A 56,527-nucleotide genomic window follows, 5' to 3' on the forward strand; every position below is an offset into this window, starting at 1 on the left:
GCGTGGAATCGGGCGGGGGGGATGTCAGTAAGTATGGGTACTGAGACCCAGAAGGTGGCTCAAGCTGGACACCTTGAATGGTTAAGGAAAGCTAAAGCCGCTACCGCTGGTAGCACCCAGGCGGCGGTGGCGAGTGAATTTGCGGCGGCCTCGAAAGGTTTGATTTTACGGACGGTGACGTGGGCGACATTGGGCGCTGTTGCGGCGGCGCTTGAGGCTTGGCAGATTTCCAAAGAGGTTGATGCCGCCACCAGCGAAGAAGAGAAAACGTTGCTTACATGGAAGGCTCGTAGTGTGCTCGGAATGTCGTTCGTTGCTGGCGTACAAACTATCGGCGCAGGCCTCGGCTATTGGTTCGGCTTCTCCTGGATCATGTCCAGTCCGGTGATCGTTATCTTGGCCCTGCTCGGCATCGCCTATCTGATGATCACCATGGCCGCCAACCGCCTCAAGCGCGAAGGGTTGCGGCTGTGGCTGTACCGTTGCCGCTGGGGGCGTGGCGCAGACCCGAAATGGCAGGGTGATGCAGGTCACGCCCGGCAGATGCGGGTGCTGCTGGAAACCCTGCAACGACCGACCGTGCTGGGCAGGGCCTTGTATTACGGCGGCGGCAGTACCCCACGACAAAACCTCGGCTTCTGGGTGCAAATCCAGTTACCTGTAATGTTGGCGGGCAAAGAAGTGACCGTTCAATCCGCCATGGTCGATCGAAACTATTTTTCCAGGGATGAACTGCAACCGACCCGCAACGGCTTTTACGAACAGTTCCTTAACGGCAACTGGATCGATCCGAAACAGCTTGGCGAGCTGCCCGATGCGCCGGGAAATAAAATCAACCCCGCAGACTTCGCTTACACCGGCACAGAACAGCACCGCCTTTGGCAAGTGTGGATCAACACCTCGATAGCCAATCCGATCCTGGAAATGGAGGTTGAGTATCCGAACGGCGTGCTGTGTCGCGAAGACTTGCGCGGTTATATCTTTCGCCTGGCGCTTGAGTGGGCCACCGGCGAGGCCGACCGGGCCAATAACGCGTTTAACGGTGAGTTAAAGGAAGAAGACGGCATCGTGCTGGCCCACCAAAGCACCCAGCTCTTGACATTGGCCGTTCCGGAATAAATGACTCAATGAACGCTAAGCTATTTAACTTTAATAAATCCCTTGAGCTGCCACCGCAGCTGCAATGGAAGTTTGCCCATGAACCGGAGTTGTTGGGCTGGACGATACGGGCGCGCAATTACAATACGTTTGTGGCCAATTGTATGTTTGTATGTGTGTCGCTAATGATAGCGGGGGGGGCGTATCTCGTATATTCATTTCCTGCGCCAGGTGAAGGCTATTTGGCAAGGGTTTTGGTCAGTCTGTGTTTTTATCTGATCATATCATTAGCGCTTATAAGTATGACTCACCAGAAAATGAATTTCGCCTACCGCTTCACTCAATCTGGCGTGGAGTATTGTAAGTGGAAGGACTTTCCCAAATGGGTGCTGACATTTTTGAAGTGGCTTACCGGCATCACTGCCATTGTCTTTATCTTTCTGGCAACCATCGACCCGGCTTTTTTGATTGGTGCGTTGATAGGGCCAGGGGGGGGGGATTAATATATCTTTCCATGGCTCACTCGAAGAGTTATCAGGAAATGCACACCCAGTATCATCACTACGCATATAAATGGGCAGAACTCACGCAACTAGCCATCGCTACCAACAGAGAGGTTGTTGATTTAAAGTACAGTGTTACGATGGAGGGTGATGACTACAAAACCAACTGGAATCTTAATGTTTTCTGCAAGCGCAAACAAAAAGAGCGCGTAGCTGAATTCATTAAACCGTACCTGTCTCCCGACGTACCCTTCATCAGGGCCAAGGTTAACGTTCCGATGAGTACCGACTGACGTGTTCTGTATGGGGAGCTTGCAGCGCTATTTTATTGTCCGTCACCGCATGGCGCTGCTCGGCATCGCCTATTTGATGATCACCATGGCCGCCAACCGCCTCAAGCGCGAAGGGCTGCGGCTGTGGCTGTACCGTTGCCGCTGGGGGCGTGGCGCCGATCCGAAATGGCAAGGTGATAAAGGCCATGCCCGGCAGATGCGGGTGCTGCTGGAAACCCTGCAACGACCGACCGTGCTGGGCAGGGCCTTGTATTACGGCGGCGGCAGTACCCCACGACAAAACCTCGGCTTCTGGGTACAAATCCAGTTGCCTGTAATGTTGGCGGGCAAAGAAGTGACCGTTCAATCCGCCATGATCGATCGAAATTATTTTTCCAGGGATGAACTGCAACCGACCCGCAGCGGCTTTTACGAACAGTTCCTTAACGGCAACTGGATTGATCCGAAACAGCTCGGCGAGCTGCCCGATGCGCCGGCAAATAAAATCAACCCCGCAGACTTCGCTTACACCGGCACAGAACAGCACCGCCTTTGGCAAGTGTGGATCAACACCTCGATAGCCAATCCGATCCTGGAAATGGAGGTTGAGTACCCGAACGGCGTGCTGTGTCGCGAAGATTTGCGCGGTTATATCTTTCGCCTGGCGCTTGAGTGGGCCACCGGCGAGGCCGACCGGGCCAATAACGCGTTTAACGGTCAGTTAAAGGAAGAAGACGGCATCGTGCTGGCCCACCAAAGCACCCAGCTCTTGACATTGGCCGTTCCGGAATAAATGACTCAATGAACGCTAAGCTATTTAACTTTAATAAGCCCCTTAATCTGCCGCCGCAGCTGAAGTGGAAATTTGCTCATGAGCCGGAGTTGTTAGGCTGGACGATACGGGCTCGCAATTACAACACGTTTGTGGCCAACTGCATGTTTGCATTTATGTCGGTGGTAATAATGGGGGCGTCGTATGTTGTCTATAGCCCTCCTGCGCCGGACGAAAGTTTTTTGTCTGAAATCTCCGTCAGTCTGGGGTTTTACATATTGTTTTCACTCGTAACGGCCAGCATGACCCACCAACGAATGAATTTCGCCTATCGTTTTACTCAATCCGGGGTGGAGTATTGTGAGTGGAAGGACTTTCCCAAATGGGTGCTGACATTTTTGAAATGGCTTACCGGCATCACTGCCATTGTCTTTATCTTTCTGGCAACCATCGACCCGACCTTTTTGATTGGTGCATTGGTAGGGCCGGGAGGCATGGGCTTGATGTATCTCTCGATGGCGCATTCGAAGAGCTATCAGGAAATGCATACCCAATATCATCACCATGAATTTAAGTGGGAGGAATTTACTCAGCTCGCTATCGCGACCAATAGGGAGGTTGTCGATTTAAAGTTTAGTGTTTTAATGGAAGGTGAGCAGTATAAAACCCTTGGCAGCCTTAATGTTTTTTGCAGGCGCAAGCAAAAAGAACACGTAGCTGAATTCATTAAACCGTATCTGTCTCCCGACGTACCCTTCATCAGGGCCAAGGTCAACGTTCCGATGAGTACCGACTGACGTGTTCTGTATGGGGAGCTTGCAGCGCTATTTTATTGTCCGTCACCGCATGGCGCTCCTCGGCATCGCCTATCTGATGATCACCATGGCCGCCAACCGCCTCAAGCGCGAAGGGCTGCGGCTGTGGCTGTACCGTTGCCGCTGGGGGCGTGGCGCAGACCCGAAATGGCAGGGTGATGCAGGTCACGCCCGGCAGATGCGGGTGCTGCTGGAAACCCTGCAACGACCGACCGTGCTGGGCAGAGCCCTGTATTACGGCGGCGGCAGTACCCCACGACAAAACCTCGGCTTCTGGGTACAAATCCAGTTACCTGTAATGTTGGCGGGCAAGGAAGTGACCGTTCAATCCGCCATGATCGATCGAAACTATTTTTCCAAGGATGAACTGCAACCGACCCGCAGCGGCTTTTACGAACAGTTCCTTAACGGCAACTGGATCGATCCGAAACAGCTCGGCGAGCTGCCCGATGCGCCGGCAAATAAAATCAACCCCGCAGACTTCGCTTACACCGGCACAGAACAGCACCGCCTTTGGCAAGTGTGGATCAACACCTCGATAGCCAATCCGATCCTGGAAATGGAGGTTGAGTATCCGAACGGCGTGCTGTGTCGCGAAGATTTGCGCGGCTATATCTTTCGCCTGGCGCTTGAATGGGCCGCGGGCGAGGCCGACCGGGCCAATAACGCGTTTAACGGTGAGTTAAAGGAAGAAGACGGCATCGTGCTGGCCCACCAAAGCACCCAGCTCTTGACATTGGCCGTTCCGGAATAAATGACTCAATGAACGCTAAGCTATTTAACTTTAATAAACCCCTTGACCTGCCACCGCAGCTGCAATGGAAGTTTGCCCATGAACCGGAGTTGTTGGGCTGGACGATACGGGCGCGCAATTACAATACGTTTGTGGCCAATTGCATGTTTGCGTTTATGGCCGCGCTAACGTTAGGGGGTTCGTTTTTTCTGTACTCAGTATACGAGGGAATGAGTCAGCCCTTACGAACATTGTCTTGCGTTTTTTTTTCGCACTCATGCTATTCACGCTTCTCAGCGTAACCCACCAACGAATGAACTTCGCCTACCGCTTTACTCAATCCGGGGTGGAGTGTTGCGAATGGAAAGATTTCCCCGATTGGATGCTGACGTTTTTAAAATGGTTTACCGGTGTCGCCGCGATTATCTTTATCTCTCTGGCAACTGTTGACCCGACTTTTTTGATTGGTGCGTTGGTAGGGCCTGGGGGGATGGGTTTGATGTATCTCTCCATGGCCAACTCCAAGAGCTATCGGGAAATGCACACCCAATACCATCATCTAGACTACGAATGGAAAGACTTTACACAGCTGGCCATTGCAACCAACAGAGAAGTGGTTGACATGCAATTTACTCTTTTTGATAAGCGCCTCGGACGAATAGTCAGCTGGAATCAGAATATTTTTTGCCAGCGAAGACAAAAAGAGCGCGTAGCTGAATTCATTAAACCGTATCTGTCTCCCGACGTACCCTTCATCAGGGCCAAGGTTAACGTACCAATGAGTACAGACTAATCCCGGCCCTACCAAAAATCCTGCAGCGCCCCAGTGTGATGGGCAGGGCCGTGCAGTACTCAGGTCACCGCAACCCGAGAGCCTCGACAGGTTTCTGGGTACAGATCCAGTTACACGCCGGCCTGGCGGGCATGGCCGTGGGCCTGCAAGCGGCGATATTCGAAAACATGCATTTATCCGGGCAGGATCGTCAGGTCACGAACAAACATGTTTACCACCAGTTCCTACAAGGCAATTGGGTCGACCCTGCGCAACTCGGCATATCGTTCGAGCGAGGCTCGCCCGCGAAGGCCTCGATGCGGTTTGGTTGACGCAATGCGTCGTTTCTTTCGCGGGCAAGCCTCGCTCCCACAGGTTGGGCTTTTGGCGGTTTGACACAAATAACCCCGCTCGCCCCATATCCGTGCAACCCTTGCACCGTACCCTTTCGGCTGGCGCGATTTTGGTGCTGTGCTTAGCTGAGCGGGCAGTACTAACGCCGCTGGCGCCGGACTTTGCCGAGTGGCATAAGTCTTGCGCGGTTCGATTACCGTCCAGGCCGCAGGAGGCACGCCGTGTCGATTCATATTGCCTTGCACCATGTCACGCATTACCGCTACGAACGTGCGGTTGAACTGGGTCCGCAGATCGTGCGCCTGCGTCCGGCTGCCCATAGTCGTACCCGGGTGTTGTCGTATTCGCTGAAGGTGCTGCCGGAAAACCATTTCATCAACTGGCAGCAGGATCCCCAGGGCAATTACCTGGCGCGTCTGGTATTCCCGGAAAAAACCAAAGAGCTGCGCGTCGAGGTCGATCTGGTCGCCGAGATGGCGGTGTTCAACCCGTTCGACTTTTTCCTCGAGCCCTATGCCGAGAAAATCCCCTTTACCTACGCCAGCGAAGAACAACGTGAGCTGGCGCCGTACCTGGAAAAACTGCCGCTGACGCCGAAGTTTGCGGCTTATCTGGACAGCATTGACCGCGAGCCGCTGCCGGCCATTGATTTCCTGGTGGCGCTGAACCAGCGCCTCAGCCAGGACATCGAGTACCTGATTCGCATGGAGCCGGGTGTACAGACCCCGGAGTTCACCCTTGATAACGCTTCCGGTTCCTGCCGCGATTCGGCGTGGCTGCTGGTGCAGTTGCTGCGCCATATGGGCATGGCTGCGCGTTTCGTTTCCGGCTACTTGATCCAGCTGAAGGCTGACGTCGAAGCCCTGGACGGACCGTCCGGCACCGATGTCGACTTCACGGACCTGCACGCCTGGTGCGAGGTGTACTTGCCCGGCGCAGGTTGGGTGGGCCTGGATGCGACATCCGGGCTATTCGCCGGTGAGGGGCATATTCCCCTGGCCTGTAGTCCGGAGCCGTCTTCGGCGGCGCCGATCAGTGGGTTGGTCGAGCCGTGCGAGACCGAATTCAGCCACGAAATGTCGGTGGAGCGAATCTGGGAGGCGCCCCGCGTCACCAAACCTTACACCGACGCGCAGTGGGCCGAGATCCAGGCCCTGGGCCATCAGATTGATGCCGATCTGAAAGCGGACGACGTGCGCCTGACCATGGGCGGCGAGCCAACGTTCGTGTCCATTGATGACCGCGACGGCGCCGAATGGAACACCGCTGCCCTCGGCCCGCGCAAACGCGCCCTGTCGGCCGATCTGTATCTGCGTATGCGCAAGCATTACGCGCCCCACAGCATCGTGCACTTCGGCCAGGGCAAGTGGTATCCCGGCGAGCAGTTGCCGCGCTGGTCGCTGAACTGTTTCTGGCGCAAGGACGGCGAGCCGGTCTGGCGCAATGACGCGCTGATTGCCGACGAAACCCAGGACTACGGTGCTACCGGTGAACTGGCGGGGCGTTTCCTGCGCAGCGTGGCCGAGCGCCTGAAGCTCCCGGCACGCTTTGTGTTTCCGGCCTACGAAGACAATTTCTATTACCTGTGGCGTGAAGGCGCCTTGCCGTCAAACGTCACGGCCGAAGATCCGCGCCTGAGCGACGAGATGGAGCGCGAGCGCCTGCGCAAGGTGTTCAATCAGGGGCTGGACAAGGTGGTCGGCCAGGTCCTGCCGTTGGCGCGCACTGCGGCCGGGGATCGCTGGCAGAGCGGTCGCTGGTACCTGCGTGATACCCATTGCCGTCTGGTGCCGGGTGACTCGGCGCTGGGCTATCGCCTGCCATTGGCGTCGCAGCCGTGGGTCAAGGCAGCGGAATATCCGTATATCCATCCGAACGACCTTAATCAGGATTTTCCTGAGCTGCCCGGCAGCGATCTGGTGCGCACGCATCTGGACGGTTTGCCGGAGTACGTCGAAGGTGTGGCCGAGGCTGTCCCGTTGGTCGACGAATCCGCCGACTGGCTGACCCGCACGGCGTTGTGCTGCGAAGCACGTAACGGCCGCCTGTACCTGTTTATGCCGCCTCTGCAAAAGCTCGAGGAATACCTGGAACTGGTGGCCGCCATCGAGGCCACCGCCGAAGAGCTGAAGTGCCCGATCCTGCTGGAAGGCTACGAGCCGCCCCACGATCCGCGCCTGTCCAACTTCCGGGTGACTCCGGATCCTGGCGTCATTGAAGTCAACGTGCAGCCGTCTGCCAACTGGGACGAACTGGTTGAACGCACCGAATTCCTCTATGAACAGGCCCGTCTGACGCGCCTGACCACCGAGAAATTCATGATCGACGGGCGCCATACCGGCACCGGCGGCGGCAACCACTTCGTCCTTGGCGGGGCAACGCCTGGGGATTCACCGTTCCTGCGTCGTCCGGACCTGCTACGCAGCCTGCTCAGCTACTGGCATAACCACCCGTCGCTTTCGTACCTGTTCTCCGGGCTGTTTATCGGCCCGACGTCCCAGGCACCGCGTATCGACGAAGCGCGCAACGATTCGTTGTACGAACTGGAAATCGCCTTCGCCCAGATGCCCAAGGCCGGCGACACCGTCGCGCCATGGCTGGTTGACCGGCTGCTGCGCAACCTGCTGATCGACGTGACGGGTAACACGCACCGCGCCGAGTTCTGCATCGACAAGCTGTATTCGCCTGACGGCGCCACCGGGCGCCTGGGCCTGCTTGAGTTGCGTGCGTTCGAAATGCCGCCCCATGCCCGCATGAGCCTGGCCCAGCAACTGTTGCTGCGCGCCTTGGTCGCGCGGTTCTGGCGTGAACCCTATGCGCCGCCGAAGCTGGCCCGCTGGGGCACCGAGTTGCATGACCGCTTTATGCTGCCGCATTTCATCCAGCAGGATTTCAACGACGTGATCGTCGAGCTCAACGCCGCAGGTTATCCGCTGCGTGCCGACTGGTTCGCCGCGCACCTGGAGTTCCGTTTTCCGAAAGTCGGCGACTATGCCGTCAGTGGTATCGAACTGGAGCTGCGTCAGGCCCTTGAACCCTGGCACGTACTGGGCGAGGAGGGTTCGGCCGGTGGTGCGGTGCGTTACGTGGACTCGTCTCTGGAGCGTTTGCAGGTCAAGCTCAATGGCCTGCCGCCGCAGCGTTATGTGCTGACCTGCAATGGTATCCCGGTGCCGCTGCAACCGACCGGCCGCACCGGCGAGTTCGTCGCCGGAGTGCGTTATCGCGCCTGGCAGCCGGCCAATTGCCTGCAACCGACCATTCCTGTTCACGCACCGCTGGTTTTCGACCTGGTGGACACATGGATGCAGCGCTCACTGGGCGGCTGCGAGTATCATGTCGCCCATCCTGGCGGCCGTAACTACGAAACCCTGCCGGTCAACGCCAACGAAGCAGAAAGTCGGCGTCTGGCGCGGTTTTTCCGTATCGGCCACAGCCCCGGCAAACTGGATGTGCCACCGCTGACCATCAATGATGAGTTGCCTATGACGCTGGACATGCGTCTGCATTAAATAAGTGCAACAGCCGGACGATATTATGGGGAGGGGTGTGATGCTATATCGACATCCCCGTAATAGCGTCCGCGCCTATTTGAAGTCCTTACAGTCTCTGCCGAGCCCTCCATGCCTGACCTGCTTGACCGCTATCCGCTTTCTGCGGGTACTTACCACGAGATGCTCGATGCCAGTGGCGCTGTGCGCCCGCATTGGTTGCGTCTCTATGAGCATTTGCAGCGCAGTACGCCTGCCCAGCTGATTCAGCGTCAGGCCTTGCTGACCCGGCAAATCCAGGAAAACGGTGTTACCTACAACGTCTATGCCGACCCCAAGGGCGCCGACCGTCCGTGGGAACTGGATCTGCTGCCCCATCTGATTGCGGCGGACGAGTGGAAACAGGTGTCCGCCGGGATCGCCCAGCGCGCGCGCCTGCTCAATGCGGTACTGGCGGATTTGTATGGCCCGCAGACGCTTATTGCCAACGGCTTGCTGCCCGCCGAGCTGGTCTTTGGCCATAACAATTTCCTTTGGCCGTGCCAGGGTGTGAAGCCGCCGGAAGATATCTTTCTGCACCTGTACGCCGTGGATCTGGCCCGTACTCCGGATGGGCGTTGGTGGGTCACCGCCGACCGTACGCAAGCGCCGTCCGGTGCAGGTTATGCCCTGGAAAACCGGCAGATCGTGTCCCGGGCCTTCCCGGACACCTACCGCGACCTGCAGGTGCAGCATCTGTCGGGCTTCTTCCGCAGCCTGCAGGAAACCCTGGCCCGCCAGGCACCGTCGAGCAATGAAGCGCCGCTGATCGTGCTGTTGACACCGGGTCGCTTTAACGAAAGCTATTTCGAACACCTGTACCTGGCGCGTCAGCTCGGTTATCCGCTTGTTGAAGGCGGGGATCTGACCGTTCGCGATGCCACGGTCTACCTCAAGACCCTCAGCGGCCTGCGCCGGGTCCACGCAATCATGCGTCGCCTGGACGATGACTTCTGCGACCCGCTGGAGCTGCGCACCGACTCTGCTCTGGGCGTGCCGGGCTTGCTGGAAGCGGTGCGTCAGGGCCGGGTACTGGTGGCCAATGCCCTGGGCAGCGGCGTGCTGGAATCGCCAGGCCTGTTGGGCTTCTTGCCGAAAATCAATGAATACCTGTTTGGCGAAGAGCTGATCCTGCCGTCGGTTGCGACCTGGTGGTGTGGTGAGCCGCCAGTGCTGGCCCAGGCGTTGGAGAAGATGCCCGAGCTGCTGATCAAGCCGGCCTTTCCATCCCAGAGCTTCGCTCCGGTGTTCGGTCGCGACCTCAACGAGAAACAGCGCCAGGCCTTGGCCGAGCGCATGCAGGCCCGTCCCTACGCCTATGTCGCGCAGGAGCTGGCGCAGCTGTCCCACGCACCGATCTGGCAGCCCGACGGCGAGCAACTGCAACCCCGGGCCATCGGCATGCGCGTGTATGCGGTCGCCGGTAGTGACGGCAGTTACCGCGTGTTGCCGGGCGGCCTGACCCGTGTCGCCGCCGAGGCCGACGCCGATGTGGTGTCGATGCAGCGTGGCGGTGCCAGCAAGGACACCTGGGTGCTGGGCGAGCAACGCACTTACGGCGGCGAGCCATGGAAAAGCCAGCGCACCCTGGGCGTCCATGATCTGATTCGCCGCGACCCGTACCTGCCGTCCCGGGTGGTGGAAAACCTGTTCTGGTTCGGTCGTTACTGCGAGCGGTGCGACGACAGTGCGCGAATGCTGCGTATCATGATCGCCCGCTATGTCGACGATGATGATCCGCAAGCCTTGCAGGCCGCAGTGGCCCTGGGCGAAAGCCTGGGCCTGTTGCCGGGGATCGACGAAGACGACGAGGAGGGCAGCACCCTGCATAACCGCCTGCTCGCCGGTTTGCTCGGTGAGGACTGGGCTTTCAGCCTGCGCGCCAACCTGCAACGCCTGCAATGGTCGGCGTCTCAGGTGCGCGGCAAGTTGTCCCGGGAAAACTGGCAGGCCTTGGTGGAATTGCAGCGCGAAGCCACCAGCCTCGACACCAAGGAGCCGGATTTCGGCGAGCTGCTGGATTTCCTCAACCGTCTGGTGATGTCCCTGGCGGCGTTGTCCGGCTTTGCCCTGGACGACATGACTCGTGACGAAGGTTGGCGTTTCCTGATGATCGGGCGGCGTATCGAGCGCCTCAAGTTCCTCAGCAGCAGCCTGGCGGCGTTCATTCGTGGCACGCAGGCGTCCGATCAGGCCGGTCTGGAATGGCTGCTTGAGCTGGGCAACAGCAGCATCACCTACCGTTCGCGCTATCTGGCGCTGCCGCAGTTGATCCCGGTGCTGGACCTGTTGCTCCTCGACGAGCAGAACCCCCATGCCGTGCTGTTCCAGCTCAAGCTGGTATCGCGCTCGCTCAATCGTCTCAACGAAGACTTCGGCGCCCCCAAGGACAACAGTTTGAATGTGCAGATCAAGCGCCTGGCGGCGTTCGATCTCGGTTGCCTGGAAAACGCCCTGTTCGGCGACAGCGGTGTGCAGGCGGCTCTGGATGGTCTGGCCGAGCTGCTGCAAGGCATCGCCGAAACCAGTGGTCAGGTGTCCGACCGCCTGGCCCTGCGCCATTTTGCCCATGTCGATGATGTCAGCCAGCGCACGGTGTCCGTCTGATGAGCGCCCATTACCAGATTCTTCACGATACCCATTACAAGTACGACAGCCCGGTGTCCCTGGCCCAGCAGTTGGCGCATCTATGGCCTCGGCGCAATCCCTGGCAGCGCTGCACCGAACAGCAACTGGTGATCAGCCCTGCACCGACCACGCGCCGCGATGAGCTGGACGTATTCGGCAATCCCCTGACCCGCCTGGCCTTCGAACGGCCTCATGACGAGTTGCAGGTCAATGCGCGGCTGCGGGTCGAGGTGCTGCACCGGCCCTTGCTGGATTTCTATCAGTCGCCTGCCTGGGATTTGACCCGTAACGCCATGACTTACAGCGCCCGGCCGATGTCGGCGGATATCCTGGAGGCCTGTCGCTATCGCTTCGAGTCGCCCTATGTGCACCTCAAGCAGTCCTTTGTCGATTTCTCTGAAGTCTGCTTCCCGCCAGGGCGACCGTTGTTGCTTTGCGTGCAGGCGTTGATGGAGAAAATCTTCAAAGAGTTCACCTTCGACGACGAGGCGACTCAGGTGGCGACACCGCTGGTTGAAGTACTCGAACGCCGTCGTGGGGTGTGCCAGGACTTCGCCCACTTGATGCTGGCCTGCCTGCGTTCACGGGGTCTGTCGGCGCGCTACGTCAGCGGCTACCTGCTTACCCAACCACCGCCCGGCCAGCCCCGCCTGATCGGCGCCGACGCCTCCCATGCCTGGGTTTCGGTGTTCTGTCCGGTATTGGGCTGGGTGGATTTCGATCCGACCAACAATGTGCAGCCAGCTTTGGAACACATTTGTCTGGCCTGGGGGCGGGACTTTTCCGACGTTTCGCCGCTGCGCGGGGTCATCCTCGGCGGCGGCAACCATGATCCGGAAGTGCGGGTGACGGTGATGCCGGTCGGCGGCTGATTATTGAGCTGCTGCACACTATGTGGGACCGGCTGGATCAATCCCGCAACCGCGCCCCTTCGATCTCATGGGTATAACTGCCACTGGCGCCACAGGCATAGGCGGCGAGCAGGCTGCGGAACAGGCTATTGAAGGTCATGATGGCGGCTCTCTAAGTGGGCATGGCGTGATGGTACGGCGCGGCTACGCTTGAGGCTGTTTGATTGTCTTGATGATTCCAATAGCGCGTCTCTTTGAGACCCGTTGACGCAGGTCATTGGCAGCCACGCGCAGATCAGGCAGTCTCACGGTTAATAGATTGAACACCCTGCCTTGGAGATTCACATGATTCGCAAGCTTGTCGCTGTATCGCTGCTGACCCTGGCCAGTGGCCAATTACTGGCTGCCGAATGCTCCATCACGGTCGATTCCACCGACCAGATGACCTACAGCACCAAGGCCATCGAGATCGACAAGAGCTGCAAGGAGTTCACCATCAATCTGGAACACTCCGGCAGCCTGGCAAAAACGGTCATGGGCCATAACCTGGTGGTCAGCAAAGAAGCCGATGCCCAGTCGATCGCCACTGACGGCCTGAGCGTCGGCATCGACAAGAACTACATCAAGGACGGCGACACTCGCGTCATCGCCCACACCAAAGTCATTGGTGCCGGTGAAAAGGACTCAATCAAGCTGGATGTGTCCAAGCTCGATGCTGCTGAAAAGTACCTGTTCTTCTGCTCCTTCCCGGGTCATATCAGCTTGATGAAAGGCCCTGTCACTCTGAAGTAAGCCGTTACCCGCGCGCGACTTGCTCCCCGCTGGATCAGGTCGCCGGTTCTGCCATGCGCAGGGTCATGCGGATGGTCTTGCCCGCCAGTTGCTGGCGGCTGACCGCGCCGCCGGGTCGGCGCTGATGTCTGCCATCGCTGGCCACCTTCCAGTCCTTGTCCGCCGCCTCGCATTCCAGGCGCCTCGTCTCGCCTTGCCCTTGGGCCGTCCAGATCGTCCGCCAACTGCACAGCCCGCGATACTCCTTCTCGCCTGACGCCGGAAACCCCGGTACGCCGTTCTTTTGCCGTGGGCTCATATCCGGCCGTATGGCAATGACACCACCGCTGGTGCTGCTGTGCAGTACGCGCTGCTCGCCGGAGAAACCATCGACGACCAGGCTTACTTCACTGAGCAGCATTTCGCAGCCGGGCAGGCTGTAGCTCAAGGCAATTTCGAAGTTGAAAGCCTGTACATCATCGCCGGGCACGCTGTCGTGCTGCAGCAGGGCGGGTGGGTAATTGCAGCTGTGGGCAGTGCCGGATGGCGAGTACTGGGCTGTAGCGCGCAACGCAGTATGAGCGGGGATTTCGCCGCTCAGGGTGAAGGATTCTGCGTTGCTGTCCGGGGGCCGGGAGATCGATTGGCTGGCGGCGGTGGCAATCCAGCAGATCACCGCAAATACGGCGCACGCGGGAATGAACCACGGACGCTGGACGATGGAGCGTTTGTGAGAAAACACGGTGAAACCCTGAACAGCATGCCTGGAAACAGATTGCCGAGAGTGTCAGACCGCTTCAAGAGTCCGAGGGGAAATCAGAAATGTCCTACAGGTCAAGGACCATTGAAGCGAGGCTCGCCCGCGAAGAGACCGTACATTCGATAAAACTCTATCGCCTGCAACACCGTATTCGCGGGCAAGCCTGGCTCCAACGAGATTTCGACGTTACCGTGCGGTCATCTTGAAGATGCCCTGGGCATTGCTACTGTCGAAATTGAGGTCCAGACGATCGGTGTCGGGGTCGATCTTGCGCTGAATGAATTCGACGAATGAGCCCGGCACTTGCTGCTCCTGTACGCGCCCGCAGGCATCGGCAAAGCCGCGCGTGACGGTGCAGGCGCGGTAGGCGGTCTGCATGACCCGGCCTGAAGTGGACACTTCGATGCTGTCCTTCATTGGCCGCTCCAGGCGGTTCTGCTCGGCCACCACAGCTTCCAGGTCGATTACCCGGTCGGTCAGGTGGTTGAAGCTGTTGCCTTCGGTGGAGATCCAGGCCATTTCCGCGCTTTCAGCGAGCAGGGTCTGGTAGTCGGCTTGTTGCACCACGCCGTGCTGGCGGTCGAAAGCCTGATACAGCGCCGGCAGCAGGGCGCGGGCTTCGGCCAGGCTGCAATGGCGGGTCAGACGCAGGCGCTTGAGGATACTCAGGTGCTCGGTCGTCAGCGGGTCAAGGCTGCTGCTGACCACGCGGGTCACGGCGCTCTGGAAGGTTTCGCTGAAACGGCCCGGATGCAGCTCTGAGACGAAGAACTGGGCGATATCTTCCGGCAGGTCCATCTGGCGATAGGCCCAGCCGGTCATGTTCAGTTTGGTCAGCGGGTAGGTGCGCACATCGGTGAAGCCCAAGGGCTCCAGCAGACGCGAGAAGGCCAGGCGGCCGCGAGGCAGCTCGCCGTTTTCCGGCCAGTCGACGGTGCGGATGGCGCCGTGGTCGAACACCACCTTGCGGCCCTGCTGAGCCTGTTCGTCGACATAGCAACGGCCCGCCGGCACGGCTTCGGTCAGCTTGTACAGCAGGCACAGGTTCAGCGCTTCGGCCAGCCAGGCACGGTGCAGGTTGTCTTCGCCCCAGGAGAGCTCATGCAGACCCTGAGGGACTTCGACGTGATTTTCCAGCCAGTGGGCGGCCGGTTGACCGACGACGGTGGCGACGAGAGAGAAGAGGCCTTGGAACGAGGACATGGGCAGCGGCTCTGACGATGGCAAATGAGGCCATCATCAAAGCCCCTATTGATGCTACGGACAAGCGAAAAAAAACGGCGGGTTCATTCCGTTTTCTATTGCTGACCACTACATGCCGTAGGAGCGAGGCTTGCCCGCGAAGACCTCGGCGCGGTATTTCTGACACACCATACTGTCTTTTTCGCGGGCAAGCCCGCTCCTGCGGACCGCTATAAGGCCCGAATCACGGGGCGTACGGCAGATCCCGCTTGTGCTGGGTCTTGCGATAGGTATCGGCAATGATCTTGAACGCTTCTTCGCGCACCGGCTCGCCGTGCAGGAAGGCGTCGATCTCGGCGTAGGTCACGCCGTGGCTGGCTTCGTCCGGTTTGCCGGGGACCAGGTCTTCCAGGTCGGCTGTGGGGATTTTCTCGACCAGGTTCTGTGGTGCGCCGAAGCTGCGGGCGATGGCGCGGACCTGGTTTTTCACCAGGCCACTGAGAGGCGCCAGATCGCAGGCGCCGTCGCCGAACTTGGTGAAGAAGCCCATCACCGCCTCTGCCGCGTGATCGGTACCGATCACCAGACCGCCCAGGGCGCCGGCGATGGTGTACTGGGCGACCATGCGCGTGCGCGCCTTGATATTGCCCTTGACGAAGTCTACGGCGCTTTCGGGCAGACCGTCGAAGGCCTTGACCTGTTCGGCCAGGGCTTTCACCGACGGGGCGATGTCCACGGTATGGCGCTCGTCGGGGTTGATGAAGTCTACCGAGGCCGTGGCTTCATGCTCGTCATGCTGGATGTGATACGGCAGGCGCACGGCGACGAAGCGGTAGGCCTGGTCACCGGTGCTTTCGCGCAGTTCCTTGATCGCACGCTGGGCCAGCAGCCCGGCGGTGAGGGAGTCGACACCGCCGCTGATGCCCAGCACCAGGGTCTTGAGCCGCGAGTTTTGCAGACAGTCCTTGATGAACTGAATGCGTCGGGCGACCTCGGCCTCGAGGGCGGCCTGGTCGGCGAAAGGTGGCTGGACCTTGAGCTGTTCAGCGATTTCGAGCTGTACGGCTTGCATGATTCACTCCTTGGTTTAAAGGCATTGGCGGTGGTTGAGTCAGCCGGGCACCTTGAATACATGGCGCAGGTAGGCGACGAAATTCGGGTCCTTGCACTGGGTCTTGCCGGGTTCGTCGGAAATCTTCGCCACCGGCTGGCCGGCACAGGCGGTCATTTTCAGGACGATACTCATTGGCTCGACCCCCGGTATGTCGGCAGTCAGGTTGGTGCCGATGCCGAAGCTGACGTTGATCCGACCACGCAAGGCGCGAAATATTTCCAGGGCCTTGGGCAGGCTCAGGCCATCGGAAAAGACCAGGGTCTTGCTCATGGGGTCGATGCCCAGGCGCTGGTAATGGGTGATGCATTTTTCGGCCCAGATCACCGGGTCGCCCGAATCATGGCGCAGGCCGTCGAACAGCTTGGCAAAGTACAGATCGAAATCGGTGAGGAAGGCGTCGGTATTGATGCAGTCGGTCAGGGCGATGCCCAGCAGACCGCGGTATTCACGAACCCAGCAGTCCAGGGCGGCGATCTGGCTGTCGATCAGGCGCGGGCCGAGCTGCTGGTGAGCCATGATCCATTCATGGGCCATGGTACCCAGGGGCTTGAGGTCATTCTGGCGCGCCAGCTGCACATTACTGGTGCCGACGAACTGGCCGGGGAAGTCCTGCTTGAGCACGCGAACGACTTCTTCCTGAACACGGTAGGAAAAGCGCCGACGGGTGCCGAAGTCGGCAACTTTCAGCTCGGCCAGCTCATCGGGGCGCGCGTTGGCGGTCAGCCAGTCGAACTTGCGGTACAGCTGGTCCCGCGCCTCACTGAGCAGAACCCCTGAATGGCGCGTGCGGTTGCGCACTTCGCTGACGATGGCCAGCAGCGGTACTTCAAAGAGAATCACATGCAGCCACGGGCCATGCAGGCGGATGCACAGCTCACCGTCCTCGATGCTGGCCTTGACGTAGCGCATGTTGAAACGGAACAGGCCCAGAAAGCGCAGGAAGTCCGGCTTCATGAACGTGATGCGTTCGAGGAAAGCCAGTTGTTCGTTGCTCATGGACAGTTCGCACAACAGTTCGATCTGCTGGCGAATCTCGTTCAGATAGGGGCGAAGGTCTTCGCCATTGCGGCAGCGGAACTCCCACTCGACATCGACGTTGGGGTAGTTGTGCAGCACGGCCTGCATCATGGTCAGCTTGTAGAAGTCGGTATCCAGCAAGTTCTGCACGATGCGGTCGGAGAAGGCGCTCTCGCTCATGTTTTATTGGTCTCCAGAGTCGCCGGGAAAGTAGGGGCAGGCTGTCAGACAGGTGATTGCAGGGCAGTGCCGACAGGTGCAGAGGCCGCATTGTCGCCCTTAAACCGTCGGGTTATCCAATTGTTCCAGCATCCATTGCACAAAATCGCGGATCTTCGGCACTTCGGCCGCGTGCTCGGGGTAGGCCAGGTAATAGGCATCGTGGCTGGGCAGGGCGTGAGCCCAGGGGATGATCAGCTTGCCATCAGCCAGCTCTTCTTCGACCAGAAAGCGCGGCAACAATGCCACGCCGCAACCTACCTGGGCGGCGCGGATGCACATGTAGAAGGTCTCGAAGCGCGGCCCGTGATAGCTGTGCTCGGTGTGATAGCCCTGACTGTCAAACCACTCGTGCCAGGCCTGTGGCCGATAGGCGTTTTGCAGCAGGACCATGTCGGTCAATTGCGTGGGGTCAGTCAGAGGCGCGCAAGGCAGGCTGTCGGGTGAGCAGACCGGCACCAATTCTTCGTCGAACAGGCGCACGCTCTCGGCGCCGGGCAATGCGCCCTGGCCAAAGTAGAAGGCCAGGTCGCAACGGCCCTGGATCAGGTCGTCGGCGCCCTGTTCGTTGATCAGATCCAGGTGGATGTGCGGATGGCGTAGACGCCAGCCCTTGAGCCGTGGGACCAGCCAGCGTGCACCAAAGGTCGATGGCGTGGACACTCGCAGGACTTCGGTTTCACCGCCGTAGGAACGCAGAAAGTGCGTGGACATCTCGACCTGGGTCAAGATCTTGCGCACTTCGCCCAGATACAGTGCCCCGGCGGGCGTCAGTTGCAGGCGGCGGCGTACCCGGCGGAACAGCAGGTGCTGCACCAGTTCTTCGAGCTGCGCGACCTGCTTGCTGACCGCGCTCTGGGTCAGGTTCAGCTCTTCGGCCGCGCGGGTGAAGCTCAAGTGGCGGGTTACCGCCTCGAAGCATTGCAGGGCGGTGATCGACGGCAGGTAGCGCTTGTTCAGCATGGGTGGGGTCGCCTTGACGCTGGATCGCAGGTTGCATGAATAAACGGAATGATATCTCGCCGAATGGTCGTTTGTTGCAATGTATGAACAAGGCTATTACTAGAGCCTGAAGATTTTCCCGAATTCTGCAATCAAAGGAGCCACCATGCTTACCGACCTGCTAACCCGTCTCGGTGTCGACCCAGCCCTGTATCAGAAGGGCGACAAGCCTGTACACACACCGATCAACGGCGAGCGTATCGGCGCTGTGACCTGGCAAGGTGCCGCTGAAGTCGAGCAACAGGTGACCCGTGCCGATGCGGCTTTCGATGCCTGGCGCAAGGTTCCGGCCCCGCGTCGTGGCGAGCTGATCCGCCTGTTTGGCGAAGCGCTGCGCAAATACAAGACCGACCTGGGCGAGTTGGTGTCCTGGGAAGCGGGCAAGATCACTCAGGAAGGCCTGGGTGAAGTGCAGGAAATGATCGACATCTGCGACTTTGCCGTCGGTCTGTCCCGCCAGCTGTACGGCTTGACCATCGCTTCCGAGCGCCCGGGCCACCACATGCGTGAAACCTGGCACCCGCTGGGTGTGGTCGGCGTAATCAGTGCGTTCAACTTCCCGGTGGCCGTCTGGTCCTGGAACACCGCCCTGGCTCTGGTTTGCGGCAACTCGGTGATCTGGAAACCGTCGGAAAAGACCCCGCTGACCGGTCTGGCCTGTCAGGCGCTGTTCGATCGCGTCGCCAAGGACTTCCCGGATGCCCCGCCTTACCTGGCTCAAGTGATCATTGGCGGCCGCGATGCCGGTGAAGCTCTGGTCGATGACCCGCGCGTCGCTCTGATCAGTGCTACCGGCAGCACCCGCATGGGCCGTGAAGTGGCGCCGAAGATCGCCGCGCGTTTTGCCCGCAGCATTCTCGAACTGGGCGGCAACAACGCCATGATCCTAACGCCAAGTGCCGACCTTGACCTGGCCGTGCGCGCAGTGTTGTTCAGCGCCGTTGGTACCGCCGGTCAGCGTTGCACCACTTTGCGTCGCCTGATTGCACACGAATCGGTCAAGGCTGACTTCGTTTCGCGTCTGAAAACCGCTTACTCGAAAGTCCGCATCGGTCACCCGCTGGAAGGTAACCTGATCGGCCCGCTGATCGACCAGCAAAGCTTCCAGGGCATGCAGGACGCGCTGGACCAGGCGCGCAGCGAAGGTGGCACCGTGTTCGGTGGCGAGCGTCAGTTGCAGGACACTTTCCCTAACGCTTACTACGTGTCGCCTGCCATCGTCGAAATGCCTGAGCAAAGCGCCGTGGTCCGCCACGAAACCTTCGCGCCGATTCTTTATGTGATTGGCTACGAAGCGTTCAGCGATGCCGTGCGCCTGAACAACGAAGTACCGCAGGGCCTGTCCTCGTGCATCTTCACCACCGACGTGCGTGAAGCCGAGTCGTTTATCTCGGCCGTGGGCAGCGACTGCGGCATCGCCAACGTCAACATCGGCCCGAGCGGCGCGGAAATCGGCGGGGCCTTTGGTGGCGAGAAGGAAACCGGCGGTGGTCGTGAGTCCGGTTCGGATTCGTGGAAAGGCTACATGCGTCGCCAGACCGCGACCGTGAACTACTCCCGCGAACTGCCATTGGCGCAGGGTATTACCTTCGACTGATTGAGATGGCGCAGATGCAGGGCTGATGTGGGACCGGCTTTAGCCGGGAAGACGCAGACAGGATCGATACGTTTCTATCGTCTGTACAATTGTCTTCCTGGCTAAAGCCGGTCCCACGGTATTCAAATGAACTCATCGTTGTCTCTTTCCGGGGTTTTGCGATGTCGCTACGCGAAGAATGTCTATGGGAAACGCTGACGCCGCAGAGGCCTGATGCGTTGGCGTTGAAAGGGGAAGTCACGGCTGATGTCTGTGTTATCGGCGCAGGCATTACCGGGCTTTCTGCCGCGATTCATCTGTTGGAACAGGGCAAGAGCGTCGTTATCGTCGAAGCCCATCGCACCGGCCAGGGCGGCTCGGGGCGCAATGTGGGGCTGGTCAACGCCGGTCTGTGGATTCCACCGGACGATATCGAAGCCGGATTCGGCGAAGCCGTCGGCAGTCAGTTGAACAGCATGCTCGGCGGCGCACCGTCACTGGTGTTCAGCCTCATCGAAAAATACGGTATTGATTGCCAGGCGCGCCGTGAGGGTACATTGCACATGGCCCATAACGCCCGTGGCGGCGCTGATCTGCGCAGTCGCGAGGAGCAGTGGAAGCGTCGTGGCGCCCCCGTGGAACTGTTGACTGGCAAGGCCTGCGAGGAAGCCACCGGCACCAGGCAGATCACCAGTGCCTTGCTTGACCGCCGCGCCGGGACAATCAATCCGATGGCCTACACCAGCGGCCTGGCCAGGGCCGTGGAAACACTGGGCGGCAGGCGCTACGACCATTCGCCGGTCACTCGTCTTGAGCGTCAGGGTGAACGTTGGTGCGTCGTCACTGAAAACGGTGCGGTCATGGCCAATCAGGTGGTGATCGCTTCCAACGCCTACACCGAGGGCGAATGGACCGAGCTGCGCCGCAGCTTTTTCCCCGGCTATTACTATCAGGTCGCTTCGGTGCCGCTCAGCGGTGACGCGGCTGCGCAGATCCTGCCCTTTGGCCAGGGCTCCTGGGATACCCGTCAGGTGCTGAGCAGCATTCGTCGTGACGCCGATGGTCGCCTGTTGCTGGGCAGCCTGGGCAATGGCAATCAGAAGCCAGGCTGGTTCCTCAAGGCCTGGGCCGACCGGGTACAGCAGCATTACTACCCGTATCTGAAGAATGTCGAGTGGGAGTGCACCTGGACGGGCTGCATTTCTTTCACCCCTGACCACTTATTGCGCATGTTCGAGCCGGCTCCCGGCCTGGTTGCGGTCACCGGCTATAACGGTCGCGGCAACACCACGGGCACGGTGGTCGGCAAAGCCTTTGCCGATTACCTGTGTACCGGCGATGCCAAAGTGCTGCCAATTCCGTTCACGCCAATGGCGCCGCTGGTCGGGGTGGGCCTGCGCAGTGCTTTCTACGAGGCGGGCTTCTCGCTCTATCACGCGGGCCAATGCCTGCGAATTGTCATTTGAGTGTCAATTTGGTCAAGTTGAGCGGCACTTTTTTGCACACCCACTAACCTCAAATGGTGCGTCCCGTAGCGGGTCCGCACCGTGGGTGTGCATTTCGGTGACGCACCCTGTTACAGTCAGGTTGTACGCAGAGGGAAGGTCCGGTTGCAATGTTTATTTGCCAGGGTTGCTCTTTTTTGTCGAGAGGTTGCACCTGTCGCATTCCTACAGGTTGTACGTCCCGATGGGAAAGGCTCGAAACGGCCGATATCAACAAAATCGCGACTTTTTTCAGAATAAAAAAGTGATGGCACGGCGCTTGCTCTGAGCAATCCCCGTAGTCGCAGTGCTAACTAAAAAACCTCAGGAGCACCAACTCATGTCGCAGACGTTTTACAGGAAAGGTTTTCTGGCAATCGCAGTCGCTACTGCATTGGGCGTGTCGGCGTTTGCCCAGGCAGACGTCAAGATCGGCGTAGCAGGCCCGATGACCGGTGCCAATGCTTCGTTCGGCAAGCAGTACATGAGCGGCGCTCAGGCCGCAGCGGACGCGATCAACGCTGCTGGCGGCGTTAACGGCGAGAAAATTGTGTTGACCGCCTACGACGATGCCTGCGAGCCGAAACAGGCCGTTGCCGTTGCCAACAAGGCCGCGTCGGACAAAGTAGCAGGCGTGGTCGGTCACTTCTGCTCGTCCTCGACTATCCCGGCTTCCGAGGTCTATGACGAAGCGGGCATCATCGCGATCACCCCGGGTTCCACCAACCCGACTGTCACCGAGCGTGGCCTGGGCGCAATGTTCCGCATGTGCGGTCGTGACGACCAGCAAGGCATTGTGGCCGGTGACTATATCGTCGACGTGCTCAAGGGCAAGAAAGTCGCGGTCATCAACGACAAAGACACCTACGGCAAAGGCCTGGCTGACGCTACTGCCAAGCAACTGACCAAGCGCGGCGTCAAGCCAGTGCTGGAAGAGGGTCTGACCCGTGGCGAGAAAGACTTCAGCGCCCTGGTGACCAAAATCCGCAGTACCGGTGCTGACGTGGTCTATTTCGGTGGCCTGCACCCGGAAGCCGGTCCTCTGGTTCGTCAACTGCGTGAGCAAGGCTTGAAAGACGTCAAGTTCATGTCCGATGACGGCATCGTGACTGACGAACTGGTCACCACCGCAGGCGGCGCTCAATACGTCGACGGCGTGTACATGACCTTCGGCGCCGACCCGCGTCTGTTGCCAGACAGCAAGGCCGTGGTTGAAACCTTCCGCAAGTCGGGCTACGAGCCTGAAGGCTACACCCTCTACGCTTACGCTTCGGTTCAGGCGCTGGCTGCCGGTTTCAATGGCGCCAAGTCGAACAAGGGCGAAGACGCTGCCAAGTGGCTCAAGGCTCATTCGGTGAAAACCGTCATGGGTGAGAAAAACTGGGACTCCAAAGGCGACCTGAAAATCTCTGACTACGTGGTTTACCAGTGGGACAAAGACGGTAAATACCATCAGCTCGAAAAACAGAAGTAAGTTGAGCGCTTAAGTCGGACCGGCTGTTGCGTGGCGTTGCGCCACGCAACAGCAAGGCCCGGTCATGGGTGCTGCGCCCTGTAGCCCCGGATTTCTTATGTAGTCATTGCCTGCGTCCCGGCACTCCTCACGAGGGAGTCCCAGACCGGTTCCGGCGTGGCCCTTCAAGTTCGTGAGCGTGCGTGATGGATGGTATTTTCCTGCAACAAATGGTCAACGGCCTGACCCTCGGTTCGGTCTACGGCCTGATCGCTATCGGTTACACGATGGTCTACGGCATCATTGGCATGATCAACTTCGCCCACGGCGATGTATACATGATCTCGGCTTACCTGGCGGCCATCGGCCTGGCAGTCCTGTCATTCTTCGGTATCGAGTCGTTCCCTTTCCTGATTCTCGGCACGCTGATCTTCACCATCGTGGTGACCGGTGTTTACGGCTTCGTCATTGAACGGGTGGCCTACAAGCCCCTGCGCAACTCGACGCGCCTGGCGCCCCTGATCAGCGCCATCGGCATTTCCCTGATCCTGCAGAACTATGCACAGATCGCCCAGGGCCCGCGCCAACAAGGCGTACCGACCCTGCTCGAAGGTGCCTGGCGTTTTGAAATCGGGACCGGTTTTGTCCAGATTACCTACACCAAGATATTCATTCTGATTGCCGCCTTTATCGGCATGGGCGTACTGACCTACATCATCAAGTACACCAAGCTCGGCCGTATGTGCCGCGCCACCCAGCAGGACCGCAAGATGGCGTCGATCCTGGGGATCAACACCGACCGCGTCATTTCCTACGTCTTCGTTATCGGCGCCGCCATGGCTGCACTGGCCGGTGTGCTGATTACCATGAACTACGGCACTTTCGACTTTTTCGCCGGTTTCGTCATCGGCATCAAGGCCTTCACCGCAGCGGTACTGGGCGGGATCGGTTCATTGCCCGGTGCGATGCTCGGTGGGTTGATCCTGGGGGTTGCCGAGTCGCAGTTCTCCGGTCTGATCAACTCTGATTACAAGGATGTGTTCAGTTTCGGCCTGCTGGTCGTGATCCTGATCTTCCGTCCTCAAGGCCTGCTGGGTCGCCCACTCGTGGCGAAGGTATAACCATGTCTGCTCCTGTCAAACCCATCGATATCAAACAAAGCCTGATCGACGCGGTGATTGCCGGCCTGCTGGCGCTGATCGTGTTCGGCCCGATCGTTGGCATCGTCCTGGACGGTTACGGCTTCAATACCCAACCTGTCCGTGTGGCTGCGCTGGTTGGCGTGGTCATGGTCGGGCGTTTCCTGATCAGCCTGTTTCTGCAAACGCCCAAGGGCCGCAACATCACGCAAAGCTTCGAGACCGCCGGATCAGGCGTGCATGTACTGCCCCACGATTACAAGACGCGCCTGCGTTACATCATCCCGCTGATGATCGTGATTGCCGTCGTATTCCCGATCTTTGCCGACAAATACGTCCTCACCGTGGTCATTCTCGGCCTGGTTTACGTGTTGCTGGGCCTGGGCCTGAACATCGTGGTCGGCCTGGCGGGCCTGCTCGACCTTGGCTACGTGGCGTTCTATGCAATCGGCGCTTACGGTCTGGCTCTGGGCTATCAGTACCTTGGGCTGGGTTTCTGGTCGGCCCTGCCGCTGGCGGCGATTGCGGCGGCGCTGGCCGGTTGCATCCTCGGCTTCCCGGTCCTGCGTATGCACGGCGACTATCTGGCCATCGTGACACTGGGTTTCGGCGAAATCATTCGACTGATCCTCAATAACTGGCTGTCGTTTACCGGTGGTCCGAACGGCGTGCCGGTGCCTTCGCCGACTTTCTTCGGCCTGGAGTTCGGCCGTCGGGCCAAGGATGGAGGCATTCCAATCCACGAATACTTCGGTTTCGAATACAACCCGGACCTGAAATTCATCTTCATTTACGCCGTGCTGTTTCTGGTTGTACTGGCCGTGCTGTATATCAAGCATCGCCTGACCCGCATGCCGATCGGCCGTGCCTGGGAAGCGCTGCGTGAAGATGAGATCGCCTGCCGTTCAATGGGCCTGAACCACGTACTGGTCAAGCTCTCGGCGTTCACTATCGGCGCCTCTACCGCCGGTCTGGCCGGGGTGTTCTTCGCCTCGTACCAGGGCTTCGTCAACCCGACCTCGTTCACCTTCTTCGAGTCGGCGCTGATCCTGGCCATCGTTGTACTGGGCGGCATGGGTTCCACCATTGGTGTGGTGATCGCAGCCTTTGTACTGACCGTTGCTCCGGAGATGCTGCGCAGCTTCGCCGAATATCGCGTGCTGCTGTTCGGTATCCTGATGGTGTTGATGATGATCTGGCGACCACGCGGCCTGATTCGTATCAGCCGTACCGGCGTGCGCCCACGCAAGGGTGTGTTGGCTAAACCGGAGGGCGTGTAAATGAGTGATGAAATCGTCCTGTCCGTCGAAAACCTGATGATGCACTTCGGCGGCATCAAGGCGCTGAGCGATGTCAGCCTGAAAGTACGTCGCAACTCGATCTTCGCCCTGATCGGCCCAAACGGCGCGGGCAAGACCACGGTCTTCAACTGCCTGACCGGCTTCTATAAGGCCACAGGCGGGCGCATCCAGCTCAATGCCAAGGGCAAGCAGACCAACGTGATCCAGTTGCTCGGCGAGCAATTCCAGGTCGCGGACTTCCTGTCGCCCAAACGCTTCGTCAACCGCCTGTACTACAAGATGTTCGGCGGTACGCACCTGATCAACCGCGCGGGCATGGCCCGGACCTTCCAGAACATTCGCCTGTTCAAGGAAATGTCGGTGATCGAGAACCTGCTGGTGGCCCAGCACATGTGGGTCAACCGCAGCATGATCGCGGGCATCCTCAACACCAAGGGCTACCGCAAGGCCGAAGATGACGCCATGAACACGGCGTTCTACTGGCTGGAAGTGGTTGATCTGGTGGATTGCGCCAACCGCCTGGCCGGTGAACTGTCCTACGGCCAGCAGCGCCGCCTGGAAATCGCCCGGGCCATGTGCACGCGGCCACAGGTGATCTGCCTGGACGAACCGGCAGCAGGCCTCAACCCCCAGGAAACCGAAGCGCTGAGCGGCATGATCCGCCTGCTGCGCGACGAACACGACATGACCATCGTGCTGATCGAGCACGACATGGGCATGGTCATGGGCATCTCCGACGATATTGTGGTGCTCGACCACGGCAACGTGATTGCCATGGGCGGGCCGGAACAGATTCGTAACGATCCGAAGGTGATCGCTGCGTATCTGGGCGCTGATGAAGAGGAATTGGTATGAGCAAGCCGATCCTCGAACTGAAAGAGATCGACGTGTACTACGGGCCTATCCAGGCCCTGAAAAAAGTCTCGATGCACATTAATGAAGGCGAAACCGTGAGCCTGATCGGCTCCAACGGTGCGGGCAAATCCACCCTGCTGATGTCGATCTTCGGCCAGCCACGAGCTGCTGCGGGGCAGATTATCTATCAGGGTGTCGACATCACCCAGAAGTCCTCCCACTACATCGCCTCCAATGGTATTGCGCAATCGCCGGAAGGTCGCCGGGTGTTCCCCGACATGTCGGTCGAGGAAAACCTGATGATGGGCACTATCCCCATCGGCGACAAACATTCCAGCGAAGACATGCAGCGCATGTTCGAGCTGTTCCCGCGCCTGAAAGAGCGTCGTAATCAGCGCGCCATGACCATGTCCGGCGGCGAGCAGCAGATGCTCGCCATCGCCCGTGCCCTGATGAGCCGTCCCAAGCTGTTGCTGCTGGATGAGCCGAGCCTGGGCCTGGCGCCGATCATCGTAAAGCAGATCTTCTCGACGCTGCGCGAACTGGCAAAAACCGGCATGACCATCTTCCTGGTCGAGCAGAACGCCAACCACGCGCTCAAGCTGTCTGATCGCGCCTATGTGATGGTCAACGGTGAGATCCGTCTGAGCGGAACCGGGCAGGAATTGTTGGTCAATGAAGAGGTTAGGAACGCCTATCTGGGCGGTCACTGATTTCGTCAAGAAACGCCTGTTTTTACCCCACGCCCCGAGTGCAAAACACTCGGGGCGTTGTTTTTCGCCACTTGTGGAAAACAATTTTGACGCAGCCTGGCAATGCGACATAAAGGCGCTGCAAACAGTTGTTTTGTCACGCTTTTGACTTGTTCAGGATTACTGTGGAGTGGGCTGTGAATAACATGGTGGTAGCTGTCTACAGCCCTTGATTTACGTGGCCTGTGGGCTGTTGTTTGTTTTTTGATCAGTGATTTTGGACGGTATTTCGAGAGTCTTTGTCAATGCCTTTTGAACTGGTCGTTCATACAGGTAAGTGACTCGAAAAGCCTGTGGATAACTCTGTGGGCAAGCGTTGGAAAGAGCCCGCTGAGTGGCGTAGTTACTGGCTGGCAGGTACTCGCCCGGTAATGGCAACAGGCACAAGGCCATATGCCTTTATCAAATGACTGGTCCACGTCAAGTGCGAATGCCGTACAGCCCGCCAAACCTGCTGCCTGTGGGCAATTGCAGTTGCCCACGGTTATTGTGGGCCTGACTGTGGATAAGGTGGGCAAAACCCTGTGCACGTCAGGCGGGACGTGGCTTTGCCGATGTTGGATGTTTTTTGATCAGCCTGGCGTCGGGAATGGTTTTTTTACCCACAGACTTGCCGTGAACCTGTCTCGCCGGGCATTCTGCTGGGCCTTCCCATTTGCGCCCGACGCCCCTCGATTGCGTCGTCCTCGCGCCTTTTCAGGAGAATGAAATGACTTCCACCGTATTCATCACTGGTGCCACCTCCGGGTTTGGCGAAGCCTGTGCCCGCCGTTTTGCCGAAGCCGGCTGGTCACTGATCCTGACCGGGCGCCGTGAAGAGCGTCTGAGCGCTCTGAAAGCCGAATTGTCGAAGCAGACCAAGGTGCATACCCTGGTGGTCGACGTGCGCGACCGTGGGGCCATGGAGAGCGCCATTGCCGGTCTGCCGGAAGAGTTCGCCAAGATCCGCGGGCTGATCAACAACGCCGGTCTGGCTTTGGGTATCGATCCGGCGCCGAAATGCGACCTGGACGACTGGGACACCATGATCGACACCAACGTCAAGGGTCTGGTCTACGCCACGCGGCTGCTGCTGCCGCGCCTTATTGCTCATGGTCGTGGTGCCAGTATCGTCAACCTGGGTTCCGTGGCGGGCAACTACCCGTATCCGGGTGGCAATGTTTATGGCGGTACCAAGGCGTTCGTCGGCCAGTTCTCCCTGAACCTGCGCAACGACCTGATCGGCACAGGCGTACGTGTGACCAACCTGGAGCCGGGTCTGTGCGAAAGCGAGTTCTCCCTGGTGCGCTTTGGCGGTGACCAGGCCAAGTACGACGCCACCTACGCCGGTGCCGAGCCGATCCAGCCGCAGGATATTGCCGACACCATCTTCTGGATCCTCAATACCCCGGCCCACGTCAATATCAACAGCCTGGAACTGATGCCGGTCAGTCAGACCTGGGCGGGCTTCTCGATTGATCGTTCGCGGGGCTGATCAACAGTTTGACGCAGGTCTGGTGTGGGGCCGGCTAAAGCCGGTCCCACAAAGAACTATGGAGTTTCAGTTGGATCGTCAGGCTGCAAGATACTCGGCCAACCCCAGATAGCAGGTCGCCAGGTGATAAGGCGTAGTGGACGGCATGTCGCTGCGGCTGACCTGGCCATCGGCGTCCAGGCACTCATGCCAGCCCTTGGCATGCAGGAAGCGCTGTTGCAGGGCCTGCAATAGCTGCGCAACGCGCTGATCAGCGTTCGGCCGCAGCGCCAGGGCGCGCAGGTACTCGGCCTGGGCCCAGATGCGTTGGGTCGCATCCCGCACCGTGCCGTCGATCTCCAGCATCGCCGTGACCGCGCCGTTCAGCGGGTCGACACCCTGTGCTTCGGCAAGCGCGAATGACCGGCTCAGCGACCCGTGCAGTGCGCTGCCGCGCAGGTGCCCGGACGACTCCAGCAGATAGAACCACTCGAACTGATGGCCCGGTTCATACCAGTTATCCACAGCACCCCTTGGTTTCTCCAGCATCAGCCCGCTGGCCGGGTCGATAAAACGTTGCTGCATGGCCTCGGCCAACTCATCCAGCGCTCTCAGGGTGGTGGCGTCTTCGCGTACCGATACCGTCGCAAGGAAGGCTTCGGCCAAGTGCATCAGCGGGTTCTGCAACGGGCCGCTGTCCAGACTCGACCAGTCTTCGTCAAGTACGGCTTCATAAAGCCCGGTGCCATCGGCAAAACGCTCGGCGACCACGTTGAGGGCGGCGTTGAGCACCGACTCCACCAGCGGCTCACGCACCCTGGCCCAGTAATGGGCACAGGCAAAGATAATGAACGCGTGGGTGTAGAGATCCTTGCGCCGATCCAGGGGGGCGCCCTGCGGGTCGATGCTGTAGAACCAGCCGCCGTGCTCGGCATCGTGGAAATGCCGTTGTAATGAACGAAACAACGCCGCAGCGCGCACGTCAGCGCCGCAAACCTGGCCAATCAGACTGGAAAATACAAACAGCTGCCGGGCACAGGCCATGGCCCGATAGCGCTGCGGCGGCAGGGGCGCATGCTGACTATCGACGGCTTCATAGGGCAGGGCGAGCTGAGTATTCCAACCGGACTCCTGCCACAGCGGTACGATGACCTGCAGGAAATGTTTCTGCACGGCCGCGAACAGGGCGGTCACTTCAGGCTGGGAGGCGGAACGAGAGACATCAGACATTGGCGGGTGTCACGGCAGGGTCGAATTGCGCGACATGGTAGCGCGCTGGCCCTGTGGGTGCGAATGGCTTTGTCAGTTAATGAATTTTCGCTATCTACCCCACCCCACAAATATCCAGCGACAAAAAATCCGCTGGCAGCGAACTGACAGCGGATTTTTTATACGCCTGGTAAAGAGGTCGGCGGTTTACCCCACCATCAACCACACACCCACCGCAGCAGACAACGCACCTGCCACGCGCACCAGTGGAGCAGCCGCCTGTGGCAGCACGCGCACTACCGCGTAGCCAGCGGCATGCAGCGCGGCGGTGGCGGCGACGAAACCTGCGGCGTAGGCCCATGGGCTGGCCATTTGCGGCAGTTCGTTACCGTGGGCGACGCCGTGGAACAGGGCGAATAGCGCGGTGGCGGCGACAGCCATGAACAGCGGCGGACGTACGGCCAGTGCTACGGCCATGCCCAGGGCCATTACCGAGGCAGCGATGCCGGTTTCCAGGCCCGGCAACGCCAGGCCTTCAAAGCCCAGTACGCCACCAAGCAGCATGGTGGCGACGAAGGCGCACGGCAGTGCCCAGCGTGCGGCGCCTTTCTGTTGGGCGGCCCACAGGCCCACGGCGATCATCGCCAGCAAGTGGTCGATGCCGCTCAAGGGGTGGCTGACGCCGGCCAGCAGGCCGCTTTCGTCGTGGCCGGGGTGGGCGAAGGCCAGGGCCGGGGCGAGCAGCAGGGCGAGGGTGGCAAGGGCTTTTTTATAGGTCATGGACAACTTCCTTGAGAGAGGGAATCAGGCGGCCTGGGTCAGCAGACCCTGGCGTTCGATAAAGGCAATGATCTGCTCCAGACCCTGGCCGGTTTTCTGGTTGCTGAAGACAAAAGGCTTGTCGCCGCGCATGCGTCTGGTGTCGCTGTCCATCATTTCGAGAGACGCGCCAACCAGCGGGGCGAGATCGATCTTGTTGATCACCAGCAGGTCGGACTTGCAGATGCCCGGGCCGCCCTTGCGTGGCAGCTTGTCCCCTGCCGACACATCGATCACATAAATGGTCAGGTCAGACAGCTCGGGGCTGAAGGTGGCGGACAGGTTGTCGCCACCGGACTCGACAATGATCAGGTCCAGGCCTTCGAAGCGGCGGTTCAACTGATCCACGGCTTCCAGATTGATTGAGGCGTCTTCGCGAATCGCCGTGTGCGGGCAGCCGCCGGTTTCCACGCCAATGATGCGTTCCGGCGCCAGTGCCTCATTGCGCACCAGAAAGTCGGCGTCTTCGCGGGTGTAAATATCGTTGGTCACGACCGCCAGGTTATAGCGATCGCGCAGGGCCAGGCACAGGGCCAGGGTCAGGGCGGTCTTGCCCGAACCGACCGGGCCGCCAATGCCTACACGCAGGGGTTGGCTGTTCATTGAGTTCTCCATTGAGAGGCTGATCAGGACCGGAACAACCGGCTGTATTGACGTTCATGAGCCATGCTTGCCAGGGACAGGCCGAAGCTGGCGCTGCCGATATGGCATGGATCGAGAGTGGTGGCGTGTTGCTGCGCCTGTTCGAGCAGGGGCAAGAGCTCACTGGTCAGGCGCTGTGCGGCTTGCTGGCCCAGGGGCAGGGTTTTCATGAGCACGGCCAACTGGTTTTCCAGCCAGCTCCACAGCCACGCGGCGAGGGCGTCAGCCGGCGCGATCTGCCAGGCCCGTGCAGCCAGGGCCCAGCCCAGGGCCAGGTGTGGTTCGGCTGTCTGGGTGAGAAAGTCCCGTGCGGCCTGATCCAGCTCTGGCAGGCCCAACAGCAACTGTTGCAGGGAGTAACCCATTTGCCGACTTTCCAGGTGCAGTTCGCGGCTTTCCCGGCTGGCCCGGTGCTCTTCACTCAATTGCAGCAACTGGCCCCAGTCATTCTCGGCAGCGGCGCGGCAATGGGCGTACAGCAAGGGCGCCTCGAAACGGGCGAGGTTCAGCAGCAGTTGATCGGCAATCCAGCGCCCGGCACTGGCCGGGTTGTTGACGATGCCTTGCTCGACGGCCATTTCCAGGCCCTGGGAATAGCTGTAGCCGCCAATCGGCAGCTGGGGGCTCGCCAGGCGCAACAAGGCCCAGGCCCTATTCACTTGCGCACACCAAACTGGTGCAGGCGCGGCGGGTAGTTGAAGTCTTCTTCTCCGGCGCGGGAGTGGTGATGGCCGCCACCGTAGGCGCCATGTTCCGGCTGGAATGGTGCCTCGATGGATTCGGTATGAGCGCCCAACTGATCAAGCATGGCCTTGAGTACATAGTCATCGAGCAAGCGCAGCCAGCCGTCACCGACTTGCAGGGCCACATGGCGGTTGCCCAAATGGTAGGCCGCGCGGGTCAGTTCGAAAGCGTTGGAGCAGGTAACATGCATCAATTGTTCGGGACGGGCGCAGACGCGCACGATGCGGCCATCTTCAGCCTTGAGGAATTCACCGTCGCGCAGTGGCTGCTGACCGCGTTCGAGGAACAGGCCGACATCTTCGCCGTCGGCACTGAAACAGCGCAGACGACTCTTGCTGCGCGCCTCGAAGTTAAGGTGCAACTCGGCAGCCCATTCGGCCTGGGGTTCGATTCTCTGATGAATCACCAACATTGAGGGGCATCCGGCTGATTGCGATGCTTCAAGTTAGAGCAAGGGGCTTGCCAACAGTGCAGGGTGTAGGAAATGGCTGACGGATCGCGAGCCTTTGCGGCGATTTCTGTCAGATATTGGTGCTTGGCAAATGCTAGCGCACCTATATGGTGCTAATGGTCGATCACTCGGTGCTGCCCAGTCCCTGCCAGTGCTTCGCGCCAATAAAGATAAAGCGCAACTGCTGGGTGATTTTGGCTTCGGGGGTGAGGTGTTGGGGCAGGGTGGCCGGTGGCGGGTCGATCAGCTCCGGAAGCATGGCAAATACGCTGCGCACCACCAGGTCGGCGATGATCGACAGTGCGGCGGCATCCAGGTGTTGCCAGCGGATCATGTTGCCAAGGTCGGCCGCCAGATCAGTGCTGATGCCTTCACGCAAGGCCGCCAGGGCCTGACGTACCCGCACCGAACCGCCGTACTGCTCGCGCGCAAGAAACAGGAACTGCGAGCGATTGGCCGCCACTACATCGAGGAAGATGCGTACCGAGGCATCGGTGATGCCACCCAGCAACACTTCATTGTGACGCACCATGCGCAGGGTTTCGCGAAAGGTCTGACCGACCTCGCTGACCAGGGCCAGACCGAGTTGATCCATATCATCGAAGTGGCGATAGAAACCTGTGGGTACGATACCCGCCGTGCGTGCGACTTCCCGCAGGCTCAGGCTGCCAAACCCGCGCCCGCTCTCCATCAGGCTGCGAGCGGCGTCGAGCAAGGCATGGCGGGTCTGCTGTTTCTGTTCGGCGCGAGGCAGCATGGGACGGCTGAATTCTGCGAGGAGAGGGTGCGGCACTCTAGCAAATGTGCCGGAAGAGAGTCGATCTATGACTAACGGCGTACATCTGTGGGGCCCCACAGGAATCTTGGAGGTCTCAGACGCGCTGATACTGCTGGACCACACGCTCAGGATCATGTTCGGCTACACGCTTGTACTGACGGCTGATGCAGTCTTCCTGCGCGACGTGTACATGCCCAGCCTGCGAACCGGCTTTCATTTCGGCGCACGGCGCTTGTTCAGCCACAGGCATGGCGATGGCGCTGGTCGCAAAAATGGAAAGGGACAGGCTGAGCAACAGAGGGAGTTTCATGGAAGGGTGCTTCTCAATAGGGCATTTAATTGGGTACAGCGGCAATATTACGCGCAATCTGTCGATGCAAAATTACAAAAAATTAATGGTAACAATCGACGAAATTGATTGTTGTACCAAAGCCCCGTGAATCGTGGCGTGCAGGGGTTTGCTTTTGCGCTGCGATGGTGAGTTTTCGCGAAAGGGTGCTTCATCACGGCGCTTTTTGGCTGGATTGCTAAAAACAGGCAATCCAATCAAACCCTTGGCGCTTTAATCAGTCGAACAACAAAGTCGTACGCAAGCTGCCGCAGAAGGCCGTTTGTTATTGGGAGAGGCACGCATGACGCGCAGTCGAAAAATTCTTGCCTGGAGTAGCGGCATCCTGCTGCTGGTTCTGGTCGTCCTGATCGTCGTTATCGCCACATTTGACTGGAACAGGCTCAAGCCCACTATCAACGAAAAAGTCGCGGCCGAGCTGCATCGGCCTTTCGCCATCAACGGCAACCTGGCCGTGGTCTGGGCTCGGGAGCCGGACGAGGGAGGCTGGCGAGCCTGGGTGCCGTGGCCGCACGTGATTGCTGAAGACCTGAGTCTGGGTAATCCGGACTGGTCGAAAAATCCGCAAATGGTCACCCTCAAGCGTGCCGAGCTGCGCCTGGCGCCCTTGCCTTTGCTGACGCAGCGTGTGGTCATCCCGCGCATCGATCTGACCGGTCCTGAGGCGCGTCTGGAGCGCCTGGCCGATGGCCGCGCAAACTGGGTGTTCGATTTGCCCAAGGCTGATCCCAATGCCAAGCCGTCCAGCTGGGAAGTGGATATCGGCGCCATCAAGTTCGATAAGGGCGTGGTCAGCCTGAATGACCAGACCCTCAAGACCCAGCTGGATCTGGTGATCGATCCGCTGGGCAAACCCATTCCCTTCAGCGACATCGTCGGCGACAAAGAAGCGAAAAAGGCCCAGGCAAAAGGTGCTTCGCCCCAGGACTACGCTTTTGGCCTGAGCGTTCAGGGCCAATATCATGGCCAGGCTCTCAAGGGCACCGGTAAGACTGGTGGCCTGCTGGCCTTGAAGGACGCCGCGCAGCCGTTCCCGGTTCAGGCTGATGTACAGGTGGGCGATACCCGGATTGCCGTTGCTGGCACCTTGACCGACCCGCAGAATCTTGGTGCCCTGGATCTGCGCCTGAAACTCTCGGGCAGCAGCCTGGGCAACCTCTATCCATTGACGGGTGTCACTCTGCCGGAGTCCCCTGCGTACGCTACGGACGGTCATCTGATCGCCAAATTGCACGACTCGGCGGGCATGAATTTCAGTTACCAAGGCTTCAACGGCAAGATCGGCCAGAGTGATATCCATGGCGATCTGGGCTTCGTCGCCAGCCAACCGCGGCCCAAGTTGACTGGCAAACTGGTCTCCGAACAATTGTTGTTCACCGACCTGGCGCCGCTGATTGGTGCCGATTCCAACGCCGATCAGAAGAAGCGCGGCGGCGCCAGCCAGCAACCGGTGGGCAAGGTGTTGCCGGTGCAAAAATTCGAGACCGATCGCTGGGCGGCCATGGATGCAGACGTCGAATTCACCGGCAAGAAAATTGTGAAAAGCCCCGAGTTACCGTTCACCGACCTCTATACCCACATTGTGCTCAACGACGGCCAGCTCAAGCTGCAACCGCTGCGCTTTGGCGTGGCCGGCGGCAAGCTTGATGCCGATATGCAATTCGATGGCCATAGCCAGCCGCTTCAGGCGCAGATCAGGCTGACAGCGCGCAACTTCAAGCTCAAGCAACTGTTTCCGACGTTCGAACCCATGAAAACCAGTTTTGGTGAGCTCAATGGCGACGCCGATTTCAGTGGCCGTGGCAACTCGGTCGCTGATTTGCTCGGCACCGCCAATGGCAATTTGAAGTTGCTGGTCAACGACGGGGCAGTCAGTCGCGGCCTGATGGAAATCGCCGGGCTGAACGTGGGCAACTATGTAGTCGGCAAAATGTTTGGCGACAAGGAAGTGAAGATCAACTGCGCAGCCTCCGATTTTGGCATCAAGGATGGCCTGGTGACGCCGCGACTGTTTGTCTTCGATACCGAGAACGCGATCATTTATATCGACGGCACGGTGAATATGAAGAGCGAGCAACTGGACCTGAAGATCAGTCCTGAATCCAAGGGCTTTCGCGTGTTCTCCCTGCGCTCGCCGCTGTATGTGAAGGGCACGTTCGCCAAGCCCAATGCCGGTGTCGAGAGCGGGCCGTTGCTGTTGCGCGGCGCGGGCATGGTGGCGCTGGGGGTGGTTGCCGGGCCAGCGGCTGGCTTGCTGGCATTGGTTGCGCCTAGTGGCGGCGAACCCAACCAGTGTGCACCGCTGCTGGAGCAGATGCGGGCGGGGAAAGCGCCGAAGACGGTTCAGTAAGGTCGAGTGCTCAGGGCAACACCGATCTGTAGAGCCGGCTTGCGGGCGATCGAGTCCGGAACGCTCGCATTGGGGGCGGTGACCGAGCTGATGCCATCGCCAGCAAGCCGGCTCATGCATGAGTTTCATTCGATTTTCATGGCGTACAAACGACGAAGGCCGCGATCAGATGAGGAATCCAATCGCGGCCTTGGTGTGAAGCAAACGTCTTACAGATCTTTCAGAATATCGGCCATATCGTCGGCATGTTCTTCTTCCTGAGCGAGGATATCTTCGAAGATGCGGCGGGTGGTCGGGTCCTGGTCACCGATGAACTGAATGATTTCCCGGTAGCTGTCGACCGCGATACGCTCGGCCACCAGATCCTCGTAGACCATCTCTTTCAAGGTGTTGCCCGCGACATACTGCGCGTGGGAGTTTTTCGACAGGGTGTCGGGGTTGAACTCCGGCTCGCCGCCCAGCTGTACGATACGCTCGGCCAACTGATCGGCGTGCTGTGCTTCCTGCTGGGCGTGCTCAAGAAACTCTGCTGCCGCAACACTGGCTTTCAGGCCGGTGGCCATATAGTGGTGGCGTTTATAGCGCAACACGCAGACCAGTTCAGTGGCCAGCGACTCATTAAGCAACCGCAGGATGGTTTCGCGGTCGGCGTTATAGCCTTCAGTCACTGCACCGTTCTCGACATTCTGGCGCGCACGCTGGCGAAGGGTGTTCACATCGGATAATTGCTGCACATTACTCATCAGGTGTCTCCATGGCGTGTACGGTTATCCTTCAGGCTCTTTGGCCTGAGCGGTCTAACTTGTGAGTCCTGGCGCAACGCAATAGTTCGGATTAGTTCGACCGCTGATTCTTCTCGTGCTGCTCACAGGTCATGAAGCCCTTGCTGTCGACTTTGCCGATATCGTTGAAGGACACGTAATACACCTGCTGTTTGCCGTCCTTGCTCAACACGTAGTTATTGCAGGTGCCGGGATAGGCCTTGCGCAGCACTCGGCTGGACGGTTCTCCACCGATGGTCAGGACCTGCTGTTCATTCATGCCCAGCTCGACCTGCTTGACCAGCGGCTGACTGCGATAGGTCAGGTAGTCCACCGGGTTCTGCACCTGACTGTGGCTACAGCCGGTAAGGGTGGCCAGGACGACAAGGGCGGCTAGGGTTTGCTTGTACATGGTGGTTACTCATGGGAAAGAGCCGCAAGATTGGGCCCGATACCGGTTTGAGCCATGATGTTGCGCAAGAGTTCGATGCTGGGGTGGCGATCAAGTATTAGTTTGCCACGACGCTGGTTTTGTCATCATCAGCGCTGATACTGGACGGATGGTCGCTAAGGACGTGTTCATGGCAGAAGATCAGGCTACCCGTTATCCCTTGCTGCTGGTGCCAGGCATGCTGGGATTTGTGCGGCTGGGGTTTTATCCGTACTGGTTCGGCATCGTCAAGGCGTTGCGCCGGGGCGGGGCCAAGGTCTATCCGGTGATGGTTTCGGCGATGCACTCCACCGAAGTGCGGGGCGAACAGCTACTGGCGGCCATCGAAGACGTCCTGCGTGAAACGGGTGCAGAAAAGGTCAATCTGATCGGCCATAGTCATGGCGCGCTGACCAGTCGTTATGTGGCGGCGCGACATCCTGAACGGGTGGCGTCGGTCACCTCGGTGGCCGGGCCCAATCATGGCTCGGAACTGGCCGATTATCTGGAGCGGCGTTTTCCCCTGGGCAGCTTGGGCAATGGCGTGCTCAATGTGGTACTGGGCATGTCAGTCTGGTTGCTGGGCCTGCTGGAGACCGGTTATCGCGGGCCGCGGCTGCCCATGGATATCGACGCATCGCACAGGTCCCTGACCACCCGTGGCGTTGCCGAGTTTAACTGCCGGTATCCCCAGGGCCTGCCCCGGACCTGGGGCGGGCAGGGCGAAGAACTGGTCAACGGCGTGCGTTACTACTCCTGGTCCGGGACCCTGCAGCCCGGGCGCAGCGACCGGGGCCGTAATCGCTTTGATGGCAGCAACCTGACCTGCCGCTTCTTTGCCCATGCCTTTGCCCACGAGCGCGAACAATGTGACGGCATGGTCGGGCGCTACAGCTCGCATCTGGGGACGGTGATCGGCTCCGACTACCCCCTGGACCACTTCGATATCGTCAACCAGCACTTCGGCATGGTCGGCAAGGGTGCCGATCCGGTCGGCCTGTTTATGCAACACGCTGGGCGGTTGAAGGCCTCAGGGCTGTAGCGCCACCGGGCGCAGTGGCGTGCGCCAGCGTTCGGCGAGGATCACCCCGGCCAGGGTCAGGCCGCCGCCGAGCAAGTGAAAGGATGCCAGTTGTTCGCCCAGAATCAGCGCCGCCGCAACCACCGTGACAATCGGCAGCAGGTTGAAGAACAGGGTGGTGCGCTCCGGCCCCAGACGGGCGATCGACTGCATCCACAGCAACGGCGCGAGCATTGAGGTGGGGATACCGGCATACAGCACCAGCGCGATATTGTGCATGTTCAGCCCGACCCGTGGCGTCAGCAGGAACATCGGCAGCAGCATGATGGTTGCCGCCACGGCCTGTAGATACAGCAGTTGCAACGGCGGCAAACGCAGCTGCCATTTGCGCAACAGGATGCTATAGACCGCAAACGCCAAGGCGGCCAACAGCAGCATGGCATCACCCAGATTCAGCCCTTGATGGGCCAGATTGCCGATATGCCCGGCCGACACCACTTCCAGTACCCCGGCCACCGAAATCAGCGCGCCGATGAGCGCCCCCCAGGTCAGTTGCGAACCGAGCACCACCGAGGCCATCAGCAGCGCCATGATCGGAATCAGCGACGGAATGATGGCCATGTTAGTAGCCGAGGTGATGCCCGCCGCGAAGTAGGCCAGGCTTTGAAAGAGGGCCATGCCCAGGGCGGCCAGGACTATGACCTTGCCCAGCACCGGCTTGATCGCTGCACGATTGCGCCAGACCGGCAGGATCAGGAAGGGTGTAAACAGCAGCGCCGCCAGCAGCCAGCGATAAAAGCCGATCTCCGACGGTCCGATGGCCCCGGCGCTGGCCTTGGTGACAAGGGTATTGCCGGCCCAGATCAGGACCGTCAACAGGGGAAGCAGATAAGACATGAATGAAGCGTCTCCGTAATGAACCCGGAGTATCTGCCTGTCTGGTTAGCTGGCTATACTCCGTTTCGGACAATCAGCCACTCAAGACGGACATCATGGCCACAAAGATCGTCAACATGCCCAGAGAGCCGGTCAGTGGCCTGGATTTCGACCAGCCGCTGTTCATTTATCTGCGCTACGGCGAGTTTGATGCCGACAGTTACAGCGACCCGCACAGCCATACCTGGGGCCAGCTCAACTACGCCTCCCGTGGCGTGATGCAAATCGAAGTCGGCGGCCAGCGCTTCCTGTCGCCGCCGCAATATGGCGTCTGGGTGCCGCCAGGCATGGAGCACAGCTGTTATATGCGCGATGCTGTGGTCTATCGCTCGGTCTACATTGCCAGCGAGCAGTGCGCTGATTTTCCGGGTGAGCCTTGCACCCTTGAGATCGGCGCGATTCTGCGGGCCATCTTCGGTGATTTCGCCGAACGCGATGTGCGCATCCCTGAGACGCCCGCTGATATTCGCCTGGCGCAGGTGCTGATCGACCAGTTGCGTAGTGCACCGCTGCAGACGCGCTATCTGCCCTACGCGCAAAGCTCCGGCCTGGCTTTGGTGATGCAGGCACTGCAAAGCGACCCCAGCGACAACCGCACCCTGGCCGAATGGGCGCAACAGGTTTACGTGAGTGAGCGCACCCTGGCCCGCCAGTGTCTGCGCGAACTGGGCATGAGCTTTGGTGACTGGCGTCAGCGGTTGCGCTTTCTGGCAGCCATCGAAGCGTTGGATACTCGCCGCACAGTTCAGGAAATCGCCTTCGACATGGGTTACAGCAGCGCCTCGGCTTTTATCGCCATGTTCCAGCGCCAGGCCGGTTGCACGCCGGAACAGTACCGTCGCCAGGGCGGCAGCCACGCCTGACATGTCTCGCAACATTTGTTGACTACACTTGAAGACAGACTGCGCTGACCGGCGCAGCGGTCTGGGAGATGGATCGATGAAGCTATTGCGTGTTTCTCTGTTGTGCGTGGGCCTGCTCATGGGTACTCAGGGCTTTGCCGCCACCGCGCAACAAAACAAAATGACCACCTGCAATGCCGATGCTACGGCAAAGTCGCTCAAGGGCGATGAACGCAAGACCTTCATGAGCACCTGCCTCAAGGCCGCCCCTGCGGCGACTGCACTTACCCCGCAGCAGGAAAAAATGAAGTCCTGCAATGCTGATGCTGCGAGTAAGGCGCTCAAGGGCGATGCGCGCAAGACCTTCATGAGTGACTGTCTCAAGAAGAAATAATTCTTCACGGATAGCCTGGCCGACAGCAAAGCCGCGCCAACCTTGATGGCGTCAGGGTTGGCTTGAAAAACGCGCTTTCACTCTCACTCATCAGATGACTGGTTCTCGCCCCGGAACGCTGGCAGACTGCCCACCTCTTTACGCTGCGGGTTCGAAGGGCTATGCCAACGTTTTCTTCACGTCAGGTCTTGTTGGCCAGTTGGGTCATCATCATTGGCGGCTTGCTTCTGGTCATGCCGCTGACCTTGCTGCCCAGCCTGCTGGCAGGGCTTCTTGTCTACGAACTGGTGAACATGCTGACCCCGCTGTTGCAGCGGCTGGTTGCAGGGGAGCGCGCCCGTTGGGTGGCGGTGGCCTTGCTGGGGACTTTGGTGGTGAGCGTGTTGGCGCTGATTTTCGCTGCCGCCATCAGCTTTGTCCTGCATGAGGCGGAAAACCCCGGCGCCTTTCTCGACAAATTCATGACCCTGGTAGACCGCGCCCGTGGTCAGTTGCCGCCGATGATCGATAACTACTTGCCCGCCAGCGCTGCCGAGTTCCAGGTGTCACTGGGCGAGTGGCTCAAACGCCACGTCGGCGAGCTGCAAAGCCTTGGCAAAGGTGCGGCGCATACCTTCGTCACCTTGCTGATCGGTATGGTGCTGGGGGCGATCATTGCCTTGCAGAAGATTTCCGAAGTACATACCCGCAAGCCCTTGGCCGCTGCGTTATTTGACCGTCTCAGCCTGCTCAGCAGCGCATTTCGCAATATCGTTTTTGCCCAGATCAAGATTTCCCTGCTCAACACCGCGTTTACCTCGGTGTTCCTGGCGGTTGTCCTGCCGTTGTGCGGCATCCATCTGCCACTGACCAAGACCCTGATCGCCCTGACCTTCCTGCTCGGCCTGCTGCCGGTGGTAGGCAACCTGATGTCCAACACCCTGATTTTTATCGTCGGCCTGTCGCTGTCGATCTGGGTCGCGTTGGCGGCGTTGGGCTATCTGATAGTGATCCACAAGGTCGAGTACTTCCTCAACGCGCGGATTGTCGGCGGGCAGATCAATGCCAAGTCGTGGGAGCTGCTGCTGGCGATGCTGATTTTCGAATCGGCGTTCGGCCTGCCGGGGGTGGTGGCAGGGCCGATTTATTACGCCTATCTCAAGAGCGAGTTGCGTAACGCGCAGTTGGTTTGAGGCAGATGTAAAACAATGTGGGACCGGCTTTAGCCGGGAATGCGACTTCCCGGCTGAAGCCGGTCCCACAAGAAACCATTGAGCAATCAGCCGTAACGCTTCTTCGCCTCGATCGCCAGGCCGCTGCCGATGCTGCCAAAGATATTGCCTTCCACATGGCGGGCATTGGGCAGCATCGCCGAGATGCTGTTGCGCAGCGCCGGGATGCCGCTGGAACCGCCGGTGAAGAACACCGTATTGACCTGATCGACCCTTGCGCCCGCCTTGACCAGCAATTCGGTCACGCTGTTGCGCACCCGCTCCAGCAGCGCGTCGATGGCGGCTTCGAACATCACCCGGCTCAAATCCACGCTCAGGCCCGCTTCGATGCGGTCCATCGGCAGGTGGCGGCTTTCGTTGTGGGTCAGCTGGATCTTGGTTTCTTCCACTTCCATCGCCAGCCAGTGCCCGGCGCGCTGATCAATCAGCTTGAACAGGCGATCGATGCCCTGGGTGTCTTCGATGTCGTAGCGCATGCTGCCCAACGCCAGTTGGGATTTCTGCGAGTACACCGAGTTGATGGTGTGCCAGGTCGCCAGGTTGATGTGGGTGCTGGTCGGCATATAGGCACCGCTTTTCATGCGGCTGCCATAGCCGAACAGTGGCATCACGCCTTGCAGGCTTAGCTGTTTGTCGAAGTCAGTCCCGCCGATGTGCACGCCGCCGGTGGCCAGAATGTCTTCGTGACGGTCATCATAGAAACGTCGATCCGGTGACAGGCGCACCAGGGAGAAGTCCGAGGTACCGCCGCCGATGTCGACGATCAACACCAGTTCTTCACCGGTAATGGTCGACTCGTAGTCAAAGGCCGCTGCGATGGGCTCGTACTGGAACGAAACTTCCTTGAAGCCGATCTTGCGCGCCACTTCGGCCAGGGTGTCCTCGGCGTCCTGGTCGGCGGCGATGTCGTCATCGACGAAATGCACCGGGCGGCCCAGTACCACCTCTTCGAACTCACGGCCTGCGGTGGTTTCGGCGCGCTTCTTCAACTCGCCGATAAACAGCCCCAGCAGGTCCTTGAACGGCATCGCCGTGCCCAGCACGCTAGTGTCGTGCTTGATAAGCTTGGAGCCCAGCAGGCTCTTGAGCGAGCGCATCAGCCGGCCTTCGTAACCCTCCAGGTACTCGTGCAGGGCCAGGCGGCCGTACACCGGGCGACGTTCTTCCATGTTGAAGAACACCACCGAAGGCAGGGTGATCTTGTCGTCCTCCAGCGCAATCAGCGATTCCACGCCAGGTCGCAGCCAGCCGACCGTGGAATTGGACGTGCCAAAGTCGATACCGCAGGCACGGGCCGGGGATTGGTCATTCATGTCTTTTACGTTCCAGTCAAAAAACGGCCGCGCAGTGTATGTCAGTGCAGGCCGGATGCGTAGGGCGAAACATCGGGAATACAAACTTATCTGTATTTCATCGCCTGACTTGAACTAAGGGCTTTGACCCCCAATCTTGAAGGCATTCCCGGGCGACGAACGTGCGAGGCTTCAAGTCAGCGTGTTCGGCTGCCGATACACTTCAACGCCAATTGATCCAGATGCCCTTTCAATGAAGCAGATGCGCTGCGCAAAGCTCGAAGGCGTCTGGCTGCTGGAAACCTGAGGATGGTAACCACTCGATGGATTTCAAAGACTATTACAAGATTCTTGGGGTTGACCCGACTGCGGACGAGAAGGCCATCAAGGCCGCGTACCGCAAGTTGGCCCGCAAGTATCACCCTGATGTGAGCAAAGAAGCCGGGGCCGAGGACAAGTTCAAGGAAGCCGGTGAAGCCTACGAAGTGCTGGGTGACGCGGAAAAGCGCGCCGAGTACGACGAAATCCGCAAATACGGCCAACAAGGCCGGCCATTTCAAACGCCACCGGGCTGGCAGAGCCGCACCGGTGCGGGCGCCTATGAGAGCAATGCGGACTTCTCCGAGTTCTTCAGCTCGATCTTTGGTGGTCGTGGGCAAGGTGCGGGCGGCGGTCGACCACGTAGCCAGGCGCGCAAGGGCCAGGATGTCGAGATGGACCTGGCGATCTTCCTCGAAGAGACCCTGGCCACCGAGTCCAAGCAGGTCAGCTTCAAAGTGCCGCAGCACAACGCGGCGGGCCAGCGCATGGCTGATATCACCAAGACCCTGAACGTGAAGATCCCGGTCGGTGTGGTCGATGGCGAACGCATCCGCCTCAAGGGCCAGGGCGCACCGGGCGTTTCCGGTGGTGAAAATGGCGATCTGTACCTGACCATCCGCCTGGCCCCGCATCCGCGCTTCGAGATCGAAGGCCATGACCTGGTCATCAGTGTGCCCTTGGCGCCTTGGGAAGCCGTGCTCGGCACCAAGGTCGCGGTACCGACCCTGACCGGCAAGATCAACCTGACCATCCGCCCCGATAGCCAGAACGGCCAGCGCTTGCGGGTCAAAGGCAATGGCTTGCAGAACAAGCAGGGCGGCCGTGGCGACCTGCTGGCACAGATCAGGATCGTCATGCCCAAGACCACTGACGACGCTACCCGCGCCCTGTGGAAGGCCCTGGCGGACAAGGCTGGGTTCGATCCGCGGGCGCAGTGGAACTGATCCGTTGCCGGACCTTCAGGGTTTGTGCAGGGGCGTTGGAGCGAGGCTTGCCCGCGAATAAGGTCTTGCAGACGATACATTTATCGGATGCACGGTCCTCTTCATGGGCAAGCCTGTCGCCCATCAAATGATGCAAAAGCTACTGACTTCTCGGCAGCACCACGGTAAAGGTGGTGCCGTCGCCTATGGTCGAGGTCACGGTGATGCTGCCGCCGTGGGCCATGACCACTTCCTTGACGATAAACAGCCCCAGGCCAAGGCTGGTCGAAGGATTTTGTGGGCTTGAGGTCTCGCTGGTGGCCCGTACTAACGGGTCGAAGATACTGCCGATGGCGTCTTCGGCAATAGGCTCGCCCTTGTTGTGTACGCTCAGGACCACATGGTCGTCTTCGCCGATGAGCCTGATATCGATCTCATGGTGATCGGCGCCGTGCTGAATTGCATTACCGATCAGGTTTTGCAGCAGTTGATTGAGGCGCCCGTGATCCCACTTGCCCTGAGTATCGCCGTGCACTTGCAACTGCGGGTTTTGCCCCGGCCGGGCGGCGCAGGCTTCGGCGATGGCTTCGCGGCAGGCGCTGGCCAGGTCCATGGGCTTGCAGTCGATGGGCAGGCTGGCGCCCAGGCGGCTACGGACGAACTCCAGCAGGTCGCTGACCATACTGGCCATATGCCGAGTGCCGAGCTTGATATGGGAGATGTAGGCCAGCGCCTTTTCGTCCAGATTGGCATTGCGTGCCAGGCGTTCGGTGGACATGCTCACTGCCTGTAGCGGTGCGCGCAGATCATGGCCGAGGATGGCCAGGAAAATATCCCGTGAGCGGTCGACCTGCTCGGCATAGGCGGCGGTGGACTCGGCCAGGGCTTCGTCGATGGCTTCGTTGAAGCGGATCATGTCCTGAAGATTGGCGATATCCGGCGAGGTCAGGCTATCGACCCACAAGCGAATGACCGTGGCGCGCAGATGGCGAAACTCCGAGGTCATTTGCACCAGGTCGAAACCGACGATATGGCGCAGTTCGCCATGACTGGCCGCAGCCTGGTCCAGGCTCGGAGTCTTGCCCGACTCCTCCCCCTTGGCCTTTTCGGCCTGCTCCCGCTTGCTTTGCGCGGTCTGCATGTCCCGCGACGCAGCCAGCAGGATCGATTTGGCATGGTCGCGCAGGCCGACGCTATCCATTGAGTCGGCTGCGGGCTTCAGGGTTCTGGCAAAGTCTTCCCATTCGTCGACGATGCGATCTACATGGGCAACGATAAAGTCGGACAGACGCATAACCAGTTACCTCGACGAGAAGCCCGTGATCTTAGCGCCTTTGCGGTTTCCGACAAATAGCCGTTGCGCGGTTATAAAACGGACTTAACTGAATACTGAAACCTCGACGAACAGGTCAGTGTCATTTTTGCCAGTGGACAGGCTGTCGGCCGATAGCGAATCAGTACGTGGGGGGAGAAAGCGGGAAGGGAGAATCATCATGTTGAAAGAGGATTTCGCCGCGTTTGTAGAAACGCAGATCAATGAGGCTGCGCAGGGAATTGCAACAAATAAGAGCGTAAAACGCGATGACGTCGGATTCGGCCAGCTTGGGTTTTATCTGGCACTACGACGCTGGTTGCTGGGCCAGTCCAGTGCCGAAGATATCGGCCTTTTTGATGCCATGAATGATTCACTGCAGGCCTTGCAGTTATTGAAGAGCGGAGAATCCTTTTTAGCGCGTCTCAAGATGACTGAGCCCCCTGGCGATAGCGTCATTATCGTCGACGATACCTCATTGCAAAAATGGGTTGCGCAAGACGACGCACCGATGCTGGTCGAGTTCAGCCAACCTGGCGTCAATGAGTTCGGCGAACCGGACAAGAGTGCGAAGACCGGAGAAATCATGGACCGATTGGCGAAGGACTATGCCGGTAAGGTCAGGTTTCTTCGCGCTCCTATGGCAGCCTGTGCAGCCTCAGCCGAAAAATACGCGGTCACGTCCGTACCTGCGGTGCTTTTTCTCAAGAATAATCAGGTAGCGGAAAGCGTAGTCGATTTCCATTTGGTGACCTGGTACCGGCAGAAAATTGAGTCGTTGTGGTCCATCGAGCCGGTTTGAAGGGCCCTCACAAGTCTTCGTGCCGGAGCACAGGCCCATTCTCTCTGATGAAATGGTCATGATCCTCAATCCGCCCGTTTCCGACAGACAGCCTGCGTACGTTAACAAAACGACCTTTACTTGAAGAGGCTCCATCACTATCGCGGCCTCTGCACGTTGTCGATTTCCCGGTGCCCTTTTTGTCAGGTTGAGACTAGCCAGGAGCATAACCAACCAGGGAGATGGATCATGAGTGTCATAACCGTTACAGATTCAACCTTCGAAGCAGAGGTACTGCAAAGTGCAATACCTACTGTGGTTGAATTCACCACCCGTATAAAGACCAATAAAAGTGGTGCTGACAATGCCAGTGCAAAAATGGACAAGACTATCGACAGTCTGGCTGCCAGCTACGCTGGCACAGTCAAGTTCGTCAGGGTTGAGATCGAATTGGATCAGGACCTGAAGGACACCCTGAACCCGTCGACTTCGGCGAAATACGAAATCAATCACGGGCCAACTCTGGTGCTGATCAAGGGTGGGGCGCGGGCGAAAGACAGCAGTGGTACGCAGGTGGATGATCTGGTGGGTAACTATACAGACGAGCAGGTACGTACCTGGGTCAGCAGAATCGGTGGCGGCAAACTTTAGCCTGCGAGATGCACAGGGCCTGGCTGCGAAGCGAGGCCCTTGCTGTTTACCCGTCAGAACAGAAAGTAGCGCTGCGCCATCGGCAGTACATCCGCCGGTTCACACCATAGCAACACGCCATCGGCCTTGACCTGATAGGTCTGTGGGTCTACCTCGATGTCCGGCAGGTAGTCGTTGTGAATCAGGTCTTTCTTCTGCACGCTGCGGCAGCCTTTGACCACGCTGATCTGTTTTTTCAGACCAAGGGTCGCGGGAACGCCTGCATCGAAGGCCGCCTGGCTGATGAAGGTCAGGCTGGTGGCGTGCAGTGAGCTGCCAAAGCTTGCGAACATCGGGCGGTAGTGCACCGGTTGCGGGGTCGGGATCGAGGCGTTGGCGTCGCCCATCAGGCTCGCGGCAATGGCGCCGCCCTTGAGGATCAGGGTCGGCTTGACGCCGAAGAACGCCGGGCGCCAGAGCACCAGGTCGGCCCACTTGCCCACTTCGATCGAGCCCACTTCATGGCTGATGCCGTGGGTGATGGCCGGGTTGATCGTATATTTTGCGATATAGCGCTTGGCGCGGAAGTTGTCGTTACCTTCGCCATCCTGAGGCAGCGGGCCGCGCTGCCTCTTCATTTTGTCGGCGGTCTGCCAGGTGCGCATGATCACTTCGCCAACCCGGCCCATGGCCTGGCTGTCAGAGCTGAGCATGGAGAACGCGCCCAGGTCGTGCAGGATATCTTCGGCGGCGATGGTCTCGCGGCGGATACGGCTTTCGGCAAAGGCGACGTCTTCGGCGATGCTCGGGTCCAGGTGATGGCAGACCATCAGCATGTCCAAGTGTTCGTCGATGGTGTTGCGGGTGAACGGCCGCGTCGGATTGGTCGAGCTGGGCAACACGTTGGGGAAGCCGCAGGCCTTGATGATGTCCGGGGCATGGCCTCCCCCGGCGCCTTCGGTGTGATAGGTGTGGATGGTGCGGTTCTTGAACGCGGCCAGGGTGGTTTCGACGAAGCCGGATTCGTTCAGGGTGTCGGTGTGAATGGCCACCTGCACGTCATACTCGTCCGCCACGCTCAGGCAGTTGTCGATGGCCGCAGGAGTGGTGCCCCAGTCTTCATGAAGCTTGAGACCAATGGCCCCGGCCTTGACCTGTTCGACCAACGGCCCTGGCAGGCTGACGTTGCCCTTGCCGGTGAAGCCGATGTTCATCGGGAACGAGTCCGCAGCCTGGAGCATACGCGCCATGTGCCATGGCCCCGGGGTCACGGTGGTGGCGTTGGTGCCCGTGGCCGGGCCGGTGCCGCCGCCGATCATGGTGGTCACGCCGCTCATCAGGGCTTCTTCGATCTGCTGCGGGCAGATGAAGTGGATGTGGGTATCGACGCCACCTGCTGTCAGAATCATGCCTTCACCGGCGATGATCTCGGTGGCCGCGCCAATGGCAATGGTCACGTCCGGCTGGATATCCGGATTACCGGCCTTGCCGATGGCGGCAATGCGGCCGTTCTTGATGCCGACGTCGGCTTTGACGATGCCCCAGTGGTCGATGATCAGGGCGTTGGTGATCAGGGTGTCGACCACCTCGGCAGCCAGCAGTTGGCCCTGGCCCATACCATCACGAATGACCTTGCCGCCGCCGAACTTCACTTCTTCGCCGTAGGTAGTGAAGTCTTTCTCGACTTCGATCCACAGCTCGGTGTCCGCCAGGCGAACCTTGTCGCCAACGGTGGGGCCGAACATGTCGGCGTAGGCTTGTCTGGAAATCTTCATCGGGATTCCTTGAATTCATTGAATGCTGTATTTCAGCCGTTCTCCGTTGGAGCGAGGCTTGCCCGCGAACCAGTTGACGCGGTGTGTCAGGCAAACAGCGTTGAGGCATTCGCGGGCAAGCCTCGCTCCTGCGGGCGGCGAGTTGGATTAATCCAAATTGCCCATCACCCGCCCGGCAAAACCGAACACCCGGCGATGCCCGGCCAGGTCCACCAATTCCACCTCTCGCGACTGCCCCGGTTCGAAGCGCACGGCGGTGCCGGCCGGGATGTTCAGGCGCATGCCGCGGCTGGCGGCGCGGTCAAAGGTCAGGGCGTCGTTGGTTTCGAAAAAATGAAAGTGCGAGCCGACCTGAATCGGCCGGTCGCCGCTGTTGGCGACGCTCAAGGTAATCGTGCGGCGCCCGGCATTGAGTTCGATGTCACCGGGCTGGATCTGGTATTGGCCAGGAATCATGCGGGTTGTCCCAAGGTCTTGAAGTAGATGGCGGTCGGCGTGTAGCGGCCGTCCGGGCTTTGGCAGTAGTTGGGCAGTTCGCCCACCCGGGTGTAGCCCAAGGCGCGATAGAAGGCCTCGGCGGCGGACCCGGCTTCGGTGTCCAGGTACAACAGGCCGCGCTTGTGCTGCTGGGCCATCTGTTCGACGGCTTTCATCAGCTGGCTGCCCAGGCCGCGGCCCTTGGCGCTGTCGCGCACCATGAGCTTCTGGATTTCGGCGCGGTTGCGGCCATTGGCTTTCTGGCACAGGGCCAGTTGGGCGCTGGCCAGGACTTCTTCTTCCTGGACCACTACCCACAACAACAGGCTGCCGTTGGTGACTTCACTTTTCAGGCTGTCACACCAGGCGTAAGCCTGCTCGCTGTCCAGGTCGGCCATGAACCCTACCGAGGCGCCGTGCTGCACGGCATCCAATAACAGTTCGACCAAACCATGGCGGTAATGCGCAAAGCTTTCAGCGTTCACACGTCGTAACTGGGCGGGGTTCATGGGCTGCTCTCTAGTGGGTTTGCGGAGCTTGTGAGGCCGGGGCCGTGGCGCCCGGCGACAGGTCCAGTTGCATGAAGGTCAGGTCCAGCCAGCGGCCGAACTTGGTGCCCACCTGGGGCATCTGCCCGGTGGTGATGAAACCGAGGCGTTCGTGCAGGCCCACCGAGGCGGCGTTACCGCTTTCGATAGCGGCGACCATCATGTGCTTGTCGCACAGACGGGCGCGTTCAATCAGGGCTTGCATCAGCAGCGGGCCGAGGCCTTTGCCGCGTTGATCGGCGCGCACGTAGACCGAATGCTCGACGGTGTGGCGGAAGCCTTCGAAAGGGCGCCAATCACCAAACGAGGAATAACCCAACACCTGACCGTCGTCCTGAACGGCGACGAGGATCGGATAGGCCTGCGCTTTGCGAGCGTCAAACCAGGCCTGGCGGTTGGCCAGGTCCACGGGTTGTTCGTTCCAGATCGCCGTGGTGTTGAGCACGGCGTCGTTGTAAATGTCCCGCACGCCCGGCAGGTCGGTGGGCAGTGCATCGCGAATCAGGAAAGTCATGGTCGGTTCTGCGTCCTTGGTGTTGCTCGGCTCAGGCGATCGGCTGGTGCACCGTGACCAGTTTGGTGCCGTCAGGGAAGGTGGCCTCGACCTGAATCTCCGGGATCATTTCCGGGATGCCTTCCATGACCTGTTCACGGCTGAGCAGGGTGGTGCCGAAGTGCATCAGTTCGGCGACGGTCTGGCCATCGCGGGCGCCTTCGAGCAGGGCCGCTGAAATATAGGCCATGGCTTCCGGATAGTTGAGCTTCACACCTCGCGCCAGGCGCCGTTCGGCCACCAGGCCGGCAGTGAAGATCAGCATTTTGTCTTTTTCGCGTGGGGTCAGGTCCATTGTTCAATCCGTTCTTGAATTCAGTTTGTCCGTCCGGGCGTTTTCGCGGCTGAATCCGCTCCCACAGGTAATCATTGTTCTCTGTGGGAGCGGATTCATCCGCGAAAGCGTTGGTCCCGACGATGAAATATTTCAGGTACTCCAGATCCTCGGTGCCACCGCCTCGCGCCCCAGCAATACCGGGCGCAACAGCTTCCACAATTCAATCAGCCAGGCCCGGGCATGTAGTGCCTCAAAGGCCAGGCAGCGAGCGACCAGCAGGCCCGGTAGTTGGGTCAGGTCACCGCGCACGTTCTTGCTCAACGAACGGCAGGTTTCCAGCAGTTCGCTATCGATCTCGCCGGTGATCAGCAGGGTGGCGAATACGCTCTTGCCGTCCAGGCCCATGGGCGAGTCGAGCAGGCCGTCACCGCCGATGATGCGTTGTCGTTCGTGCCAGAGCAATTGGCCGTCGCGACGGATATCCAGGTGCGACTGAAAATGGCCCTGAGCGAAACGCTCGTCGCTGGCCGGCCGACCCAAGGCCACCACATCCCAGTAAAGCAGGCGGGCGTCGCCTTGCAGCTCGACGCGGGTGGTGAGTTCGGCCTGGGCCGCACTGAACACGATGGTTTCCTGAGGCAGCCATTCCAGGGTGGCGCCGGCCGCAACCTTCAACTCAAGCTGCTGATAGGCCGGGCCTGCGGCGCGATACCATTTGGCCGCGCCGGGGCTGGTCAACTGCGCCCAGGCGTCGGTGCCGACCGTGGCCGAGATATTCAGCCGGTCACCGCCCGCGATGCCGCCTGGCGGGTGGACGATGATGTGCTGGCAGACTTGCGGGCCTTCGGCGTACAGGTGCTTTTGTACCCGCAGCGGGCCGATGTGGCGCCGTTGCACCGGCCGCGTGCTGTCGCCGAAACGCCCATAGCCCAGCTCCAGCTCGGCGTGCCAGCTGGGGGTGAACAGGGCGGTGTGGGCAGGAAGATTCATAGGGGTCTTTGTCGTTCTGTGAAGGTGAGCACCTTAGATCAAATTGTTACCAGGCCGCGAACACCTTCGCTTTCCATATTCTCGCCACGGCCCTGCTGGACGATTTCGCCACGGGACATCACCAGGTACTGGTCGGCCAGCTCGGCGGCGAAATCGTAGAACTGCTCCACCAGCAGGATGGCCATATCGCCGCGCTCGGCGAGCTTCTTGATCACTGCGCCGATCTCCTTGATCACCGATGGCTGGATGCCTTCGGTGGGTTCGTCGAGGATCAACAGGCGCGGCCGACTGGCCAACGCCCTGCCGATGGCCAGCTGTTGTTGCTGGCCGCCGGAGAGGTCACCGCCGCGCCGATGTTTCATTTGCAGCAGCACCGGGAACAGCTCGTAGATAAAGGCGGGCACTTCTTTCGCTTCGGAGCCGGGAAAGCGTGACAGGCCCATCAGCAGGTTTTCTTCGACGGTCAGGCGCCCGAAAATCTCCCGGCCTTGCGGCACATAGGCGATGCCGGCATGCACCCGTTGGTGGGGCTTGAAGCCGGTGATGGCCTTGCCTTCCCATTGCACCGAGCCCTCTTTGGACGGCAACAGGCCCATCAGCACCTTGAGCAACGTGGTCTTGCCGACGCCGTTACGGCCCAGCAGGCAGGTCACTTCGCCGATCTTCACATCGAAGGACAGACCGCGCAGGATGTGGCTGCCGCCGTAGTATTGGTGAAGCTTTTCGACTTGGAGCATTCGTTCGTTCCTCACAAGCGGCGAGCTACAAGCTTCAAGCCGCAAGAAAAAGCAGTTCGGAGTACGCGCTTCTAGCTTGTCGCTTGCAGCTCGAAGCTCGCAGCTGGGCGCTTTCAGCGCCCCAGATAGACTTCGATCACCCGCTCATCCGCCTGCACGTCTTCCAGCGATCCTTCCGCCAGCACGCTGCCCTGGTGCAGTACGGTGACGTGGTCGGCGATGGTGCCGACAAAGCCCATGTCGTGCTCCACCACCATCAGCGAATGCTTGCCTGCCAGGCTTTTGAACAGTTCGGCGGTGAATTCGGTTTCGGCGTCAGTCATGCCTGCCACCGGCTCGTCGAGTAACAGTAGTTGCGGGTCCTGGACCAGCAGCATGCCGATCTCGAGGAACTGTTTCTGGCCGTGGGACAGCAAACCTGCCGGGCGATGCATGGAGGTGGTCAGGCGGATGGTGTCGAGCACTTCGGCGATGCGGTCCTGCTGCTCGCCACTCAGACGCGCGCGCAGGCTGGCCCAGACCGATTTGTCGGTCTTCTGCGCCAATTCGAGGTTTTCGAACACGCTCAGGGCTTCGAACACCGTGGGCTTCTGGAATTTGCGACCGATCCCGGCCTGGGCGATCTGCACTTCGCTCATCTGGGTCAGGTCCAGGGTTTCGCCGAACCAGGCCTTGCCGTGACTGGGGCGAGTCTTGCCGGTGATCACGTCCATCAGGGTGGTCTTGCCCGCGCCGTTGGGACCGATGATGCAGCGCAGCTCGCCAACACCGATGTACAGGTTCAGGTCGTTCAGAGCCTTGAAGCCGTCGAAGCTGACGCTGATGTCCTCCAGAGTCAGGATGGTGCCGTGGCGCGTATTGAGGCCTTGCCCAGCTGCCTGGCCGAGGCCGATGGCATCACGGCTGGTGCCGGCGTCCTTGTTCGGCGACAGCAGTGGCTCGTAGGCCGGTTCCAGCATGAACGAGGGAGTCGGAGTGGTTTTCATTGTTCGCCCCTTTTCTTGAGCAGACCAATCACACCCTTGGGCAAGTACAGGGTCACGATGATGAACAGTGCGCCGAGGAAGAATAGCCAGTACTCGGGGAAGGCCACGGTGAACCAGCTCTTCATGCCGTTGACCAGCCCGGCGCCGAGCAGCGGGCCGATCAGGGTGCCGCGACCGCCGAGGGCGACCCAGACGGCAGCCTCGATGGAGTTGGTCGGCGACATTTCGCTGGGGTTGATGATGCCGACCTGAGGAACATACAAGGCCCCGGCCAGACCGCACAACACTGCGCTCAACACCCAGACGAACAGCTTGAAACCGCGTGGATCGTAGCCGCAGAACATCAGGCGGTTCTCGGCGTCGCGTACGGCGGTCAGCACCCGGCCGAACTTGCTCCGGGCCAGGCGCCAGCCGAGCAGGAGGCTGGCGACCAGCAACACGACGGTGGCGATAAACAGCGCCGCCCGAGTGCCCTGGGAGCTGATGCTGAATCCGAGGATGCTGCGGAAATTGGTGAAGCCGTTATTACCCCCGAACCCGGTTTCGTTACGGAAGAACAGCAACATGCCGGCGAAGGTCAGGGCCTGGGTCATGATCGAGAAATACACGCCCTTGATCCGCGAGCGGAAGGCGAAGAAACCGAAGACCAGCGCCAGCAGCCCTGGCGCCAGTACCACCAGACACATTGCCCAGAGGAAGTGCTGGGTGCCGCTCCAGTACCACGGTAGTTCGGTCCATGACAGGAAGGTCATGAAGGCGGGCAATTCATCCCCCGATGCCTGGCGCATCAGGTACATGCCCATGGCGTAGCCGCCGAGGGCGAAGAACAGGCCGTGGCCCAGGGAAAGCAGCCCGGCGTAGCCCCAGACCAGATCCAGGGCCAGGGCGACGATGGCATAGCACAGGATCTTGCCCACCAGGGTCAGGGTATAGGCCGACACTTGCAGGCCGTTTTCGGCGGGCAACAGTGATAGCAGGGGCAGGGCCAGCAGCACCGCAAGCACGACGGCGGCAATCGCCAGCGTGCCCTTGGGGCCGACCTTTTGTGCAGCGGTTAGCATCAATGGCTGGCTCATCAGTCGATCACCCGTCCTTTCAGTGCGAAGAGGCCTTGCGGACGTTTCTGAATAAACAGAATGATCAGCGCCAGGATGAGGATCTTGCCCAGTACGGCGCCGATCTGCGGTTCGAGAATCTTGTTGGCGATGCCCAGGCCGAAGGCCGCGGTGATGCTACCGGCCAACTGGCCGACACCGCCGAGCACCACCACCAGGAACGAGTCAATGATGTAGCTCTGGCCCAGGTCCGGGCCAACGTTGCCGATCTGGCTCAAGGCCACGCCACCAAGCCCGGCGATGCCGGAGCCGAGCCCGAAAGCCATCATGTCGATGCGCCCGGTAGGCACACCGCAGCAGGCGGCCATGTTGCGGTTCTGGGTCACTGCGCGCACGTTGAGCCCCAGGCGGGTCTTGTTCAGTAACAGCCAGGTCAGCAGCACGACGAACAGAGCGAAGGCGATGATGACGATACGGTTGTACGGCAGCACCAGGTTGGGCAACACCTGGATCCCGCCCGACAGCCATTGTGGGTTGGCGACTTCGACGTTCTGCGCGCCGAAGATCAGCCGTACCGCCTGGATCAGCATCAGACTGATGCCCCAGGTGGCGAGCAGGGTTTCCAGCGGGCGTCCGTACAGGTGGCGGATCACCGTGCGTTCCAGTGCCATGCCGATCAACGCAGTGATCAGGAACGCCACCGGCAGCGCGACCAGTGGGTAGAGCTCCAGTGCTCCCGGTGCATAGCGTTGGAAAAACAGTTGCACCATGTAGGTCGAGTAAGCACCGAGCATCAGCATCTCGCCGTGGGCCATGTTGATCACGCCCAGCAGACCGAAGGTGATCGCCAGACCCAGGGCCGCGAGCAGCAAAATCGAGCCCAGGGAGATACCACTGAATACCTGACCCAGCACTTCGCCGATCATCAGCTTGCGTTTGACCTGTGCCAGGCTGGTCTCGGCGGCCAGATGCACGGTGGCATCCGGCTCGACGCCGGGGGCGAGCAAGCCTTCGAGGCGGGTGCGGGCCAGCGGGTCGCCGGTTTCACCCAGCAGGCGCACTGCCGCCAGGCGGATGGTCGGGCTGCTGTCCACCAGTTGCAGATTGGCCAGGGCCAGGCTCAGAGCGCTGCGCACACTGGCGTCGTTTTCGTTGGCGACCTCACGGGTCAACAGGTCGAGCTGCGCGGGGCGGGCGCTTTTTTGCAATTGCAGGGCGGCGTTCAGGCGCAGTTTGGCGTCAGCAGCCAACAGTTGGTGGCTGGCCAGGGCGTTTTCTACCAGGCCGCGCAGTCGATTGTTCAGGCTGATGGCCTGGGGTTCATCAGGTGTCGGCGCGTCGGCGGCGGCAGGCGCGGCGGGATCGACAGCGGTGAAGCTGTCGCCACTCTGGATATAGGCGCGGTTGCTGCTGTCGGCAGCTACCCGGCCTTCCTGCAGGGCGATGATCAGTTCGACACGGGCCGGGTCGGGCTTGGCCGCCCAGGCTTCGAGCAATTCGGCACGTTCGGCGGATTCACCGGCGACAAAGTCACTGGCATCGCTGGCGTGGGCTGCCAGGGGCAGCAGTAATGCGAGGGCAAGGATGATGCGGTGCAAGGCATTGGGCATATCGGGTGATCCTGTTTGGCAAATCCCCGTGGCGAGCGATGGGTGGGAGCGGATTCATCCGCGAAGACGGCATTGCAAACAATGGAAACTCATTGAATGTACGGGCCTTTTCGCGAATGAATTCGCTCCCACAAACCGCTCCCACAGGACTTACACAATGGCCTCGCTTAGTTACTCTTCACCGCATAGTCAGGCTTCTTGTCGTTGCCAGGGATGAACGGGCTCCACGGTTGGGCACGGATCGGCTCCTTGGTTTTCCAGACAACGTTGAACTGACCGTCAGCCTTGATCTCGCCGATCATCACTGGCTTGTGCAGGTGGTGGTTGGTCTTGTCCATGGTCAGGGTGAAGCCCGACGGCGCGGCGAAGGTCTGGCCGGCCATGGCTTCGCGAACCTTGTCGACGTCGGTGGACTTGGCTTTTTCGACCGCCTGGGCCCACATGTGGATGCCCACGTAGGTGGCTTCCATCGGGTCGTTGGTCACGGCCTTGTCAGCGTTCGGCAGGTTGTGTTTCTTGGCGTAGGCTTTCCAGTCGGCGACGAACTTGGTGTTGACCGGGTTTTTCACCGATTCGAAGTAGTTCCAGGCAGCCAGGTTGCCCACCAGCGGCTTGGTATCGACGCCGCGCAGTTCTTCCTCGCCGACCGAGAAGGCCACCACCGGTACGTCGGTGGCTTTCAGGCCCTGGTTGCCCAGTTCCTTGTAGAACGGCACGTTGGAGTCGCCGTTGACGGTGGAAATAACGGCAGTCTTGCCACCGGCCGAGAATTTCTTGATGTTGGCCACGATGGTCTGGTAGTCGGCATGGCCGAACGGGGTATAGACCTCTTCGATATCCTTGTCCGCTACACCTTTGGAGTGCAGGAACGAGCGCAGGATCTTGTTGGTGGTGCGCGGGTAGACGTAGTCGGTGCC

General features: G+C 59.9%; 53 protein-coding genes and 2 pseudogenes (1 of these 55 cut by a window edge). 26 read left to right on the forward strand and 29 right to left on the reverse strand.

All coding sequences use genetic code 11. The features are described 5' to 3' along the window. From ACCD02_RS21680 to azu, 10 genes and pseudogenes are all read left to right on the forward strand, one after another. Nucleotides 1–1,119 (forward strand): annotated as a pseudogene (locus ACCD02_RS21680) (hypothetical protein); the annotation flags it as partial. Between the two features lie 8 nt (nt 1,120–1,127). Then, nucleotides 1,128–1,894: pseudogene (locus ACCD02_RS21685) on the forward strand (hypothetical protein). Nucleotides 1,895–1,904: 10 nt separating this feature from the next. Next, nucleotides 1,905–2,666, forward strand: a complete 762-nt coding sequence (locus ACCD02_RS21690) for a hypothetical protein (RefSeq protein WP_413306338.1) — start codon at nt 1,905–1,907, stop codon at nt 2,664–2,666. Between the two features lie 8 nt (nt 2,667–2,674). After that, nucleotides 2,675–3,442 (forward strand): hypothetical protein, encoded by a 768-nt coding sequence (locus ACCD02_RS21695; RefSeq protein ID WP_413306341.1) that lies wholly within the window; start codon nt 2,675–2,677, stop codon nt 3,440–3,442. Nucleotides 3,443–3,452: 10 nt separating this feature from the next. After that, nucleotides 3,453–4,214 carry a hypothetical protein gene (locus tag ACCD02_RS21700; protein WP_413306343.1) on the forward strand — a complete coding sequence of 254 codons (762 nt, stop codon included), beginning with the start codon at nt 3,453–3,455 and terminating at the stop codon, nt 4,212–4,214. A gap of 235 nt (nt 4,215–4,449) precedes the next feature. Continuing rightward, nucleotides 4,450–4,986 carry a hypothetical protein gene (locus ACCD02_RS21705; protein WP_413306345.1) on the forward strand — a complete coding sequence of 179 codons (537 nt, stop codon included), beginning with the start codon at nt 4,450–4,452 and terminating at the stop codon, nt 4,984–4,986. A gap of 554 nt (nt 4,987–5,540) precedes the next feature. Next, nucleotides 5,541–8,831: a DUF2126 domain-containing protein gene (locus ACCD02_RS21710; protein WP_413306346.1), complete on the forward strand. Its 3,291-nt coding sequence runs from the start codon at nt 5,541–5,543 to the stop codon at nt 8,829–8,831. Between the two features lie 111 nt (nt 8,832–8,942). Beyond that, entirely contained in the window at nt 8,943–11,456 is a 2,514-nt protein-coding gene (locus tag ACCD02_RS21715; protein WP_413306349.1) for a circularly permuted type 2 ATP-grasp protein, read from the forward strand. Next, entirely contained in the window at nt 11,456–12,349 is an 894-nt protein-coding gene (locus ACCD02_RS21720) for a transglutaminase family protein (protein WP_413306351.1), read from the forward strand. The genes ACCD02_RS21715 and ACCD02_RS21720 overlap by 1 nt, the downstream gene beginning before the upstream one ends. A gap of 324 nt (nt 12,350–12,673) precedes the next feature. Next, the gene (gene azu, locus ACCD02_RS21725) at nt 12,674–13,120 is read left to right on the forward strand and encodes an azurin (protein WP_413306353.1); all 447 of its coding nucleotides are present in this window, start codon (nt 12,674–12,676) and stop codon (nt 13,118–13,120) included. A gap of 34 nt (nt 13,121–13,154) precedes the next feature. Here the strand turns inward: azu and ACCD02_RS21730 are convergent, their stop codons facing one another. The 5 genes from ACCD02_RS21730 to ACCD02_RS21750 form a co-directional block, all read right to left on the reverse strand. Further along, the gene (locus ACCD02_RS21730) at nt 13,155–13,841 is read right to left on the reverse strand and encodes a hypothetical protein (RefSeq protein WP_413306356.1); all 687 of its coding nucleotides are present in this window, start codon (nt 13,839–13,841) and stop codon (nt 13,155–13,157) included. 204 nt (nt 13,842–14,045) lie between these two features. Beyond that, on the reverse strand, nt 14,046–15,062 hold the full coding sequence (locus ACCD02_RS21735; RefSeq protein WP_413306357.1) for a DUF1338 domain-containing protein: 1,017 nt from the start codon (nt 15,060–15,062) through the stop codon (nt 14,046–14,048). Between the two features lie 223 nt (nt 15,063–15,285). Then, nucleotides 15,286–16,113 (reverse strand): ammonia-dependent NAD(+) synthetase, encoded by an 828-nt coding sequence (nadE, locus tag ACCD02_RS21740; protein WP_413306360.1) that lies wholly within the window; start codon nt 16,111–16,113, stop codon nt 15,286–15,288. Between the two features lie 39 nt (nt 16,114–16,152). Then, complete coding sequence (gene pncB / locus ACCD02_RS21745) at nt 16,153–17,352, reverse strand: nicotinate phosphoribosyltransferase (protein WP_413306363.1); 1,200 nt, start codon at nt 17,350–17,352, stop codon at nt 16,153–16,155. Nucleotides 17,353–17,451: 99 nt separating this feature from the next. Then, complete coding sequence (locus tag ACCD02_RS21750) at nt 17,452–18,354, reverse strand: LysR family transcriptional regulator (protein WP_413306366.1); 903 nt, start codon at nt 18,352–18,354, stop codon at nt 17,452–17,454. A gap of 145 nt (nt 18,355–18,499) precedes the next feature. Here ACCD02_RS21750 and ACCD02_RS21755 point away from each other — a divergent pair, with 145 nt between their 5' ends. From ACCD02_RS21755 to ACCD02_RS21790, 8 genes are all read left to right on the forward strand, one after another. Further along, complete coding sequence (locus tag ACCD02_RS21755; protein ID WP_413306368.1) at nt 18,500–19,990, forward strand: aldehyde dehydrogenase family protein; 1,491 nt, start codon at nt 18,500–18,502, stop codon at nt 19,988–19,990. A gap of 161 nt (nt 19,991–20,151) precedes the next feature. After that, the gene (locus tag ACCD02_RS21760) at nt 20,152–21,435 is read left to right on the forward strand and encodes an NAD(P)/FAD-dependent oxidoreductase (protein WP_413306371.1); all 1,284 of its coding nucleotides are present in this window, start codon (nt 20,152–20,154) and stop codon (nt 21,433–21,435) included. Between the two features lie 358 nt (nt 21,436–21,793). Next, nucleotides 21,794–22,927 (forward strand): ABC transporter substrate-binding protein, encoded by a 1,134-nt coding sequence (locus ACCD02_RS21765; protein ID WP_413306374.1) that lies wholly within the window; start codon nt 21,794–21,796, stop codon nt 22,925–22,927. Nucleotides 22,928–23,112: 185 nt separating this feature from the next. Beyond that, entirely contained in the window at nt 23,113–24,027 is a 915-nt protein-coding gene (locus ACCD02_RS21770) for an ABC transporter permease subunit (protein ID WP_413306377.1), read from the forward strand. A gap of 2 nt (nt 24,028–24,029) precedes the next feature. Continuing rightward, entirely contained in the window at nt 24,030–25,325 is a 1,296-nt protein-coding gene (livM, locus tag ACCD02_RS21775) for a high-affinity branched-chain amino acid ABC transporter permease LivM (RefSeq protein WP_413306380.1), read from the forward strand. Continuing rightward, complete coding sequence (locus tag ACCD02_RS21780) at nt 25,326–26,201, forward strand: ABC transporter ATP-binding protein (protein ID WP_413306382.1); 876 nt, start codon at nt 25,326–25,328, stop codon at nt 26,199–26,201. Beyond that, nucleotides 26,198–26,914, forward strand: coding sequence for an ABC transporter ATP-binding protein (locus ACCD02_RS21785; RefSeq protein WP_413306385.1), 717 nt, complete (start codon nt 26,198–26,200; stop codon nt 26,912–26,914). Before ACCD02_RS21780 ends, ACCD02_RS21785 begins: the two co-directional genes overlap by 4 nt. 748 nt (nt 26,915–27,662) lie before the next feature. Further along, complete coding sequence (locus ACCD02_RS21790; RefSeq protein ID WP_413306388.1) at nt 27,663–28,427, forward strand: SDR family oxidoreductase; 765 nt, start codon at nt 27,663–27,665, stop codon at nt 28,425–28,427. Nucleotides 28,428–28,505: 78 nt separating this feature from the next. Here ACCD02_RS21790 and ACCD02_RS21795 read toward each other — a convergent pair whose 3' ends face one another. From ACCD02_RS21795 to ACCD02_RS21825, 7 genes are all read right to left on the reverse strand, one after another. Continuing rightward, on the reverse strand, nt 28,506–29,636 hold the full coding sequence (locus ACCD02_RS21795; RefSeq protein ID WP_413306390.1) for an AGE family epimerase/isomerase: 1,131 nt from the start codon (nt 29,634–29,636) through the stop codon (nt 28,506–28,508). A 186-nt stretch (nt 29,637–29,822) separates the two neighbouring features. Beyond that, nucleotides 29,823–30,395 carry a HupE/UreJ family protein gene (locus ACCD02_RS21800; RefSeq protein ID WP_413306392.1) on the reverse strand — a complete coding sequence of 191 codons (573 nt, stop codon included), beginning with the start codon at nt 30,393–30,395 and terminating at the stop codon, nt 29,823–29,825. Between the two features lie 24 nt (nt 30,396–30,419). Then, nucleotides 30,420–31,037: an urease accessory protein UreG gene (ureG, locus tag ACCD02_RS21805; protein WP_413306395.1), complete on the reverse strand. Its 618-nt coding sequence runs from the start codon at nt 31,035–31,037 to the stop codon at nt 30,420–30,422. 23 nt (nt 31,038–31,060) lie between these two features. After that, nucleotides 31,061–31,735 (reverse strand): urease accessory protein UreF, encoded by a 675-nt coding sequence (locus tag ACCD02_RS21810; protein WP_413306398.1) that lies wholly within the window; start codon nt 31,733–31,735, stop codon nt 31,061–31,063. Then, a complete protein-coding gene (gene ureE, locus ACCD02_RS21815; RefSeq protein WP_259110803.1) occupies nt 31,732–32,232 on the reverse strand; it encodes an urease accessory protein UreE in 501 nt (166 codons plus the stop codon). Before ureE ends, ACCD02_RS21810 begins: the two co-directional genes overlap by 4 nt. A 163-nt stretch (nt 32,233–32,395) precedes the next feature. After that, nucleotides 32,396–33,028, reverse strand: coding sequence for a TetR family transcriptional regulator (locus ACCD02_RS21820; RefSeq protein WP_413306402.1), 633 nt, complete (start codon nt 33,026–33,028; stop codon nt 32,396–32,398). A 115-nt stretch (nt 33,029–33,143) separates the two neighbouring features. Next, nucleotides 33,144–33,359 carry a hypothetical protein gene (locus ACCD02_RS21825; protein ID WP_413306405.1) on the reverse strand — a complete coding sequence of 72 codons (216 nt, stop codon included), beginning with the start codon at nt 33,357–33,359 and terminating at the stop codon, nt 33,144–33,146. Nucleotides 33,360–33,681: 322 nt separating this feature from the next. Between ACCD02_RS21825 and ACCD02_RS21830 the strand changes: the two genes are divergently transcribed. Next, a complete protein-coding gene (locus ACCD02_RS21830) occupies nt 33,682–35,748 on the forward strand; it encodes an AsmA family protein (RefSeq protein ID WP_413306408.1) in 2,067 nt (688 codons plus the stop codon). On the opposite strand, the gene ACCD02_RS21835 is transcribed toward ACCD02_RS21830, so the two are convergent. The 3 genes from ACCD02_RS21835 to osmE all read right to left on the reverse strand — a co-directional run bounded on the left by ACCD02_RS21835 (nt 35,742) and on the right by osmE (nt 36,921). Further along, on the reverse strand, nt 35,742–35,864 hold the full coding sequence (locus ACCD02_RS21835; RefSeq protein WP_413306411.1) for a hypothetical protein: 123 nt from the start codon (nt 35,862–35,864) through the stop codon (nt 35,742–35,744). The genes ACCD02_RS21830 and ACCD02_RS21835 overlap by 7 nt on opposite strands. 93 nt (nt 35,865–35,957) lie before the next feature. After that, nucleotides 35,958–36,491 carry a ferritin-like domain-containing protein gene (locus ACCD02_RS21840; protein ID WP_413306414.1) on the reverse strand — a complete coding sequence of 178 codons (534 nt, stop codon included), beginning with the start codon at nt 36,489–36,491 and terminating at the stop codon, nt 35,958–35,960. A 91-nt stretch (nt 36,492–36,582) separates the two neighbouring features. Next, a complete protein-coding gene (gene osmE, locus ACCD02_RS21845) occupies nt 36,583–36,921 on the reverse strand; it encodes an osmotically-inducible lipoprotein OsmE (RefSeq protein WP_413306417.1) in 339 nt (112 codons plus the stop codon). A 169-nt stretch (nt 36,922–37,090) separates the two neighbouring features. Between osmE and ACCD02_RS21850 the strand changes: the two genes are divergently transcribed. Continuing rightward, nucleotides 37,091–37,981, forward strand: coding sequence for an esterase/lipase family protein (locus ACCD02_RS21850; RefSeq protein ID WP_413306419.1), 891 nt, complete (start codon nt 37,091–37,093; stop codon nt 37,979–37,981). Here ACCD02_RS21850 and ACCD02_RS21855 read toward each other — a convergent pair. Beyond that, nucleotides 37,970–38,857, reverse strand: coding sequence for a DMT family transporter (locus ACCD02_RS21855; protein WP_413306422.1), 888 nt, complete (start codon nt 38,855–38,857; stop codon nt 37,970–37,972). The two genes, ACCD02_RS21850 and ACCD02_RS21855, sit on opposite strands and share 12 nt — an antisense overlap. Nucleotides 38,858–38,952: 95 nt before the next feature. Here ACCD02_RS21855 and ACCD02_RS21860 point away from each other — a divergent pair, with 95 nt between their 5' ends. The 3 genes from ACCD02_RS21860 (at nt 38,953) to ACCD02_RS21870 (ending at nt 41,304) form a co-directional block, all read left to right on the forward strand. Continuing rightward, nucleotides 38,953–39,759 (forward strand): AraC family transcriptional regulator, encoded by an 807-nt coding sequence (locus ACCD02_RS21860; RefSeq protein WP_413306425.1) that lies wholly within the window; start codon nt 38,953–38,955, stop codon nt 39,757–39,759. A 76-nt stretch (nt 39,760–39,835) separates the two neighbouring features. Further along, nucleotides 39,836–40,132: a PsiF family protein gene (locus ACCD02_RS21865; protein ID WP_413306428.1), complete on the forward strand. Its 297-nt coding sequence runs from the start codon at nt 39,836–39,838 to the stop codon at nt 40,130–40,132. Between the two features lie 161 nt (nt 40,133–40,293). After that, complete coding sequence (locus ACCD02_RS21870; protein ID WP_259110822.1) at nt 40,294–41,304, forward strand: AI-2E family transporter; 1,011 nt, start codon at nt 40,294–40,296, stop codon at nt 41,302–41,304. Nucleotides 41,305–41,390: 86 nt separating this feature from the next. Here the strand turns inward: ACCD02_RS21870 and ACCD02_RS21875 are convergent, their stop codons facing one another. Beyond that, nucleotides 41,391–42,656, reverse strand: coding sequence for an Hsp70 family protein (locus ACCD02_RS21875; protein ID WP_413306431.1), 1,266 nt, complete (start codon nt 42,654–42,656; stop codon nt 41,391–41,393). A gap of 302 nt (nt 42,657–42,958) precedes the next feature. Here ACCD02_RS21875 and cbpA point away from each other — a divergent pair, with 302 nt between their 5' ends. Further along, nucleotides 42,959–43,900 carry a curved DNA-binding protein gene (gene cbpA, locus ACCD02_RS21880; RefSeq protein ID WP_413306433.1) on the forward strand — a complete coding sequence of 314 codons (942 nt, stop codon included), beginning with the start codon at nt 42,959–42,961 and terminating at the stop codon, nt 43,898–43,900. A 139-nt stretch (nt 43,901–44,039) separates the two neighbouring features. Here the strand turns inward: cbpA and ACCD02_RS21885 are convergent, their stop codons facing one another. Next, on the reverse strand, nt 44,040–45,173 hold the full coding sequence (locus ACCD02_RS21885) for a sensor histidine kinase (protein WP_413306436.1): 1,134 nt from the start codon (nt 45,171–45,173) through the stop codon (nt 44,040–44,042). Between the two features lie 199 nt (nt 45,174–45,372). On the opposite strand from ACCD02_RS21885, the gene ACCD02_RS21890 reads away from it, so the two are divergent. Beyond that, nucleotides 45,373–45,993 carry a hypothetical protein gene (locus ACCD02_RS21890; RefSeq protein ID WP_413306438.1) on the forward strand — a complete coding sequence of 207 codons (621 nt, stop codon included), beginning with the start codon at nt 45,373–45,375 and terminating at the stop codon, nt 45,991–45,993. Between the two features lie 228 nt (nt 45,994–46,221). Next, nucleotides 46,222–46,623: a thioredoxin family protein gene (locus ACCD02_RS21895; protein ID WP_413306441.1), complete on the forward strand. Its 402-nt coding sequence runs from the start codon at nt 46,222–46,224 to the stop codon at nt 46,621–46,623. A 53-nt stretch (nt 46,624–46,676) separates the two neighbouring features. On the opposite strand, the gene ureC is transcribed toward ACCD02_RS21895, so the two are convergent. The 11 genes from ureC to urtA all read right to left on the reverse strand — a co-directional run. After that, nucleotides 46,677–48,377 (reverse strand): urease subunit alpha, encoded by a 1,701-nt coding sequence (gene ureC / locus ACCD02_RS21900; protein WP_413306444.1) that lies wholly within the window; start codon nt 48,375–48,377, stop codon nt 46,677–46,679. Between the two features lie 147 nt (nt 48,378–48,524). Then, nucleotides 48,525–48,833 carry an urease subunit beta gene (locus ACCD02_RS21905; RefSeq protein WP_413306447.1) on the reverse strand — a complete coding sequence of 103 codons (309 nt, stop codon included), beginning with the start codon at nt 48,831–48,833 and terminating at the stop codon, nt 48,525–48,527. Beyond that, nucleotides 48,830–49,363 (reverse strand): GNAT family N-acetyltransferase, encoded by a 534-nt coding sequence (locus tag ACCD02_RS21910; protein WP_413306450.1) that lies wholly within the window; start codon nt 49,361–49,363, stop codon nt 48,830–48,832. The genes ACCD02_RS21905 and ACCD02_RS21910 overlap by 4 nt, the downstream gene beginning before the upstream one ends. Nucleotides 49,364–49,373: 10 nt before the next feature. Next, on the reverse strand, nt 49,374–49,916 hold the full coding sequence (locus tag ACCD02_RS21915; RefSeq protein ID WP_413306453.1) for an N-acetyltransferase family protein: 543 nt from the start codon (nt 49,914–49,916) through the stop codon (nt 49,374–49,376). A gap of 31 nt (nt 49,917–49,947) precedes the next feature. After that, nucleotides 49,948–50,250: an urease subunit gamma gene (ureA, locus tag ACCD02_RS21920; RefSeq protein WP_218227681.1), complete on the reverse strand. Its 303-nt coding sequence runs from the start codon at nt 50,248–50,250 to the stop codon at nt 49,948–49,950. 132 nt (nt 50,251–50,382) lie between these two features. Beyond that, complete coding sequence (locus ACCD02_RS21925; protein WP_413306456.1) at nt 50,383–51,222, reverse strand: urease accessory protein UreD; 840 nt, start codon at nt 51,220–51,222, stop codon at nt 50,383–50,385. A gap of 38 nt (nt 51,223–51,260) precedes the next feature. Then, complete coding sequence (urtE, locus tag ACCD02_RS21930; protein ID WP_413306459.1) at nt 51,261–51,959, reverse strand: urea ABC transporter ATP-binding subunit UrtE; 699 nt, start codon at nt 51,957–51,959, stop codon at nt 51,261–51,263. 113 nt (nt 51,960–52,072) lie between these two features. Next, complete coding sequence (urtD, locus tag ACCD02_RS21935) at nt 52,073–52,945, reverse strand: urea ABC transporter ATP-binding protein UrtD (protein WP_413306461.1); 873 nt, start codon at nt 52,943–52,945, stop codon at nt 52,073–52,075. Continuing rightward, nucleotides 52,942–54,021, reverse strand: coding sequence for an urea ABC transporter permease subunit UrtC (urtC, locus tag ACCD02_RS21940; RefSeq protein ID WP_413306464.1), 1,080 nt, complete (start codon nt 54,019–54,021; stop codon nt 52,942–52,944). Before urtC ends, urtD begins: the two co-directional genes overlap by 4 nt. After that, nucleotides 54,021–55,610, reverse strand: coding sequence for an urea ABC transporter permease subunit UrtB (gene urtB, locus ACCD02_RS21945; RefSeq protein WP_413306467.1), 1,590 nt, complete (start codon nt 55,608–55,610; stop codon nt 54,021–54,023). Before urtB ends, urtC begins: the two co-directional genes overlap by 1 nt. Before the next feature lie 167 nt (nt 55,611–55,777). Continuing rightward, nucleotides 55,778–56,527, reverse strand: partial view of an urea ABC transporter substrate-binding protein gene (urtA, locus tag ACCD02_RS21950; RefSeq protein ID WP_259110862.1) — the 3' portion only. The gene runs 516 nt beyond the window's last position; only the last 750 of its 1,266 coding nucleotides appear in the window; its start codon lies beyond the right edge, outside the window; its stop codon occupies nt 55,778–55,780.

Origin of the sequence: Pseudomonas sp. Pseusp88, from assembly GCF_047303955.1 — a bacterium.
In the GTDB taxonomy this organism is placed as follows: domain Bacteria; phylum Pseudomonadota; class Gammaproteobacteria; order Pseudomonadales; family Pseudomonadaceae; genus Aquipseudomonas.

Excerpts from the sequence above, each read along its gene's own strand:
- ACCD02_RS21910 (WP_413306450.1), bottom strand. The coding sequence starts at position 49,363 with ATGAACCCCGCCCAGTTACGACGTGTGAACGCTGAAAGCTTTGCGCAT.
- ureG (WP_413306395.1), bottom strand. The coding sequence starts at position 31,037 with ATGAACAGCCAACCCCTGCGTGTAGGCATTGGCGGCCCGGTCGGTTCG.
- ACCD02_RS21855 (WP_413306422.1), bottom strand. The coding sequence starts at position 38,857 with ATGTCTTATCTGCTTCCCCTGTTGACGGTCCTGATCTGGGCCGGCAAT.
- ACCD02_RS21690 (WP_413306338.1), top strand. The coding sequence starts at position 1,905 with ATGGGGAGCTTGCAGCGCTATTTTATTGTCCGTCACCGCATGGCGCTG.
- urtB (WP_413306467.1), bottom strand. The coding sequence starts at position 55,610 with ATGCCCAATGCCTTGCACCGCATCATCCTTGCCCTCGCATTACTGCTG.
- ACCD02_RS21715 (WP_413306349.1), top strand. The coding sequence starts at position 8,943 with ATGCCTGACCTGCTTGACCGCTATCCGCTTTCTGCGGGTACTTACCAC.
- ACCD02_RS21695 (WP_413306341.1), top strand. The coding sequence starts at position 2,675 with ATGAACGCTAAGCTATTTAACTTTAATAAGCCCCTTAATCTGCCGCCG.
- ACCD02_RS21915 (WP_413306453.1), bottom strand. The coding sequence starts at position 49,916 with ATGACTTTCCTGATTCGCGATGCACTGCCCACCGACCTGCCGGGCGTG.
- ACCD02_RS21820 (WP_413306402.1), bottom strand. The coding sequence starts at position 33,028 with ATGCTGCCTCGCGCCGAACAGAAACAGCAGACCCGCCATGCCTTGCTC.
- urtE (WP_413306459.1), bottom strand. The coding sequence starts at position 51,959 with ATGCTCCAAGTCGAAAAGCTTCACCAATACTACGGCGGCAGCCACATC.
- ACCD02_RS21700 (WP_413306343.1), top strand. The coding sequence starts at position 3,453 with ATGGGGAGCTTGCAGCGCTATTTTATTGTCCGTCACCGCATGGCGCTC.
- ACCD02_RS21825 (WP_413306405.1), bottom strand. The coding sequence starts at position 33,359 with ATGAAACTCCCTCTGTTGCTCAGCCTGTCCCTTTCCATTTTTGCGACC.
- ACCD02_RS21785 (WP_413306385.1), top strand. The coding sequence starts at position 26,198 with ATGAGCAAGCCGATCCTCGAACTGAAAGAGATCGACGTGTACTACGGG.
- cbpA (WP_413306433.1), top strand. The coding sequence starts at position 42,959 with ATGGATTTCAAAGACTATTACAAGATTCTTGGGGTTGACCCGACTGCG.
- osmE (WP_413306417.1), bottom strand. The coding sequence starts at position 36,921 with ATGTACAAGCAAACCCTAGCCGCCCTTGTCGTCCTGGCCACCCTTACC.
- ACCD02_RS21850 (WP_413306419.1), top strand. The coding sequence starts at position 37,091 with ATGGCAGAAGATCAGGCTACCCGTTATCCCTTGCTGCTGGTGCCAGGC.
- ACCD02_RS21925 (WP_413306456.1), bottom strand. The coding sequence starts at position 51,222 with ATGAATCTTCCTGCCCACACCGCCCTGTTCACCCCCAGCTGGCACGCC.
- ureE (WP_259110803.1), bottom strand. The coding sequence starts at position 32,232 with ATGTTGGTGATTCATCAGAGAATCGAACCCCAGGCCGAATGGGCTGCC.
- ACCD02_RS21890 (WP_413306438.1), top strand. The coding sequence starts at position 45,373 with ATGTTGAAAGAGGATTTCGCCGCGTTTGTAGAAACGCAGATCAATGAG.
- nadE (WP_413306360.1), bottom strand. The coding sequence starts at position 16,113 with ATGCAAGCCGTACAGCTCGAAATCGCTGAACAGCTCAAGGTCCAGCCA.
- ACCD02_RS21860 (WP_413306425.1), top strand. The coding sequence starts at position 38,953 with ATGGCCACAAAGATCGTCAACATGCCCAGAGAGCCGGTCAGTGGCCTG.
- ACCD02_RS21840 (WP_413306414.1), bottom strand. The coding sequence starts at position 36,491 with ATGAGTAATGTGCAGCAATTATCCGATGTGAACACCCTTCGCCAGCGT.
- ACCD02_RS21765 (WP_413306374.1), top strand. The coding sequence starts at position 21,794 with ATGTCGCAGACGTTTTACAGGAAAGGTTTTCTGGCAATCGCAGTCGCT.
- ACCD02_RS21735 (WP_413306357.1), bottom strand. The coding sequence starts at position 15,062 with ATGTCCTCGTTCCAAGGCCTCTTCTCTCTCGTCGCCACCGTCGTCGGT.
- ACCD02_RS21830 (WP_413306408.1), top strand. The coding sequence starts at position 33,682 with ATGACGCGCAGTCGAAAAATTCTTGCCTGGAGTAGCGGCATCCTGCTG.
- ACCD02_RS21905 (WP_413306447.1), bottom strand. The coding sequence starts at position 48,833 with ATGATTCCTGGCCAATACCAGATCCAGCCCGGTGACATCGAACTCAAT.
- ACCD02_RS21720 (WP_413306351.1), top strand. The coding sequence starts at position 11,456 with ATGAGCGCCCATTACCAGATTCTTCACGATACCCATTACAAGTACGAC.
- ACCD02_RS21875 (WP_413306431.1), bottom strand. The coding sequence starts at position 42,656 with ATGAATGACCAATCCCCGGCCCGTGCCTGCGGTATCGACTTTGGCACG.
- ACCD02_RS21835 (WP_413306411.1), bottom strand. The coding sequence starts at position 35,864 with ATGAGCCGGCTTGCTGGCGATGGCATCAGCTCGGTCACCGCCCCCAAT.
- livM (WP_413306380.1), top strand. The coding sequence starts at position 24,030 with ATGTCTGCTCCTGTCAAACCCATCGATATCAAACAAAGCCTGATCGAC.
- ACCD02_RS21800 (WP_413306392.1), bottom strand. The coding sequence starts at position 30,395 with ATGACCTATAAAAAAGCCCTTGCCACCCTCGCCCTGCTGCTCGCCCCG.
- azu (WP_413306353.1), top strand. The coding sequence starts at position 12,674 with ATGATTCGCAAGCTTGTCGCTGTATCGCTGCTGACCCTGGCCAGTGGC.
- ACCD02_RS21760 (WP_413306371.1), top strand. The coding sequence starts at position 20,152 with ATGTCGCTACGCGAAGAATGTCTATGGGAAACGCTGACGCCGCAGAGG.
- ACCD02_RS21780 (WP_413306382.1), top strand. The coding sequence starts at position 25,326 with ATGAGTGATGAAATCGTCCTGTCCGTCGAAAACCTGATGATGCACTTC.
- ACCD02_RS21795 (WP_413306390.1), bottom strand. The coding sequence starts at position 29,636 with ATGTCTGATGTCTCTCGTTCCGCCTCCCAGCCTGAAGTGACCGCCCTG.
- ureA (WP_218227681.1), bottom strand. The coding sequence starts at position 50,250 with ATGGACCTGACCCCACGCGAAAAAGACAAAATGCTGATCTTCACTGCC.
- ureC (WP_413306444.1), bottom strand. The coding sequence starts at position 48,377 with ATGAAGATTTCCAGACAAGCCTACGCCGACATGTTCGGCCCCACCGTT.
- ACCD02_RS21885 (WP_413306436.1), bottom strand. The coding sequence starts at position 45,173 with ATGCGTCTGTCCGACTTTATCGTTGCCCATGTAGATCGCATCGTCGAC.
- ACCD02_RS21865 (WP_413306428.1), top strand. The coding sequence starts at position 39,836 with ATGAAGCTATTGCGTGTTTCTCTGTTGTGCGTGGGCCTGCTCATGGGT.
- pncB (WP_413306363.1), bottom strand. The coding sequence starts at position 17,352 with ATGAGCGAGAGCGCCTTCTCCGACCGCATCGTGCAGAACTTGCTGGAT.
- ACCD02_RS21895 (WP_413306441.1), top strand. The coding sequence starts at position 46,222 with ATGAGTGTCATAACCGTTACAGATTCAACCTTCGAAGCAGAGGTACTG.
- urtC (WP_413306464.1), bottom strand. The coding sequence starts at position 54,021 with ATGAGCCAGCCATTGATGCTAACCGCTGCACAAAAGGTCGGCCCCAAG.
- ACCD02_RS21790 (WP_413306388.1), top strand. The coding sequence starts at position 27,663 with ATGACTTCCACCGTATTCATCACTGGTGCCACCTCCGGGTTTGGCGAA.
- ACCD02_RS21750 (WP_413306366.1), bottom strand. The coding sequence starts at position 18,354 with ATGCTGAACAAGCGCTACCTGCCGTCGATCACCGCCCTGCAATGCTTC.
- ACCD02_RS21755 (WP_413306368.1), top strand. The coding sequence starts at position 18,500 with ATGCTTACCGACCTGCTAACCCGTCTCGGTGTCGACCCAGCCCTGTAT.
- ACCD02_RS21770 (WP_413306377.1), top strand. The coding sequence starts at position 23,113 with ATGGATGGTATTTTCCTGCAACAAATGGTCAACGGCCTGACCCTCGGT.
- urtD (WP_413306461.1), bottom strand. The coding sequence starts at position 52,945 with ATGAAAACCACTCCGACTCCCTCGTTCATGCTGGAACCGGCCTACGAG.
- ACCD02_RS21870 (WP_259110822.1), top strand. The coding sequence starts at position 40,294 with ATGCCAACGTTTTCTTCACGTCAGGTCTTGTTGGCCAGTTGGGTCATC.